General features: G+C 56.6%; 57 protein-coding genes (1 of these 57 only partly in view). 46 read left to right on the top strand and 11 right to left on the bottom strand.

The window, feature by feature from the left end; all coding sequences use genetic code 11:
- From rpoC to WCO56_01650, 35 genes are all read left to right on the top strand, one after another.
- On the top strand, positions 1 to 2,805 hold the 3' portion of the coding sequence (gene rpoC / locus WCO56_01820; protein ID MEI7728275.1) for a DNA-directed RNA polymerase subunit beta'. 1,371 nt of this gene lie to the left of the window's left edge; 2,805 of the gene's 4,176 nt are visible here — the last part of the coding sequence; its start codon lies beyond the left edge, outside the window; the stop codon is at positions 2,803 to 2,805.
- A 129-nt stretch (positions 2,806 to 2,934) separates the two neighbouring features.
- Positions 2,935 to 3,348, top strand: a complete 414-nt coding sequence (rpsL, locus tag WCO56_01815) for a 30S ribosomal protein S12 (GenBank protein MEI7728274.1) — start codon at positions 2,935 to 2,937, stop codon at positions 3,346 to 3,348.
- A gap of 51 nt (positions 3,349 to 3,399) precedes the next feature.
- The gene (gene rpsG, locus WCO56_01810) at positions 3,400 to 3,873 is read left to right on the top strand and encodes a 30S ribosomal protein S7 (protein ID MEI7728273.1); all 474 of its coding nucleotides are present in this window, start codon (positions 3,400 to 3,402) and stop codon (positions 3,871 to 3,873) included.
- 82 nt (positions 3,874 to 3,955) lie between these two features.
- On the top strand, positions 3,956 to 6,127 hold the full coding sequence (gene fusA / locus WCO56_01805; protein ID MEI7728272.1) for an elongation factor G: 2,172 nt from the start codon (positions 3,956 to 3,958) through the stop codon (positions 6,125 to 6,127).
- A gap of 26 nt (positions 6,128 to 6,153) precedes the next feature.
- Positions 6,154 to 6,462 carry a 30S ribosomal protein S10 gene (rpsJ, locus tag WCO56_01800; GenBank protein MEI7728271.1) on the top strand — a complete coding sequence of 103 codons (309 nt, stop codon included), beginning with the start codon at positions 6,154 to 6,156 and terminating at the stop codon, positions 6,460 to 6,462.
- 8 nt (positions 6,463 to 6,470) lie between these two features.
- A complete protein-coding gene (gene rplC / locus WCO56_01795; GenBank protein ID MEI7728270.1) occupies positions 6,471 to 7,193 on the top strand; it encodes a 50S ribosomal protein L3 in 723 nt (240 codons plus the stop codon).
- A 6-nt stretch (positions 7,194 to 7,199) separates the two neighbouring features.
- On the top strand, positions 7,200 to 7,823 hold the full coding sequence (gene rplD / locus WCO56_01790; GenBank protein ID MEI7728269.1) for a 50S ribosomal protein L4: 624 nt from the start codon (positions 7,200 to 7,202) through the stop codon (positions 7,821 to 7,823).
- A gap of 8 nt (positions 7,824 to 7,831) precedes the next feature.
- A complete protein-coding gene (gene rplW / locus WCO56_01785) occupies positions 7,832 to 8,110 on the top strand; it encodes a 50S ribosomal protein L23 (protein MEI7728268.1) in 279 nt (92 codons plus the stop codon).
- Between the two features lie 12 nt (positions 8,111 to 8,122).
- Complete coding sequence (gene rplB, locus WCO56_01780) at positions 8,123 to 8,977, top strand: 50S ribosomal protein L2 (protein MEI7728267.1); 855 nt, start codon at positions 8,123 to 8,125, stop codon at positions 8,975 to 8,977.
- A 19-nt stretch (positions 8,978 to 8,996) separates the two neighbouring features.
- Positions 8,997 to 9,278, top strand: coding sequence for a 30S ribosomal protein S19 (gene rpsS / locus WCO56_01775; protein ID MEI7728266.1), 282 nt, complete (start codon positions 8,997 to 8,999; stop codon positions 9,276 to 9,278).
- 4 nt (positions 9,279 to 9,282) lie between these two features.
- Complete coding sequence (gene rplV / locus WCO56_01770) at positions 9,283 to 9,615, top strand: 50S ribosomal protein L22 (GenBank protein ID MEI7728265.1); 333 nt, start codon at positions 9,283 to 9,285, stop codon at positions 9,613 to 9,615.
- Positions 9,616 to 9,619: 4 nt separating this feature from the next.
- Positions 9,620 to 10,294, top strand: a complete 675-nt coding sequence (rpsC, locus tag WCO56_01765) for a 30S ribosomal protein S3 (protein MEI7728264.1) — start codon at positions 9,620 to 9,622, stop codon at positions 10,292 to 10,294.
- Between the two features lie 23 nt (positions 10,295 to 10,317).
- Positions 10,318 to 10,737: a 50S ribosomal protein L16 gene (gene rplP / locus WCO56_01760; GenBank protein ID MEI7728263.1), complete on the top strand. Its 420-nt coding sequence runs from the start codon at positions 10,318 to 10,320 to the stop codon at positions 10,735 to 10,737.
- A gap of 13 nt (positions 10,738 to 10,750) precedes the next feature.
- Positions 10,751 to 10,951 (top strand): 50S ribosomal protein L29, encoded by a 201-nt coding sequence (gene rpmC, locus WCO56_01755; GenBank protein MEI7728262.1) that lies wholly within the window; start codon positions 10,751 to 10,753, stop codon positions 10,949 to 10,951.
- 9 nt (positions 10,952 to 10,960) lie between these two features.
- Positions 10,961 to 11,257, top strand: coding sequence for a 30S ribosomal protein S17 (gene rpsQ, locus WCO56_01750; GenBank protein MEI7728261.1), 297 nt, complete (start codon positions 10,961 to 10,963; stop codon positions 11,255 to 11,257).
- A 12-nt stretch (positions 11,258 to 11,269) separates the two neighbouring features.
- Positions 11,270 to 11,635, top strand: coding sequence for a 50S ribosomal protein L14 (gene rplN, locus WCO56_01745; GenBank protein ID MEI7728260.1), 366 nt, complete (start codon positions 11,270 to 11,272; stop codon positions 11,633 to 11,635).
- Between the two features lies 1 nt (position 11,636).
- Positions 11,637 to 11,921, top strand: coding sequence for a 50S ribosomal protein L24 (gene rplX, locus WCO56_01740; GenBank protein MEI7728259.1), 285 nt, complete (start codon positions 11,637 to 11,639; stop codon positions 11,919 to 11,921).
- Positions 11,922 to 11,970: 49 nt separating this feature from the next.
- Positions 11,971 to 12,516 carry a 50S ribosomal protein L5 gene (gene rplE / locus WCO56_01735; protein MEI7728258.1) on the top strand — a complete coding sequence of 182 codons (546 nt, stop codon included), beginning with the start codon at positions 11,971 to 11,973 and terminating at the stop codon, positions 12,514 to 12,516.
- 5 nt (positions 12,517 to 12,521) lie between these two features.
- Positions 12,522 to 12,791, top strand: a complete 270-nt coding sequence (gene rpsN / locus WCO56_01730) for a 30S ribosomal protein S14 (protein ID MEI7728257.1) — start codon at positions 12,522 to 12,524, stop codon at positions 12,789 to 12,791.
- 19 nt (positions 12,792 to 12,810) lie between these two features.
- Positions 12,811 to 13,197: a 30S ribosomal protein S8 gene (rpsH, locus tag WCO56_01725; protein MEI7728256.1), complete on the top strand. Its 387-nt coding sequence runs from the start codon at positions 12,811 to 12,813 to the stop codon at positions 13,195 to 13,197.
- Between the two features lie 18 nt (positions 13,198 to 13,215).
- Positions 13,216 to 13,752 (top strand): 50S ribosomal protein L6, encoded by a 537-nt coding sequence (gene rplF / locus WCO56_01720; GenBank protein ID MEI7728255.1) that lies wholly within the window; start codon positions 13,216 to 13,218, stop codon positions 13,750 to 13,752.
- Between the two features lie 57 nt (positions 13,753 to 13,809).
- Complete coding sequence (locus WCO56_01715; protein ID MEI7728254.1) at positions 13,810 to 14,229, top strand: 50S ribosomal protein L18; 420 nt, start codon at positions 13,810 to 13,812, stop codon at positions 14,227 to 14,229.
- Between the two features lie 108 nt (positions 14,230 to 14,337).
- Positions 14,338 to 14,997 (top strand): 30S ribosomal protein S5, encoded by a 660-nt coding sequence (gene rpsE, locus WCO56_01710; protein MEI7728253.1) that lies wholly within the window; start codon positions 14,338 to 14,340, stop codon positions 14,995 to 14,997.
- Between the two features lies 1 nt (position 14,998).
- On the top strand, positions 14,999 to 15,484 hold the full coding sequence (rplO, locus tag WCO56_01705) for a 50S ribosomal protein L15 (protein MEI7728252.1): 486 nt from the start codon (positions 14,999 to 15,001) through the stop codon (positions 15,482 to 15,484).
- A gap of 23 nt (positions 15,485 to 15,507) precedes the next feature.
- A complete protein-coding gene (gene secY, locus WCO56_01700) occupies positions 15,508 to 16,899 on the top strand; it encodes a preprotein translocase subunit SecY (GenBank protein MEI7728251.1) in 1,392 nt (463 codons plus the stop codon).
- Between the two features lie 55 nt (positions 16,900 to 16,954).
- Positions 16,955 to 17,746 carry a type I methionyl aminopeptidase gene (gene map / locus WCO56_01695; GenBank protein MEI7728250.1) on the top strand — a complete coding sequence of 264 codons (792 nt, stop codon included), beginning with the start codon at positions 16,955 to 16,957 and terminating at the stop codon, positions 17,744 to 17,746.
- Positions 17,707 to 17,925, top strand: a complete 219-nt coding sequence (locus WCO56_01690) for a translation initiation factor IF-1 (protein ID MEI7728249.1) — start codon at positions 17,707 to 17,709, stop codon at positions 17,923 to 17,925. The genes map and WCO56_01690 overlap by 40 nt, the downstream gene beginning before the upstream one ends.
- Positions 17,926 to 17,932: 7 nt before the next feature.
- Positions 17,933 to 18,046, top strand: coding sequence for a 50S ribosomal protein L36 (gene rpmJ, locus WCO56_01685; GenBank protein MEI7728248.1), 114 nt, complete (start codon positions 17,933 to 17,935; stop codon positions 18,044 to 18,046).
- Between the two features lie 18 nt (positions 18,047 to 18,064).
- Positions 18,065 to 18,460 carry a 30S ribosomal protein S13 gene (rpsM, locus tag WCO56_01680; protein MEI7728247.1) on the top strand — a complete coding sequence of 132 codons (396 nt, stop codon included), beginning with the start codon at positions 18,065 to 18,067 and terminating at the stop codon, positions 18,458 to 18,460.
- Positions 18,461 to 18,474: 14 nt separating this feature from the next.
- Complete coding sequence (rpsK, locus tag WCO56_01675; GenBank protein MEI7728246.1) at positions 18,475 to 19,107, top strand: 30S ribosomal protein S11; 633 nt, start codon at positions 18,475 to 18,477, stop codon at positions 19,105 to 19,107.
- A 35-nt stretch (positions 19,108 to 19,142) separates the two neighbouring features.
- Positions 19,143 to 19,751 (top strand): 30S ribosomal protein S4, encoded by a 609-nt coding sequence (rpsD, locus tag WCO56_01670; protein ID MEI7728245.1) that lies wholly within the window; start codon positions 19,143 to 19,145, stop codon positions 19,749 to 19,751.
- Positions 19,752 to 19,860: 109 nt separating this feature from the next.
- The gene (locus tag WCO56_01665) at positions 19,861 to 20,889 is read left to right on the top strand and encodes a DNA-directed RNA polymerase subunit alpha (GenBank protein MEI7728244.1); all 1,029 of its coding nucleotides are present in this window, start codon (positions 19,861 to 19,863) and stop codon (positions 20,887 to 20,889) included.
- Between the two features lie 9 nt (positions 20,890 to 20,898).
- Positions 20,899 to 21,360 carry a 50S ribosomal protein L17 gene (gene rplQ / locus WCO56_01660; protein MEI7728243.1) on the top strand — a complete coding sequence of 154 codons (462 nt, stop codon included), beginning with the start codon at positions 20,899 to 20,901 and terminating at the stop codon, positions 21,358 to 21,360.
- Between the two features lie 251 nt (positions 21,361 to 21,611).
- Positions 21,612 to 22,388, top strand: a complete 777-nt coding sequence (locus tag WCO56_01655) for a hypothetical protein (protein MEI7728242.1) — start codon at positions 21,612 to 21,614, stop codon at positions 22,386 to 22,388.
- Between the two features lie 119 nt (positions 22,389 to 22,507).
- On the top strand, positions 22,508 to 23,500 hold the full coding sequence (locus WCO56_01650; GenBank protein ID MEI7728241.1) for a tRNA-dihydrouridine synthase family protein: 993 nt from the start codon (positions 22,508 to 22,510) through the stop codon (positions 23,498 to 23,500).
- Between the two features lie 23 nt (positions 23,501 to 23,523).
- Here WCO56_01650 and thiS read toward each other — a convergent pair whose 3' ends face one another.
- The 3 genes from thiS to thiH are packed head-to-tail and all read right to left on the bottom strand — an operon-like array spanning position 23,524 to position 26,039.
- Complete coding sequence (thiS, locus tag WCO56_01645; GenBank protein ID MEI7728240.1) at positions 23,524 to 23,727, bottom strand: sulfur carrier protein ThiS; 204 nt, start codon at positions 23,725 to 23,727, stop codon at positions 23,524 to 23,526.
- Positions 23,724 to 24,833, bottom strand: coding sequence for a hypothetical protein (locus WCO56_01640; GenBank protein MEI7728239.1), 1,110 nt, complete (start codon positions 24,831 to 24,833; stop codon positions 23,724 to 23,726). The genes thiS and WCO56_01640 overlap by 4 nt, the downstream gene beginning before the upstream one ends.
- 6 nt (positions 24,834 to 24,839) lie before the next feature.
- Positions 24,840 to 26,039 (bottom strand): 2-iminoacetate synthase ThiH, encoded by a 1,200-nt coding sequence (gene thiH / locus WCO56_01635; GenBank protein ID MEI7728238.1) that lies wholly within the window; start codon positions 26,037 to 26,039, stop codon positions 24,840 to 24,842.
- Between the two features lie 116 nt (positions 26,040 to 26,155).
- Here thiH and WCO56_01630 point away from each other — a divergent pair, with 116 nt between their 5' ends.
- Together WCO56_01630 and WCO56_01625 are read left to right on the top strand one after the other, a co-directional pair.
- Positions 26,156 to 26,926: an enoyl-ACP reductase gene (locus WCO56_01630; protein ID MEI7728237.1), complete on the top strand. Its 771-nt coding sequence runs from the start codon at positions 26,156 to 26,158 to the stop codon at positions 26,924 to 26,926.
- A 55-nt stretch (positions 26,927 to 26,981) separates the two neighbouring features.
- Positions 26,982 to 27,860, top strand: coding sequence for a radical SAM protein (locus WCO56_01625; protein ID MEI7728236.1), 879 nt, complete (start codon positions 26,982 to 26,984; stop codon positions 27,858 to 27,860).
- A gap of 169 nt (positions 27,861 to 28,029) precedes the next feature.
- On the opposite strand, the gene WCO56_01620 is transcribed toward WCO56_01625, so the two are convergent.
- On the bottom strand, positions 28,030 to 28,743 hold the full coding sequence (locus WCO56_01620) for a type II secretion system protein (protein MEI7728235.1): 714 nt from the start codon (positions 28,741 to 28,743) through the stop codon (positions 28,030 to 28,032).
- A 219-nt stretch (positions 28,744 to 28,962) separates the two neighbouring features.
- Here WCO56_01620 and WCO56_01615 point away from each other — a divergent pair, with 219 nt between their 5' ends.
- The 3 genes from WCO56_01615 to WCO56_01605 are packed head-to-tail and all read left to right on the top strand — an operon-like array spanning position 28,963 to position 32,505.
- A complete protein-coding gene (locus tag WCO56_01615; protein MEI7728234.1) occupies positions 28,963 to 29,217 on the top strand; it encodes a phosphopantetheine-binding protein in 255 nt (84 codons plus the stop codon).
- Positions 29,217 to 31,682, top strand: a complete 2,466-nt coding sequence (locus WCO56_01610) for a beta-ketoacyl-[acyl-carrier-protein] synthase family protein (GenBank protein MEI7728233.1) — start codon at positions 29,217 to 29,219, stop codon at positions 31,680 to 31,682. The genes WCO56_01615 and WCO56_01610 overlap by 1 nt, the downstream gene beginning before the upstream one ends.
- 13 nt (positions 31,683 to 31,695) lie before the next feature.
- Entirely contained in the window at positions 31,696 to 32,505 is an 810-nt protein-coding gene (locus WCO56_01605; GenBank protein MEI7728232.1) for a polysaccharide deacetylase family protein, read from the top strand.
- 206 nt (positions 32,506 to 32,711) lie between these two features.
- On the opposite strand, the gene WCO56_01600 is transcribed toward WCO56_01605, so the two are convergent.
- The 5 genes from WCO56_01600 to WCO56_01580 all read right to left on the bottom strand — a co-directional run bounded on the left by WCO56_01600 (position 32,712) and on the right by WCO56_01580 (position 46,731).
- Complete coding sequence (locus tag WCO56_01600) at positions 32,712 to 41,462, bottom strand: autotransporter-associated beta strand repeat-containing protein (GenBank protein ID MEI7728231.1); 8,751 nt, start codon at positions 41,460 to 41,462, stop codon at positions 32,712 to 32,714.
- A gap of 681 nt (positions 41,463 to 42,143) precedes the next feature.
- Positions 42,144 to 44,117: a DEAD/DEAH box helicase gene (locus WCO56_01595; protein ID MEI7728230.1), complete on the bottom strand. Its 1,974-nt coding sequence runs from the start codon at positions 44,115 to 44,117 to the stop codon at positions 42,144 to 42,146.
- Positions 44,118 to 44,150: 33 nt separating this feature from the next.
- Positions 44,151 to 45,023: a ThuA domain-containing protein gene (locus WCO56_01590; protein MEI7728229.1), complete on the bottom strand. Its 873-nt coding sequence runs from the start codon at positions 45,021 to 45,023 to the stop codon at positions 44,151 to 44,153.
- 204 nt (positions 45,024 to 45,227) lie between these two features.
- Positions 45,228 to 45,665, bottom strand: coding sequence for a DUF2721 domain-containing protein (locus WCO56_01585; GenBank protein ID MEI7728228.1), 438 nt, complete (start codon positions 45,663 to 45,665; stop codon positions 45,228 to 45,230).
- Positions 45,666 to 45,672: 7 nt separating this feature from the next.
- Positions 45,673 to 46,731 carry a ribonuclease D gene (locus tag WCO56_01580; GenBank protein ID MEI7728227.1) on the bottom strand — a complete coding sequence of 353 codons (1,059 nt, stop codon included), beginning with the start codon at positions 46,729 to 46,731 and terminating at the stop codon, positions 45,673 to 45,675.
- 125 nt (positions 46,732 to 46,856) lie between these two features.
- On the opposite strand from WCO56_01580, the gene WCO56_01575 reads away from it, so the two are divergent.
- Positions 46,857 to 49,148 (top strand): Tex family protein, encoded by a 2,292-nt coding sequence (locus WCO56_01575; GenBank protein MEI7728226.1) that lies wholly within the window; start codon positions 46,857 to 46,859, stop codon positions 49,146 to 49,148.
- On the opposite strand, the gene WCO56_01570 is transcribed toward WCO56_01575, so the two are convergent.
- Positions 49,149 to 49,391, bottom strand: coding sequence for a hypothetical protein (locus WCO56_01570; protein MEI7728225.1), 243 nt, complete (start codon positions 49,389 to 49,391; stop codon positions 49,149 to 49,151).
- A gap of 144 nt (positions 49,392 to 49,535) precedes the next feature.
- On the opposite strand from WCO56_01570, the gene WCO56_01565 reads away from it, so the two are divergent.
- The 5 genes from WCO56_01565 to WCO56_01545 all read left to right on the top strand — a co-directional run bounded on the left by WCO56_01565 (position 49,536) and on the right by WCO56_01545 (position 55,544).
- Positions 49,536 to 50,609, top strand: coding sequence for a hypothetical protein (locus WCO56_01565; protein MEI7728224.1), 1,074 nt, complete (start codon positions 49,536 to 49,538; stop codon positions 50,607 to 50,609).
- Between the two features lie 15 nt (positions 50,610 to 50,624).
- On the top strand, positions 50,625 to 51,488 hold the full coding sequence (locus WCO56_01560) for a hypothetical protein (protein ID MEI7728223.1): 864 nt from the start codon (positions 50,625 to 50,627) through the stop codon (positions 51,486 to 51,488).
- 30 nt (positions 51,489 to 51,518) lie between these two features.
- The gene (locus tag WCO56_01555; GenBank protein MEI7728222.1) at positions 51,519 to 51,782 is read left to right on the top strand and encodes a hypothetical protein; all 264 of its coding nucleotides are present in this window, start codon (positions 51,519 to 51,521) and stop codon (positions 51,780 to 51,782) included.
- A 31-nt stretch (positions 51,783 to 51,813) separates the two neighbouring features.
- Positions 51,814 to 52,362, top strand: coding sequence for a DUF2085 domain-containing protein (locus WCO56_01550; protein ID MEI7728221.1), 549 nt, complete (start codon positions 51,814 to 51,816; stop codon positions 52,360 to 52,362).
- Between the two features lie 191 nt (positions 52,363 to 52,553).
- A complete protein-coding gene (locus WCO56_01545) occupies positions 52,554 to 55,544 on the top strand; it encodes a hypothetical protein (protein ID MEI7728220.1) in 2,991 nt (996 codons plus the stop codon).
- A gap of 84 nt (positions 55,545 to 55,628) precedes the next feature.
- Here the strand turns inward: WCO56_01545 and WCO56_01540 are convergent, their stop codons facing one another.
- A complete protein-coding gene (locus WCO56_01540) occupies positions 55,629 to 56,879 on the bottom strand; it encodes a glycoside hydrolase family 71/99-like protein (GenBank protein MEI7728219.1) in 1,251 nt (416 codons plus the stop codon).
- Positions 56,880 to 57,039 lie beyond the last annotated feature (160 nt).

Genomic DNA, 57,039 nt, shown 5'->3' with positions numbered 1-57,039 from the left:
ACCGCGTACAACGCGGACTTTGACGGCGACCAGATGGCGGTGCATGTGCCGTTGTCAGTTGAGGCTCAGATGGAAGCCCGTCTGTTGATGATGGCGCCGAACAATATTTTCAGCCCGTCCAGCGGCAAGCCCATCATGACTCCCACGCAGGACATCACGTTGGGCTGTTACTACCTGACGGCCGAACCGCGCCAAAAACGCAAGGAGGGCGAGCGCTTGATGCTGTTTGGTTCCAAGAGCGAGGCGCTCTTCGCCTGTGCGGAAGGCGACCTGCGCACCCACAGCCGTGTTTTGCTGGCCAATCCGGACCTCGGCAAGGGCGAGCGACTGTTTGGCGATCCCAATAAGAAGGTCATCGAGACCACCGTGGGCCGCGTCATCTTCAGTGAAATCTGGCCTGAGGAAATGGGCTTTTACAACCGTGCCTGCAATAAATCCCAGCTCGGTGATCTCATTTGGAAGTGCTATAAATTCTGCGGCCATGAAAAAACCGTGATCATGCTGGACCGGCTCAAGGAACTTGGCTTCCGCGAGGCCACCCGGGCAGGCGTTTCCATCGGGATTGACGATATGATCATTCCCAAGGAAAAGGATCAGGAAATCGTGGCTGCGCAGAAACAGATTGCGGAAGTGGAAAAGCAATATCGCAAGGGGATCATCACTCCCGGTGAGCGCTACAACAAGATCATTGATATTTGGACCCATTGCACGGATCAGATCTCCAGCGTCATGATCAAGACCTTGGAACGCAATCAAGACAAGGCGGAGTACAATCCGATCTTCCTGATGGTGGATTCCGGCGCCCGGGGCAATAAACAACAGGTGCGCCAGTTGGCCGGTCTGCGCGGCTTGATGGCCAAACCCAGCGGCGACATCATTGAAAAACCGATTTTGTCGAACTTCCGCGAAGGTCTGACCGTGCTGGAATATTTCATCTCCACGCACGGCGCCCGCAAAGGTCTGGCCGATACCGCCCTGAAGACGGCGGACTCCGGTTACATGACCCGCAAGTTGGTGGACGTTTCCCAGGACGTGATCATCCAGGAGGAGGATTGCGGCACGAGCAACGGCATCTGGGTCCAGTCCATTTACGAAGGGGAGGACGAAGTGGTGAAACTGCCGGAACGGTTGGTTGGCCGCTTTGCGTGCGATGACGTTCCTGATCCCACGAATCCGCGCAGTCTGCTCGTCAAGGCCAGCGAGGAAATTGACGAAGTCAAGGCCAAACTGATTGATAACGCCGGCATTGAACGCATCAAGATCCGTTCGGTGCTGACCTGCGAAAGCAAACAGGGTGTGTGCATCCGCTGCTATGGCCGCAATCTGGCCACTGGCGGGCATGTGAAGGCTGGTGAAGCGGTCGGTATTATTGCCGCCCAGTCCATCGGCGAACCCGGCACCCAGTTGACGATGCGCACCTTCCACATCGGCGGTACGGCGTCCCAGGTGTTTAAACAGCCGCAAATCAAATCCAAGCACGACGGGGTGGCTCGCTTCAACGAACTGCGCATCGTCGAATTGGAAGACGGCAACTGCATTGTGCTGAACAAAAACGGCTCCCTCTCCGTGTTGGCTGAGGATGGCCGGGAATTGGAAGCGCATAATCTGGTCATTGGCTCGGTGATTTCCGTGAAGGACGGAGGGCGGGTGCGCAAGGGCGAGCCGTTTGTCCAATGGGATCCGTACAATGTCCCGATTCTCTCCGAGAAATCCGGCAAGGTGAAGTTCCACGATATCATCGAGGGAGTCACCATGAAACAGGAAATGGATGAAACCACGGGCCAGGAGGCCATGGTGATCATTGATCACAAGGAGGATTTGCACCCGCAAATCGTGGTCAGTGACGAGGCGGGCGAGCCCATCGCGTTTTATCCGATTCCGTCTGGGGCGCATATCGTGGTGTCCGAGGATGATAAGATCAAGGCCGGCACACTGCTGGCCAAGACGCCGCGCAAAACCGCGAAGACCAAGGACATCACCGGCGGTCTGCCCCGCGTGGCCGAGTTGTTTGAGGCGCGCCGGCCAAAGGACGCGGCGGAGATTTCCAAGATTGACGGGCTGGTGGATTTTGGGGCAAGCGTGCGCGGCAAGCGCTGCATTGTCATCAAGGATCCGCAGACGGGCCAGGAGGAAGAGCACCTCATCCCGATCGGCCGGCACGTCATCGTGTTCAAGGGCGATTATGTCAAGCGGGGCCAGCAGTTGACGGAAGGTCCCATTGACCCGCACGAAATTCTTGACATTTGCGGCGCGCAGGAGTTGCAGGAACATTTGGTGAATGAAGTGCAAGAAGTTTATAGGTTGCAAGGTGTAACTATTAATGACAAGCACATTGAAATCATTGTGCGCCAGATGCTCCGCAAGATCCGCATCACCGAGCCCGGCGACACCCGGTTTCTCTGGGGCGAGCAGATTGAGAAGCTCGCGTTCGAGGTGGAAAACCAGCGCGTCGAGAAAATGGGCGGCAAGCCCGCCGAGTGCCAGCCCGTGCTGCTGGGCATCACCAAGGCGTCGCTGGAGACGGACAGCTTCCTGAGCGCGGCGTCCTTCCAGGACACCACGCGGGTGCTCACCGAGGCGGCGGTCACGTCCCGCAAAGACATCTTGCGGGGTTTCAAGGAAAATGTGATCATGGGTCACATCATCCCGGCCGGCACCGGCTACGATATGCACCGGAATATCAAGCTAAAACCGTTGGTGGAACTGGAACCGGAGCCGGAGCCCGCGCCCGTCGAGAACGCCGCAGTTTCGGCCTTGGCGCAGGCGCTGGGAACCCCGGATCCGGTGGTTCCGGGCGGGGCCTGAAACGGCCGTGAAAAACCGAGTGCAAAAAAAACTCAAAATATTTGTTGCAACTTAACGCACACTTGATAATAATCCGCGCTCCTTTCCCCTAGTGGGGAGAGGGGTGTATCACCGAAAAAGAAATTTGCAATGCCGACGATTAACCAACTTGTCCGTAAAGGACGCGCGAAACTGAAGAGCAAGTCCAAGGCTCCGGCCCTGGCTGGTTCGCCCTTCCGCCGTGGCGTGTGCATCCAGGTCATGACCCGGACGCCAAAAAAGCCAAACTCCGCCATGCGGAAGGTCGCCAAGGTGCGCCTGACCAACGGGTATGAGGTCATCGCCTATATCCCGGACGAAGGTCACAACCTGCAGGAGCACTCAATTGTGCTCGTGCGCGGGGGACGCGTGAAAGACTTGCCCGGTGTGCGTTATCATATTGTGCGCGGCACCTTGGACGCTGCAGGCGTGGAAAAGCGCCGGGTCAGCCGTTCCAAGTACGGAGTCAAGCGGCCCAAGGATGCCAAGGTCGCCGCCGCGAAAACGAATACGGCCGCCGCGTGAGTTGGACATTGAAACCTTTAAACGATTTAACCTTTAAATAATAACGACCGCATGTCTCGACGCCGACAAGCCACCAAACGATCTTTGCACGAGGATAGCAAGTTTCACAGTACGCTGATCACGCGCCTGGTGAACACCGTGATGAAAAGCGGCAACAAGAGCACCGCCCAGCGGATTGTTTATGGCGCCTTCGACCAACTGGTCGCCAAGAATCCGCAGGCCAACCCGCTGGAAATTTTGCAGCGCGCGGTGGATAATGCGAAGCCGCGAATTGAGACCAAGGCCCGCCGGGTGGGCGGAGCCACCTATCAGGTGCCCATGGAAGTGACCACCGACCGTCAAGTGTCGCTCGCGGTGCGTTGGTTGGTGGCGGCGGCGGATGCCCGCAAAGGCACGCCGATGAAAGAGGCGCTGGCCGCCGAATTGATGGAAGCTTATCAAGGGCAGGGGAACGTCATTCGTAAACGCGACGAAGTGCATAAGATGGCGCAGGCGAACAAGGCCTTTGCTCACTTCCGCTGGTAGTCAGAGTTGCAACGCCCCGCTGGTCGCAATGTGTCGGGGCGTTTTTATTGTGTTATAACGAAAAATTTAGATTGGAACGTAAATGCAAGTAACGGAAAAAAAATCAGTAAGTTCGTCCAGCCGGCCGTACGCGATGGAGCGCACGCGAAATATCGGTATTGCGGCGCACATTGACGCCGGCAAGACGACAACTACTGAGCGCATCCTGTTCTACACGGGACTCATTCACAAAATGGGTGATGTGGACGACGGCAACACCGTCACCGACTGGATGGAACAGGAACGTGAGCGCGGGATTACCATTACCTCCGCCGCCACCACCTGTTATTGGACCCAGAAGAACGACGGCATCTTCAAGAGTTTTACCGGGATGCCACATCGAATTAACATTATTGACACTCCTGGCCATGTGGATTTCACCGCAGAGGTGGAACGCTCCATGCGCGTGTTGGATGGCGCGGTCGCGGTGTTCTGCGGAGTTGCCGGCGTGCAGCCCCAGTCGGAAACCGTCTGGCGTCAGGCCAGCAAGTACGGGGTTCCCCGTATCGCGTTCATCAATAAGATGGACCGTACTGGCGCGAATTTTGAAAACGCGCTGAATGACATGCGGGTAAAGCTCAAGGCGTATGCCTATCCCGTGTATATTCCAATCGGCAAGGAAGACCATTTTCACGGCCTCATTGATGTGGTGAATCAAAAAGCCATCCAATATGATACCGAGGATGAGCCCGGGCTGAAGTACACCGTCGAAGAAATTCCGGCGGAAGATCAAGAGCGCGCCCAGCTTGCGCTGGCCGAATTAATTGATGCCGTCTCCAACAAAGATGAGCATATCGCGGCGTTGGTGATCGAGAATAAACCCGTGGATGCCGCCACCTTGAAGGACGCTATCCGCCGGTTGACCTGCAAAATTGAACTGATACCCGTGATGCCAGGATCTGCGTTTCGCAAGCGCGGCGTGCAGATGTTGGTGGATGCGGTCGTGGACTACCTGCCTTCGCCGCTTGACATCCCGGCGGCCATCGGCCACGAGCCAGGCACGGATAATAAAGTGGAAGTCCCTTCCGACGATAATATCAAATTCTGTTCCTTGGCCTTCAAGTTGTGGAGCGATCCTTACGTGGGTAAGCTCGTTTTCTTCCGGGTCTATAGTGGAACGTTGAAAAAAGGCGAAATTATCTATAACCCTCGCACTCGCAAACGCGAGCGCGTCAACCGGGTGATGATCATTCAGGCGGATAAGCGGATTGATGTGGATACCGTGTATGCCGGTGATATTGCCGCGTTGGTCGGTTTGAAAAATATTACCACGGGTGATACGCTGGTGAATGAAGACTTTGAAGTAACGCTGTCGCCGCCGACGTTCCCAGAGCCCGTCATTAGCATGGCGGTCGAGCCGAAAACCACGGCGGATCGTGATAAGCTTTCCGAAGGGTTGCAGCGCTTGGCGGAAGAAGATCCCACGTTTAAGGTATTAACCAATCATGAGACCGGCCAATTGATTATTGCTGGCATGGGTGAGTTGCATCTTGAGATTATCCGGGATCGGCTGCATCGTGAATTTAAGGTGGACGCCAACGCCGGCGCGCCGCAGATTGCTTACCGCGAAACCATCACTAAGATGGCGGAAGGTGAAGGTAAATTCATCCGGCAGTCTGGTGGTCGTGGTCAATACGGTCACGCTTGCATTAAAGTGGTGCCCAATGAACGAGGCAAGGGGATCGAAATATTAAATGAGGTCGTGGGTGGTACGATTCCCAAGGAATACATCTCGCCGGTTATTGACGGTCTCAATGAAGCGGTCAAGTCGGGTGTGTACGCCGGCTATCAGGTGATTGACCTCAAGATTTCCATCGTGGACGGTTCCTTCCACGAGGTGGATTCCACTGAATTGGCGTTCAAGATGGCGGGTATTTTTGCCTTGAAAGACGCCTTCAAGAAAGCTGGCGCGATTTTGCTGGAGCCGATTATGAAGGTCGAAGTGACCACCCCGGACGAATATCAAGGTGATATTCTGGGCGATATCAGTCGCCGTCGCGGCCATGTCCACAACATTGAAGCCAAGGGTGGCGCCACGATTGTTACCGCGAAAGTGCCGCTGGCAGAAATGTTCGGCTATGCCACCGCAATGCGGTCCCTTTCCAAGGGGCGCGCTTCGTACTCGATGGAGCCGAGTACATTTGAACAAGTGCCGGCCAGCATTCTGGAAAAAGTGCTGGATTCCAGTAAAAACAAGCCCGCCGCGCGCAGTTAACCATATTTAATTAAATTGTTCTTTATATGCCTGGACAACGCATTCGTATTCGTTTAAAAGCCTTTGACCACCGGGTCATTGACCAATCGTCGCATGAAATTGTGGAGACCGTGAAGCGCACGGGTGCCCGAGTTGCGGGCCCAATTCCGCTGCCGACCCGGATTGAGCGCTTTACCGTGAATCGCTCTCCTAACGCCGATAAAAAGTCCATGGAATCGTTCGAGCAGCGCACGCACAAGCGGCTGCTGGATATTATTGATCCAACCGCCAAGACCGTGGACGAACTGAAGAAATTGAACCTCCCGGCGGGAGTGGATATCACCATTAAAATTTAATTGTTGTTATGTTGGGACTCATTGGAAAAAAACTGGGACACACCCGCGTATATGACGCCAAGGGCGTCGTTACGCCCGTGACTGTCGTGCTTGCCGGCCCCAACCATGTGCTGCAATGCAAGACCGTCGAGAGCGATGGCTACAAAGCAGTGCAGTTGGGTTTTGACGATCAAAAAGAATTCCGGGTCACCAAGCCATTGATGGGGCACATAAAGAGGCACAATGGTGTGGCGGTTAAGTACATCAAAGAATTTCGCGATTACACGGCGAGCGTCAAACCAGGTGATAAAGTGGGCGCCACGTTGTTTGCCGTCGGTGACTTTGTGGATGCCATTGGCGTCACCAAGGGGCGCGGTTTTGAAGGTGTGGTCAAGCGTCATGGTTTTGCCGGCGGTGATAGCACCCATGGTGCCAAGGGCTGGCATCGACGAGGTGGTGCCATTGGTTGCCGTTTGTTTCCCGGTACGGTGCGTCGTGGTATGAAAATGCCCGGCCACATGGGACAGGTACAACGAACGGTGCAGAATCTGGAAGTCGTTCAGGTGCTCGTGGATGACAACATTCTTTTGATTCGGGGCTCGATGCCCGGTGCGGAAGGCGATTACGTCATCATTCGCGAATCGAAAAAAATGCCCAAAGGCACGGTTAAGAAAGGCCCGGCTCAACCATTGAAGAAAAGTAAAGCTGGCGCGAAACCGGCCGCTGCTGCCACCGCCCCCGCAAAGAAGTAAGCTGCCATGAAACTCACAATTAAAGATTTAGCTGGCAAAGATGTCGGCGAGTTTGAAGTAAAGCTGCCGGTAATTGCCAACGGCAAGGGAACCCAAGCGGTACACGATACCGTGGTCGCCTATCAAGCTGCTCAGCGCAGCGGTAACGCCTGTACTAAAACCATGGGTGATGTCGCCGGCACGGGCAAAAAACCATGGCGCCAAAAGGGCACCGGTCGCGCGCGCGCTGGTTCATTTGCCTCGCCGTTGTGGCGCGGGGGTGGCGTGGTGTTCGGCCCGAAACCGCGTGATTTTACAAAAAAAGTGAACGGGTCCACCAAGCAACTGGCTTTGCGCAAGGCGTTGAGTGAGCGATTGAAGTCCAGCGATGTGCTGATTGTCGGCGACCTGAAGTTGACGTCATCCAAAACCAAGGATTTTGTAGCCGTTTTGAAGGCCTTGGGTGTGACAAAATCGGTAGTTCTCGTGATCGAGGCGATGGATCAAAATTTACGTCTGGCTTCACGGAATGTGCCCAATGTGGAGGTCGTCTCCAGCGACGATCTGAACACCTACCAGGCGTTGCGCCCGGATAAGATTGTTTTTACCAAACTCGCGTTCGAGAAGGTCGAGGAGCGCCTTAGCAAGTAATCAAAGCCATGAACACGTTTGAAGTCATTAAAACCGTGCGTGTGACCGAGAAGGGCACCCGGCAGTCTGCGGACAACCAGTACACCGTGGTGGTGGATCCGCGCGCGACGAAACCTCAGATTCGGCAGGCCGTTCAGGAACTTTTCAAGGTCAAAGTGATGAAAGTCATGACCCAACGCGTCCGCGGCAAGATTCGTCGGAAATCCACCCATCAACGCGGCTGGACCAACGAATGGAAAAAAGCCATCGTTAAATTGAAAGATGGCGACCGCATCAACCTGACCTAATGCATCTAAGTTATGGCTGTTAAAAATTACAGACCGTTGACGCCGTCCCGACGCTGGATGACTATATCCTCGTTCGACGAAATTACCAAGTCGCGTCCGGAAAAAAACCTGGTATTCACCCGCAAAAAAACCGGTGGTCGCAACTGCTATGGCCGGGTGACGGCGCGTGGCATTGGCGGCGGGCACAAGCAGAAAATCCGCATTGTGGATTTCAAACGTAAAAAGCATGGGATGGAAGCGGTGGTCGAGGCCATTGAGTATGATCCGCGTCGTTCCGCTCGTTTGGCCCTGCTCAAATACGCGGATGGCGAAAAGACCTATATTCTGGCGCCCAACGGTTTGAAGGTGGGAACCAAAGTGGTGAGCGGGCCCACCGCCGCCCCGGAAGTAGGTAATAGTCTGCCGCTGAAGTCGGTGCCGGTTGGGTTGCCAATCCATAATCTGGAAATGATTCATGGCAAGGGTGCGCAGATGGTGCGGACCGCTGGCAGCCATGCGATGCTTATGTCGCGCGACCAAGGTTACGCCTTGGTGCGGCTGCCTTCAAATGAAATCCGGAAAGTAAGCGAAGATTGCTACGCCACGATTGGCGAAGTGGGCAATTCCGAGCACGAAAACATCAAGCTGGGCAAGGCGGGCCGTTCCCGTCACCGCGGTATTCGCGGGATTAGCCGTGGTGTCGCGCGCAACCCGGTGGACCATCCCAATGGTGGTGGTCAAGGCAAGTCCAAATCAGGCGGTGGCTGGTTGCAACTCCGCTCGCCCTATGGCAAGATGCCCAAAGGTTATCGTACCCGCGTGAAACGCAAGTTCTCCAACCGGATGATTTTGGTCCGCCGGGATGGCAGGCCAATGAAACATAAATAATTAATTTGAGCTGACGATTATGGGACGTTCAATAAAAAAGGGTCCGTTCATTGACGGCCACTTGATGGACAAGATTGTGAAGGCTAAGGACGCCAAGTCCAAAACGCCGATCAAGACTTGGTCGCGCCGATCGGTGATCACGCCGGATTTTGTCGGCCTCACCTTCAATGTGCATAACGGTAAAATTTTCAACCCTGTGTTTGTCACGGAAAACATGGTCGGCCATCGGCTGGGCGAGTTTTCACCAACCCGGACCTTTAAAAAGCACGGCGCTCACACGGCCAAAGCGGAGGCAAAGTAAACGTATGGAAGTTCAGGCAATCACCAAGAACGTACGGATGGCGGCGCAAAAGATGCGCGAGGTCACCCGGCAGATACAAGGTCTGCCCGTGGCGGTCGCACAGGCCAAACTGGCTGCGGTGCAGCGCAAATCAGCCCGCGCGGTGGCGAAGACGCTTAAATCCGCCATCGCCAACGCCGAGAACAATCTCGAGGCCAAGGCGGCGGAGTTATACGTCAAAGAGGCGGTGGCCCAGACGGCCCGCAGCATCCGGCGTTTCACCCCCAAAGCCCGTGGTTCCGCCGGCCCCATCATCAAACGCAGTTGCCACATTAAAATCGTAGTTTCTGACGAGTAACATTATGGGTCAAAAGACAAATCCAATCGGTTTGCGCCTCGCCGTCAACAAAGACTGGCGCTCCAAGTGGTACTCCGAAAAGAAGGAGTTCGGCAAATTACTCGCCGAGGATTATATCATCCGCGAGAAACTAAAGAAACGCTTGGAAGGGGCCTCGGTACCCAAAATTCAGATTGAGCGCGCCGCCAATCGTTGTCGCATCACGATTTTCACCGCCCGTCCGGGCGTGGTCATTGGCCGCAAGGGTGCTGAAATTGACAAGCTCAAGGAAGAGCTTGGCAAAATGACTGGGAAAGAAATTTACGTGGACATCCAAGAGATTAAGAACGCGGAGACGGATGCCCAGTTGGTGGCCGAAAACGTTGCGCTGCAATTGGAACGCCGGGTTTCCTTCCGCCGGGCCATGAAAAAAGCCGTGCAAACCGCGATGGATTTTGGCGCGGAAGGTATTCGCATTCGTTGCGCGGGCCGCTTGGGCGGTGCCGAGTTGGCGCGGGTTGAGCAATATTTGGAAGGCCGGGTGCCGTTGCATACCCTGCGCGCCAATATTGATTACGGGTTCGCCGAGGCCCGCACCGTTTATGGCAAGCTGGGCATTAAATGCTGGGTTTGCAAGGGTGAAAACAAGCCGGAAAGTAAAAACAAAGAAAAGGCTGCGCCCGCCCCAGCCATCAACTAAGAAATTAGCCTGAGGATTTTGATATGTCGATGATTCCAGCCAGAGTCAAGTTTCGCAAGATGCACCGGGGCAGCCGCACCGGGATCGCGTCGCGCGGCCATACGGTTGCGTTTGGCGAGTTTGGGCTGCAAGCCTTGGAGCGTTGCTGGCTTGATACCAAGCAATTGGAGGCAGCACGCGTGGCCATTAGCCGTTATATGAAACGCCGCGGCAAGTTGTGGATCCGCGTGTTTCCGCAGAAGTCATACACTAAAAAGCCGTTGGAAACCCGCATGGGTCACGGCAAGGGACCGCTGGAATCTTGGGTGGCGGTCATCCGGCCAGCGAACATACTGTTTGAATTGGACGGGGTGCCGGAAAAGATTGCGCGTGAAGCGCTTCGCTTGGCGGCCACCAAACTGCCGATTCACACCAAGTTTATCTCCCGTCACCGTCACGCCTAGAAGGTTGATGCCTATGAAGATGTCTGAATTAAAAGATTTGACGCTGGTGGAGCTGCAGGCCAAAGGCCGCGAGCTGCGCCAGGAACTGTTTAACCTGCGCCTGCAGCAAGCCGGCAGCCAGCTCGAAAAACCGTCCAAGTTGCGTACGCTGCGCCGGGACGTTGCGCGGGTCGAGACGCAAATTTCCACACTGACGAAGAAAAAAGCGGCCTGATAAAATATTATGTCTGACGCCAATAACCAGATTGACCGTGGTAACCGCAAAGAGCGTGTTGGCAGTGTCATTGCCTCCAAAATGGCCAAAACCATTGTGGTGCGCGTTGAACGCCGTTTCCCGCATCCGAAGTTTAAAAAAGTGGTCACCAGTTACAAGAAACTTTACGCGCACGACGAAAAGGGTGAAGCCAAGCCAGGCGATGTCGTGCGCATTCAAGAAACCCGACCGCAGTCCAAGTTGAAACGATGGCGACTGGTGGAAGTGGTGGAACGCAATACCGAAGCCGCCGGTTCGGCGGCATAAGGAATCTAGGATATGTTACAAATTCGCTCCATATTGGACGTGGCCGACAATACCGGCGCCAAGCGCGCGGCGGCCATTGGTGTACTGCACCGCAACCAGCGCTATGCCCATGTCGGCGACATCATTAAGGCGCACATCAAAGAAGCGGCTCCCGATGGTACGGTCAAGAAGGGTGAGGTCGTGGATGCCGTGGTTGTGCGCACCCGCCAGGCCATTGCTCGGAACGACGGTTCTTACCTGCGCTTTGACAGCAACGCCATTGTGATCCTCGACAAAGAGGGCAATCCGCGCGGAACCCGTATTTTTGGCCCGGTTGCCCGCGAATTGCGCGATATGAAATTTACTAAAATCATTTCCCTGGCCCCGGAGGTCGTTTGATATGACAGCTCACGTTAAAAAAGCAGATGAAGTGGTGGTGATTGCGGGTGCCGACAAAGGCAAGCGCGGTCGCATCATTGAAGTACAGACGCTGAAACAAACCGTCCTGATCGAAGGGGTGCGCATGGTCAAGCGCCACCTGAAAAAGGGGCGGGCCGGCGCACAGCAGCAAGGCACCATCATGGAACGCGAGGCGCCGGTGCATATGTCCAATGTGATGCGCGCCGATCGCTATGACGCGCGTGCTGCCAAACGCGGCGCCGTCCAACCGGCGGCGAAGGCCTGAGGGCCAAACAACCGAAGCAACGCGACCACCATAACTGCTTGAACGCGCAATGAAACCAAGATTACAGGAAAAATACGTTAACGAAGTGATCCCGGCCCTTAAGGCCAAGCGGGGTTACAAAAACATCCACGAAGTGCCGCGGATACAAAAGATCGTCATTAACATGGGGGTCTCCGCCTCGCTGGAAAAGAGCGCGGTGGATGATGCCGCCAAAGACCTGACCATGATCACTGGACGCAAACCGGTGATCACCAAGTCTCGCAAGAGCATCGCCAACTTTAAACTGCGCGAGGGACAGGCCGTGGGTTGTTATGTCACGCTGCGTCGCGAGGTGATGTATGAGTTTCTCGACCGGCTTGTGGCGGCGGCGTTGCCGCGCATTCGCGATTTTCGCGGGATTTCCAGCCGGTCCTTTGACGGCAGTGGAAACTATTCGCTCGGCGTCGCGGAGCAGACGATTTTTCCGGAGATTGAACTCGATAAAATCAAACGCACGCAAGGCATGGACATCACAATTGTCACCAGCGCGCCTACCAACGCGGAAGCGCTGGACTTGTTGAAACTCATGGGCATGCCCTTTGCAGAAGGAAGATAAACGATATGGCCAAGACATCCTGGATTGAACGGAATAACCGCAAAGCGCGGACCGTTAAAAAGTACGCCGCTGTTCGTGCGGAACTCAAGGCTAAAGGCGATTATGCCGGACTGGCAAAATTGCCCAAGGACGCCTGCCCAGTACGGGTGGTGAATCGTTGCGCCGTCTCGGGACGTCGCCACGCGTACATTCGCAAATTCAACGTTTCACGCCTCACGTTCCGGGAGTTGGCGCTGAATGGACTCATCCCCGGCGTCACCAAAGCCAGTTGGTAATGGAACATTTGATACGGTTATGACCGACCCGATTTCTGACATGTTAACCCGCATTCGCAACGCCAGTTTGGCGTTGTTGCCCACCGTGGATATGCCGCATTCCAAACTGAAGGAGAGCCTTGCGCTCATCCTGAAGCGGGAAGGCTATATCGCCGATTGCGAAGTGGAAGGAAAGAGCATCAAAAAGCTGAAGCTGAAGCTGAAGTACCAGGGGCGCAAGGGCGTCATCGAGGGGCTTCGCCGCATCAGTACGCCCGGCCGGCGCTGTTATGTCGGCGCGGATAAAGTACCCCGCGTGCGGGGCGGTTTGGGAGTTTCCGTGCTATCTACGCCGCAAGGCGTCATGACCGGCAACGATGCCCGCAAAAACAAATTGGGCGGCGAAGTATTGTGCTACGTGTGGTAACTTATATACCTTAGAATTATGTCACGCATTGGAAAATTACCGATCGGTATTCCGCCGAAGGTCAAAGTCGAGGTCAGCGGGCGGAAAGTCTCGGTCGAAGGCCCCAAGGGCAAATTGAATTTTAACCTGCCGCCGCACACCACCGTTGCCATTCAAGATGGCAAAGCGCTGGTTAGCCGCCAAGGTGAGAGCGCCGAAGCCAAGGCCATGCATGGGCTGGGACGTGCCCTGCTGAATAACATGGTCAAGGGCGTAGCGGAGGGTTTTATGAAGAAGCTGGAGATTCAAGGGGTTGGCTTCAAGGCTGCGGTGGCGGGCAAGGTCATTACCATGAACTTGGGTTATTCGCACCCCATCAATTATAATATTCCGGACCAAATCAAGGTCACGGTCGAGGAAAACACCAAAATTACTGTGGAAGGCCCTGACAAGCATGTGGTGGGTCAGGTTGCAGCGGAACTGCGATCCTTCTACCCGCCGGAGCCTTACAAGGGCAAGGGTGTGCGTTACGTGGGTGAAAAGGTCGTCCGTAAGGAAGGCAAGACCGTCCAATAACCATTGTCATAATCAGGATTAATTGGTCACGGCCAAGACCGTGGCCGCAAGATATACATGAGAGTCCAAGTCAAACATCGTCTGGCAAAATTGCGCCACTTTCGGGTGCGCAACAAGATCTCTGGAACGGCGGAACGCCCGCGCATGAGCGTGTGTTTCACTGGTCGCAATATTCACGTGCAATTTATTGACGACGTGGCGGGCAAGACGCTCGTCGCGCTGTCCACCACCAGCAAGATAGCGCCTAATCGCGAAAAACTGGCCGCGAATGTTGTCAGTGCCATCGCGATTGGCAAGTTGGCGGGTGAAATGGCCAAGGCCAAGGGAATTGTGGCAGTGGTATTCGATCGCGGATCTTCCAAGTATCGTGGCGCGAAAACTGAAACCGGCAAGGATGGCAAGCCGGTTTTGGTGGGCAAGGATGGCAAGCTGGCGGCACTCGCCCGTGCAGCGCGCGAGGCTGGACTCAAGTTCTAATTTTAACCAGGAGATTTAACCGTGGCAGATAACGAACCATCAAACGTAGGCACCAAGTTGCCCGAAACCTCAGTCGTCAAGGAACCCGTTCGCGAAGGGCGCGGCGGTATGCGTGGCGGCGGTCGCGGAGATCGTGATCGCGGTCCGCGTCGTCGCCGTCCCGGTGATGGGGACGGTTCGGATGGCAAGGGCGATGAGCTAGCCGAAAAAGTTGTATTCATCAACCGATCTGCCAAAGTCGTCAAGGGCGGCCGCCGGTTCAGCTTTAGCGCGCTGGTGGTTGCCGGAGACAGGAAAGGCCGTGTGGGGATTGGCTTGGGCAAGGCTGGCGAGGTGGCTGATGCCATCCGCAAGGGTGGGGAAGTGGCCAAAGCCCGCATGGTGTCGGTATCACTCAAGGATGCCACCATTCCGCATGAAGTGTACGCCGCTTATGGTGGCGCCAAAGTGTTGCTCCGCCCGGCTTCGCCTGGCACAGGCATCATCGCCGGCAAGACGGTGCGCTCGGTTTTGGAGTCGGCTGGAGTGCATGACGTGCTGACGAAATCACTCGGGTCCAAGAATGCCGCCAATGTGGTCAAAGCCACCTTGGCCGCGCTGCAACAACTGCGTTTGCGCGAAGATATTTATCGTAGCCGTGGTCTGGAAATCAAGAAACCGCAGGCGGTGCCCCTCCTGCCGCCAACTGGCGGGCAGCAACCCGTCGCCGCGCCGGCGATATCCACCGTACCGGTTGTACCGGTCGCACCGACAAACATTGTAAAGTAATATGCGTTTACACAATCTCACACCTCGTCCGGGAGCCAAGCATCGCCGTAAGCGTTTGGGTTCAGGTGAATCCAGTGGTCACGGCAAAACCAGCGGTCGCGGCGGCAAAGGCCAGACCGCCCGCTCCGGGAGTTCAATTCGCAGCACCTTTGAAGGCGGTCAGATGCCGCTTATCCGGCGCGTTCCCAAGCGTGGTTTTAATAATGCCCGTCATGCCACAGTTTACTCACCGGTAAATTTGGCCGATTTAAATGCCTTTGACGACGGTTCACGGGTGGATGAAACGGTGTTACGCACTGCCGGTCTGGCGAATGGAAAGAGTGCCGGCATCAAAATTCTTGGTGGGGGCGATCTGACGAAAAAATTAACGGTGGCGGCGCACGCCTTCAGCGCGACCGCCAAGGCCAAAATCGAAGCCAAAGGCGGCGTATGCGAAACGGTGGGCCGCAAGCCACCCGTTGCGGCGACGCCCGAGGCGAAGAAGTGATATTCGGCGCACCCATTTGACGCATGTTCGCCAAAATCGCAAGCACTTTTACCAACTGCTTCAAAATTCCGGAGCTTAAATCCCGGATTTTGTTTACGCTGGCTGTACTGGCTATTTGCCGGTTGATCTCCATGATTCCGATTCCCGGGATTGATGGGGCCGCATTGACGCAATATTTTGAAGATAATGCGAGCCGTCAGGGGGGCGGCGGTTTGTTGGGTATGTATAGCATGTTCACCGGTGGCGCTCTGGAGCGTTGTGCCATCGGTGCGCTAGGGATCATGCCTTATATCAGTGCCACCATTATTCTGCAATTGCTGACGGCGGTAGTTCCCAAGTTAAGCAAATTGGCACGGGAAGAAGGCGGACGCCCCAAGATCATCCAATATGGACGTTATTTGACGGTGATGCTGTGTTTAGGGCAAGGCTTGGTGATGGCGATCGGTTGGGAAAATGCGGCGAGCATATTTCCTAATTTCACCGGTAAATTGGTTCAAGACCCAGGGTTGTGGTATCGGTTGCAAACCACAATGATTTTGACTACGGGAACATTGTTGCTCATGTGGTTGGGCGAGCAGATCACGGAGCGCGGCATTGGCAACGGAGTTTCGCTGGTGATTACCATTGGTATCATGGCCCGGTTGCCGCAGGCAGGACAGGCGCTCTTTGACATGTTCCACCCGCCGGCCGAAATGGCGGCGAAGTTCAATATCTTCCATGGCGTGGCGTTGATCCTGCTGTTGTGCGGGGTCGTTGCTGGCGTTATTGCGGTGACGCAAGCCCAGCGAAAGATTGCCGTGCAGTATGCGCAACGGGCGGTGGGGCGTAAAATTTATCAGGGTGGCACGTCGTTCATGCCGTTACGGGTGAATTATGCGGGCGTTATGCCGATTATTTTTGCTCAGGCCATCCTCATGTTTCCCGAGAAGATTTTTACCTTCCTTGGCGGTATCATGCACAATAAATGGCTGAAAGAAACCTTTACCGGCATGGGTATGCATCTGCGTGAAGGACAGGCACTTTACCTGATTGTTTATGCCTTGATGATCCTGTTCTTCAGCTATTTCTGGGTGGCCACGCAATTTAACGAAATTCAAATCGCGGATGATCTTAAGAAGTACAATGGTTATATTCCGGGAGTGCGTCCCGGCCAGGCAACCAGTGATTTCTTGCATCACGCCATGAGCCGGATTACTCTGGCGGGCGCGGTGTTCCTGACGATTATCGCCATCATTCCGATTATGTTGTATAACGCGATCAGCGTGCCGTATGCGGTGGCCACGTTTTTTGGCGGTACCAGCATGTTGATCATGGTGGGTGTAATGTTGGATACCATGCGGCAGATGGAAACGCATTTATTGATGCGCCATTATGACGGGTTCCTGAAAAAGGGCCGACTTAAGGGACGCTTCTAAGTCTGGTTAGCATCAAATCGGAGCGCGCCATGTAGAGCATAACTCCGTACCGACCATGATCGTGATAAAAAGCGAACGGGATTTGGAGGCTATGCGACCGGCCTGCCAGATTGCGCGGGCTGTGTTGGAAGAAACGTTGGCGGTGGCGCAGCCGGGCATGACCACCCGGGACTTGGATAACTTTGCTGCGGAGCGGATCCAAAGTTATGGCGCGCGGAGCGCGTTTTTGGGATACCGGGTTGGGGCGATGAAGTATCCGTGCCATACTTGCATTTCCGTGAACGAGCAGGTGGTGCATGGGTTGGCGGGTGATCGTCGGTTGGTCTTTGGGGATTTGGTAAGCTTGGATGTGGGTGTTTTTTATAATGGATATATTGGGGATAACGCTCGGACGGTGGCGGTGGGCGGATGTGATCTGCGAGCGCAGCAGTTGCTTGATGTGACAGAACAAGCGCTCGCACAAGGGATCGGGAAGGCGCTGGCGGGTAACCGGGTGGTGGATATATCCCGTGCCGTTCAGCAGTTTGTGGAAAGCAGTGGATTTAGTGTCGTGCGGGAATTTGTCGGGCACGGTGTGGGACGGCAAATGCACGAAGAGCCGCAGGTGCCTAATTTTGTGGAACCCGGCAAATCGTCGCCTAAACTGAGGGCAGGGATGACCATTGCGATTGAACCGATGGTGAATGCGGGACGGCCGGACGTAAAACGTTTGAAAGATGGCTGGACAGTAGTGACGGCGGATGGTCAACTGTCTGCTCATTTCGAGAACACGGTGCTGGTCACCGAGTCCGAACCTGAGATATTAACGTGCATGGCGAAAATGTCATCCGCGCCGAAGGCACGGTAGAAGAGATTTTGTCGGAGCGGTTATGCCGCGTGGTGTTGGCGAACGGCCACCGCTTCTATGGCCACCTGCCGAAACGGGCGGTGGTTGCGGGAGTACGGTTTGCCGTCGGGGAAAAAGTGATGGCAGCGATGTCGCCCTGCGATTTATCCAAAGGGCGGTTGGAATGGAAGAAAGAATAATTTGGTTATGAAAGTGCGCGCGTCAGTAAAAAAACTGTGTGAAAATTGCAAGATCGTCCGGCGTAAGGGCGTGATTCGGGTTATTTGCTCGAATCCGCGTCACAAACAACGCCAGGGTTAAACAGATTTAATATAATTTATGGCACGTATCATTGGTGTTGAAATTCCGGGTGAAAAGCGCATCGAAATTGCGCTCCGTTATGTGTACGGCATCGGCCCGACGAACGCTTTGGAAATCCTGAAAAAGGCGGGGATTCCCTTGGGAATCCGCGCCAAGGAGTTAACCGAGCAGCAACTCTCGCAGATTGTCCATGCCATTCAAGAGGGCAAGTACGTCATTGAGGGTGATTTACGCCGCGAAATCGGTTTAAATCTCAAGCGCCTGCAGGTCATCAAATCGTATCGTGGCATCCGGCATCTGCGCGGTTTGCCCGTGCGCGGTCAACGCACCCAAACCAATGCGCGCACCCGCAAGGGGCCGCGCAAGACCGTCGGTGTCACTCGCAACCCGAACGCCAAGACCGGCATTCATTAATCTAATTTCACCTTATGTCTGAAGAGAAACAAGATAAGAAACCCGCGCCCCAGAAAAAGGAAGGGAAGCTCGAAGCCGCCCAAACTCCAAAAGGGCAGGATAAAGCCGCCGACAAGGGCGCCGAAAAAACCGCAAAGAAGGATAAGGCTGCCCTAGCCCCGGACACCGGCGCCAAACCTGAGGAAACTGTTGTGGCCGCCGCTCCCGGCGTTCCCGTTGCCGCTACTGCTCCCACCGCTGCGGAATTGCTGGGCGACGATATGGCCAGCAAGAAGGTGGTCAAGGCCAAGGGTTCAAAGAATATTGTCAGTGGCGTTGCGCACATCACCGCAACGTTTAATAACACGCATGTCAGTGTCACGGATATGCAGGGGAATGTGCTCGGTTGGGCAACCGCCGGGCGCGTGGGCTATAAAGGATCGCGTAAAAGCACGGCTTTCGCCGCCCAGCAGGTGGCGCAGGAAGCCGCTCGCCAGGCGATGGCGCACGGTTTGCGCGAGGTGGAAATTCGCGTCAGCGGGCCGGGTTCCGGACGGGAGTCCGCTATCCGCGCTCTGCAGGCCATCGGCTTGGAAATTTCGGTCATCAAGGATGTTACGCCCATCCCTCATAATGGTTGTCGTCCGCGCAAGAAACGCCGCGTCTAACCCCGAAAAATACACCTGTTAACCGGCATTAAATTATGGCTCGCTATACTGGTCCACGAACTCGCATTAATCGTAAATTTGGTCTGCCCATTTTTGGGCCGGACAAATATCTGGAACGCCGCAATTACGGTCCCGGCGTTCATGGTCCCAAATCCCGCCGCAAACATTCGGATTACGGCGTGGGCTTGAATGAAAAGCAGAAATTTCGTTATTTCTATGGTCTGCTGGAACGCCAATTCCGCAAGGTGTACGAGCAGGCTGTGCGCCGCCGTGGTGTCACTGGCGAACAGATGCTCCAAATTTTGGAGACGCGGCTCGACAACGTGGTTTTCCACCTCGGACTCTCCAACACTCGTTCTGGTGCCCGGCAGATGGTTGGCCATGGGCACATCAAGGTCAATGGCCGCAAGGTCAGTATCCCCTCCTATTCGCTCAAGGTGAATGATATCATCGAGGTCAAAGACCATAACGTCTCCCGCCAGATGGCGGTGAAAAGTTTGGAAACGGCCACCAGTCGTAACGTGCCGGATTGGCTTTCCCTGAATAAGGAAGCGTTTCGCGGTACCGTGATGCGTATTCCCTCCCAGCAGGAAATCCAGCCGATTGCGAACATGCAAATGGTGGTTGAATTTTATTCCCGCTAATCAATAAACCGCTCCTTTATGGAGCAAGGCAAATACATGGGCTCGCCCGGCGGCGGGAGTGGAGAATGCTGGTTGAGCCAGATTAAATTTGCCGGAAAGGACAGTTGTTATGCCAGTAAGACTAGGGCGATTTGAAATGCCCAAGCGGTTGACGAAAGATGATGCCGCTTCCACGGAAACCTACGGAAAGTTTATTGCGGAACCGTTTGAGACGGGTTACGGCCATACCGTCGGCAATTCACTGCGCCGGGTGTTGTTGTCGTCGCTTGAGGGCGCGGCCATTACTTCGATTCGCATTGATGGTGCCATGCATGAGTTTGCCACCGTGGACGGAGTGATGGAAGATGTCACCGATATCGTATTGAACCTCAAGAAAGTGCTGTTCAAGGCGCATTCCCGCGAGGAACAGGTGCTGATGCTTTCCGTGAATAAAGAGGGCGAAGTGACTGCGGGCGACATCACGCTCAATCAGAATATCGAATTGGTTAACCCGAAACAGCGCATTTGCACTTTGGACCGTAAGCGCAAGTTTGAAATGGAACTCACCGTCAAGGTGGGGCGTGGGTTTTGTCCGGGCGACCAAAATAAAAAGGCGGAACAGGTAATCGGTGTCATTCCCATTGATTCCCTGTTTTCTCCGGTGAGCCGCGTCAAATATGCCGTCGAACCGGCCCGGGTAGGGAACCGTACCGACTATGACCGGTTGGTCATGGAAATTTTCACGGATGGACGTATTACGCCCGACGATGCGCTGACCCAGGCTTCCGCTATTTTGCAGCATCATCTCGATGTGTTTGTCGGCTACGACAAGAACGCTGTTGAGTTCGAGGAAGTAGTCGATAGGCAGGATGATGAAAAGATGAAGCTCAAGAAATTGCTCAACATGAGCGTGAATGAGATTGAGCTGAGTGTCCGTGCTGCCAACTGTTTGAACAACGCCAACATCACCACTGTCGGCCAGTTGGCCATGAAGACCGAAGCTGAAATGTTGAAGTACCGTAATTTCGGCAAGAAATCGCTGAACGAAATCAAAGAGAAGCTCTCAACCTTGGGATTGAACTTGGGCATGCACTTCGAAACAGATCTGTTTGAAGCGCCTCCGGTTCCCGCCGAACCCAAGCTGCCACAGAAGGAATAAAGGAACTCTATGCGTCATCTTAAACGTACCGCCAAACTTGGCCGCCAGTTTGAACATCGCAACGCGATGCTGGCCAACCTCGTTTGCAGTCTGATCAGGCACAAATCTGTGACCACCACCTTGGCCAAGGCCAAGGCGGCCCGCCCCATTGCCGAGAAAATGGTCACCCTTGCCAAACAAGGAACCATCCATGCCCGTCGGTTGGCCGTTGCCCGCCTCCATCAAACGGAAGAGGTGAAGATTCTGTTCAAGGAAATCGCCCCCGCTCAAAAGGAGCGCAATGGCGGTTATACCCGCATCATGCGACTTGGCAAGCGCCAAGGCGATGTAGCCCAGATGGCCATCATCCAATGGGTGGATGTGCCGTCAACTGCTCCTGCGCCTGCTCCCGCTGAAGGGGAACAAAAAGCCAAGACGGAAGGCGAAGCAAAACCCGCCGAAGCTAAGGCAGCCGAGTTGGCTAAAGCCTGAGCCGCGCTTGATAAATTGCATCGGAGGCCCGTCTGGAAACAGACGGGCCTCTTTTTGACTAGTTTCACTGATGTGCGCGAAGATGTAGTGGGAATCCCAATGGGGTTACGCACAGGGCGGTAAAGAGGTGGAAAATCACTGGCCAATCAGGGTGGGAATTACGTTGAAATTTCCTTTGCACAAAAACAATAGGGTGGTACCTTGAGTACAGATTGAGTGAGTTAACGGAATCTGATTAGTGGATGTTTGTTATGAAAAAATTGATTTTTACGTCAGGTGTGGCAGCCATTTTGGCTTGCACTAGTGGCCAAGCTTCCTTGGTGATCGGACCCGATGGTGACGCCACGTTTCACGGGGCGAACGGGGTTAATGCCCCTGTGCCGATCGTTTCGGCTCCCCTACTGCTTTCGCCTAGTGGCAACGTTCTTTCCGTCAAAACTTCAGATGATGGGTTTGGTACTCCCACTCCTGATGCCACGGCTTCTCAATACGCTTATATCCACTTCTCTCTGCCGGGGCTTGGATCTCCGGTCGCTTCCGCCACTTTGAATTTGACGTATTATCTGCCAACGAGCCCGTCGTCCAGTGGTATGGTCACCTTGTTGGGGATTGCGGAAGGTGCAGCGGGGGATATAGCCGCTCCTTGGGTGGAGAGTGCCTCAACCGGTTTTTATTCTGGAAGTGACATTGTTAACGGTAACGCGAATCTAAAGAATTTGGGGTCTTTTTCATTTGGTTCCACGCCAGCTAATAAAGTTCCATTTAGCATTACTTCGAGCCTGTTAGCCCAGTTTCTTAACAGCGATGTCAATGGCGGGGTAACCTTCATTTTGTTTCGCAATGTGGACAACAATAATTTCGGTTTCAATGCGCATGAAGCCGGGGTGCTGGGGACACCTTCTATGAGCATTGATTTTGCTGCCCCCGAACCGACCACGTATGGTTTGGTGGGTGGTGGATTTTGCTTGGCCATGTATGGTGGCTTGCAACTGTTCCGCCGCCGTCAAACAGCTTTGATACCCGCTTAATTTTAGTACTGGTTACCTGCTTGAAAGCCCATGAATCGAAAGGTTCATGGGCTTTTTTCATGTCTGCTAGTCGGAAATATTTGGACCTGCGGCGCGTGCTAAGGTAATTTTATAGCGGTATGTTTGATCACTGCGTTATTCGGGGAAAGCGGTTTGCGCCTGCCAGGTTCTGTGCGCCGCTGGCTGGCTATACGCACAGCGCGTTTCGCCGTTTGGTGGCCGAACTCGGCGGTTGTGGCGGGTTTTGGACGGAGATGCTGGCGCCCCGGCAAATTCTCAAAGAAAACTTCGCAGAATCACCGTGGCTTCGTCGCCGTCCTGAGGAAGGCTTCGTCGTCTTCCAGTTGATGGCCAGGGCAGGGGATCCTCTGGATCGTATTCTTCAGCGGATGGGGGAAAACGGTGTTGAGGCGATTGATTTAAACCTGGCTTGCGACGCCATGGCCATCCGGGCGAAGGAAGCCGGAAGCGCCCTATTCGAGAATTTTGCGGCTCTGCGCCGGGTGGTGACTGAGGCGCGCCGCTACTGGCCTGGCATCCTGACCGCCAAAGTGCGTTTGGGCAGCCGTGGGCCGGAGTGGCAAACGCATTTCCGTGAACGGGTGGAATTTCTGGAGGCGGCTGGCGTGGATGCCTTGATTGTTCACCCTCGTTTTTTTGAGGATAAATTTGCACGGCGTGCGCAACACGAACAGGTGCCGTGGGTGGCGTCATTGACACGACTGCCGTTGGTGGCGAATGGCGACCTTGGTTTTGCAGAGCAGGTGCAAGCGCAGTGGCCGCATTTGCAAACCGCCAGCGCCATCATGATTGGGCGCATGGCGGTGGCGCGTCCGTGGGTCTTTGCCGCTTGGGATAACACGATTGCTGTGGATTATCCACAAGTTTGGAGAAAATTGTTTCAGTACGTGCGGGAGGATTTTCCACCGGAGGCTGCGGTTACGCGGATCAAGATGTTCACCAAGTATTTCGCCGCCAATTACGCGTTCGGACACGCGTTCTACCACGGCTTGGCGAAAGCCCAAACGCTGGATGAGTTATCGCGGCAGGCGGAGGAGTTTTTCTCCCGCTCTCCCGCCACGGTAAAGCTGCCGATGCTGTCGGGATTGTGAGCGGCAGTGTTTTTGGGATACAATTATCCGCCAGCCACAATCTTCACAATTTCCAGCCGGTCGCCCGATTGGATTTGGCGTTGTGGAAATTCCGATGGGGCCACGGCCTCGCCGTTATGCTCTACCACCACGCTGCGTGGCAGGAGACCTTGGGCGATTAAAAATGCTTCGATGGTACAGGGGAGTTTGGCCGGCACCGGCTGGCCGTTGGCAATGATTTGGCTCATGGTAATTCCAAAGTGACGGGTTTTCCGCCCTCGTTTATCTGCAAGGTCACGGTTTTGGGTTCGATGTTCAGGCAGCGGACTCGGACATCTCGTCCGTCAATCTGCAAAACCCATTCAGAATCCTTTTCAAATGAATGGTTATTGATCATGGCAATCCGGCGTTGCGAGGTGCCGAGAATGCCTTGCAAGGTCAGACGGTTGAAGGTCGGTGGGTCCGGTGTGCCATAGATCACCACGGGTACTGGGGTTGGCGGCGTTGCTCGTGGGGTGCCATCCGTCCAAGACTCCGGCAGCGTAGCTTCGTCGCCGGTTCTTGCCCAATCCAGAATGGGTCGCAAACCATGCCGGGTTTCGGCTTCGATGAGGGTGATGATCCGTCCGTTGGTGTAGCGGTTGGTGCGGATGTGGGCGGCCTGGTTGGTATCCCCCCGTTGTACCATCAAACGATAAGCGACCACCTCACAAATCGCCTCGATGGTGTCCGGTTCGATCTGCCGCGTATCCGGCACGTTCTCGTGCATCCACAAGTGGGTGAGTTCATGGGCGCAGGTTCCGGCGGTCGCATTGCGGGACTGCCCACTAAATAGCAGCATGTTATGCACCAGGCCATCCCCGGTGTCCCGGGTGTGGGAAAACCCTAATTGATGCATTTCATCGGGTTTGGGCGAACCGTCGTTGCGCCGGCGGTAATCCACGTCAAATAGCGACAGATGAATATTGGTATAACGAAGATTTATCAGTGATCCCAAACGCTGGTCCAATTCATTCCGAGTTTCGTCCAGCACTTGCTGTGCCCGCTCGGTGGTCAGGACCAGTTCTGGCGCGTCCCACTGGCAAAAAATGCGCCCGTCCGTGGTGCGCACCGCATTGTCTTTGGCCGGGATGCCGCAGTAATTGCAGCGCGGTCCGGCTAGGTAGCAGGGACCGCAGATGAAACCACGCGGGTGGTGGTAATTCGTACCGGGCGGAAGCGGCTTGGCGCAAATCAGGCAGAGTGTTTCCGCGCGTAACAGGGCGTTGGTTTCCGCCATTACCGCAGCTTGACAGCACCACCAACCGGCCAGCGCCAGCGCCATGGCAAAACAGTGTGTGCTGGTGCCATGCATGGTCATTTATGCCGTTAGGGCAGTGTCCCAATCTTTCCAAACCGGTTCGTAGCCCAGTCGTCGCAGGCGGGCAGCGACTTCCTCAGCCGAGCGAGCATCCGCAATTTCAAACTGCACGGTGGCTTTTGGATTGGTTCCTTCCGCTGCCCATTCGCTGGCCCCCAAAGTCAGTTCTTTCAACCGTCCCCGTTCCGTCAGGTGCAGTTTGTCCTGTCCAGCGCCCGTGTAGCCGCCTGGCTCTGTGTGGCTACCCGCGCTAATGAGAGTGATGCCCAAGGGGATCAAACCGTCGCGTAACGCCGCCGATTCCCGGGTCGAGAGCACCAAACCAACATCGGGCAGGAACAGGCGGAAAGCGCATACCAGTTGGACCATTTCCCGATCCGTCATCTGCGAGCGCGGTTGGAAGGACCCGGCGCAGGGGCGCAGGCGGGGCAGGGAGATGGTGAAAAATGTCTTCCAGCAATGGCGCATTAGGTAGGCGGCGTGAGCGGCGACACAAATGGCTTCAGCCCGCCAGTCGGCCAGTCCATAAAGCGCACCAATTCCGATTCGCCGAAAACCGGCGGCGTAAGCGCGCTCGGGAGTTTCCAGCCGCCAGTTAAAGTCGCGTTTCGGACCCGTGGTGTGCATTTCCGCGTACACACTGCGGTTGTATGTTTCCTGATAAATCACCAGACCATCCGCTCCGGCTTGGACGACTTTACGGTAATCTTCGGTTGGCATTGGCCCCACCTCCAGCGAGAGGCTGGGGGTGGCGGCGTGCAGTTCGCGAACACAATCTGCCAAGTAGTCCGCAGACACGAACTTGGGATGTTCCCCGGCCACCAATAGGATATTGCGAAATCCCTGGGCGCTCAAGGCCGATGCCTCGCGTTTAACATCCTCCACATTCAAAGTCACGCGCACGATGGGGTTATCCCGGGAGAACCCGCAGTACTGGCAGTTATTGATGCACTCGTTCGAGAGATAAATCGGTGCGAACATCCGGATAACTTTTCCAAAGCGTTGGCGGGTAAGACGTTGTGATTCTTGGGCCATCGTCTCCAACTCGTTGGAGGCCGCCGGGGAAATCAGCCGCGCAAAATCAGCCAGTGACCGGATGGGACGCGACAGAATCTCCCGCGCCGTTTCGGGCATGGTGGACAGTGCCAGCCGCGACAGGGTTGTCATCGGCAGGGCTTCAAACTCTGCAACAAAGCTCACACAGGAACCGTAGCAGTTTGGGAGCATTTGGCCAACTTCTTTATGCGGTCTTGAGGAGGCTTTTTTGTGAGGTGGACAAACCGCCAATCCATGATATAAAGTAGCCCGCGTTATTTATGTCATTACTAACTGGAAAATACGGGATCGTATTCGGGGTTGCCAACAAGCGTTCCATCGCCTGGGCGATTGCGCAGGCGTGGCACAAGCAGGGCGCCAAGCTGGCTTTCACCTATCAGGGTGAACGCCTCAAGGAAAATGTTGAGGAGCTGGTGGCCACCTTTGGCCCGGATACCTTGATGTTGCCGTGCGATGTCACCCGCGACGATGAGATCAACCGCGTGTTCAGCGAGGTTGGGAAAAAATTCGGCAAACTGCATTTGCTGCTGCACTCGGTGGCGTTTGCGCCGCGGGAGGCCTTGGAAGGCCGCTTTGTCAACACGAGCCGCGAGGCATTTCGCATGGCGCACGATATCAGCGCCTATTCCCTGGTGGCCCTGGCGCACCGTGCTGCGCCCTTGATGACCGAGGGGGGGAGCATCATCGCCATGAGCTATTATGGCGCGGAAAAAGTGGTTCCGCATTACAACGTCATGGGGGTTGCTAAAGCCGCGTTGGAAGCATGCACCCGGTATCTGGCCTACGATCTTGGCCCGCAAAAAATCCGTGTCAACTGCATCAGCGCGGGCCCGGTGAACACTCTGGCGGCGCGCGGTATCTCCGGATTTAACGAAATGTTGCGGCAGTACGAGGAGCATTCTCCGCTGAAACGCAATGTGCTGCCCGAGGAACTGGGGGCAACGGGCGTGTTTCTGGCGAGCGATGGCGCGGCTGCCATGACTGGCCAGGTTCTGTACGTGGATTGCGGTTACCAGATCATGGGCATGTGAGGTGCTCGTATATTTAGATGGTGCCTATTTCCGATAGTTGGGTTACCTTTAGGCTGTGTCTGAGAGCAAAACAAAGGTATCCAGTTCGCTAGCCGCTGTGCGGGATCACGACCGGCGGTTCTCCGATTTTGTATTTGTCTATCCGGTGATATCGCGCCGGTCGCGCGGGCTTTCCTTGGGGGTCAACTTGAACCCGGACAAGGTGTGCAACTTTAATTGCATCTATTGTGAGGTGGATCGCCGTATTCCGGGGCAGGCCAAGGAAGTGAATGTGCCGCAATTGCGCGAGGAGCTGACGGCGCTGATCCAGATGGTCAAAGCTGGCCAGTTGACCATCGTGCCCAAGTTCGGGGAAACCCGGGAGTTGGCTCAACAAATCCGTGACTTGGCATTTAGTGGAGATGGCGAGCCAACGATGATTCCCAATTTTGCCGAGTGCGTGGGCGTGGTCGCCGGAGTCAAACGCGCCGAAGGGCTGGCCGAAACCAAAATTGTGTTGATTACCGATGCCGCCGGGTTGGATAAGGTGGATGTAAAACGCGGGTTGGCCATCATGGATGCCAATCAGGGGGAAATCTGGGGCAAACTGGACGCTGGTACGGACCCGTATTTCCGACTGGTAAACCGATCCCATGTTTGCTTTGACCGTATTCTCCGTAACCTGCTGGAAACCGCCCGAGTCCGCCCCATCATCATCCAGACCATGTTGCTGCGGGTGCATGGTCAAGCCATGCCAGCGGCGGAATTGGAGGCCTACTGCCAATGCTTGGTGGAACTCGTTCATGGCGGCGCACAGATCAAGGCTGTTCACGCCTATACCGTTGCGCGCGCCACCCCGGAACCGTATGCGACGCCCCTGGAACCTGATGTTTTGGCGCAGTTTGCCGAGGCAATTCGTGCGCGTACGGGATTACTCGTGGAGATTTTTGAATAATTCCAATGAGCTTTCAAGATGAGGCTAAGGCGCGCAGGATATTGGGCGGCTGGCGAGCCGCGAGCGAGGCGCATACCCGTAGCGGTCTGCAACGAGCGAGCAACGAAGCCAGCAGCTCAAAAGACCAGCGAATTAGTCCCATCTTGATAGCGATTTGGAATAAGCTGGCTTAAGGCGTCGCAAGCCCCAAGGCGCGATCTGCGCCAACGACCGCCCAAAGATTGGAAGGACCGGCCAAGGTTTTTCCAAACTTGACAAAGCGGGCACTACCGTCAGCGAAGATATAATTGGAACCACCAGTGCGGCTGTTTTTGTCATTGGTCGCGTGTTTGTTTTGGTCCAACTGCATGATGTCGTCATACATGTCGAAATCCATATAGAAATGGCCGGAGCTTTTATCCTTTTCGCCAAAGACCACCGTTTCCGACGGTTCCTGAATGAAAGTTTCCGGCATGGCAATGTTAAGCGAACCGAACTTATAACTCGTTACATTACTGCCCGTGGTGCGATAATAATCATTCCAGCCATTGATGATATAACTGCGTGGCGCGGCATCGGCCGGGAAGGAATTGGTATCAATATCGGAGAATGTGCTAAAATCCCGTCCATCCTGGAAGTCGTTCAAGCAAATGAGAATCCTAAAATCCAGGTAGCAGGGCTTCAGCAGGGTCGGCCAGCGGTTGGTGCGGGTGCGGGGTGGAAAAAAGCCATCGTTATCATCCACATAAAGGCGCGTCGCCATGCCCAGATTTCTGGTATTGTTCATGCAATGAATGCGCCGGCCCATTTCTTTGGCGCGCCCCAACGCCGGCAACAGCAGGCTTGCCAGAATGGCAATGATGGCGATTACCACCAGCAGTTCAATCAGGGTAAAGGCAGCCACAACCCTATTTCCCCGAGTGGCGTGATCGGTTACGTGTTTTTTATGATCCATAGCGCATGCTTTCAAGTTAGACGGCAGATTTTCCAAAGCTATTCAACGATCCATATCAGGTCTCTGCCAAAGCCGTGCGGCAAGATTTATTCAGGCTCTTACCAGAGAGAAATTGACCTTTCCCGGTGGATATGAACAATGGAACGCAGATACAGAAGCAATAGACGTATGGAAACCCTGATTGAAGAGCTGAAGGTCAAGATCATCAAGGCGCTGAACCTGGAAGGGGTCAAGCCGGCGGATATCAAGCCCAACGACCCGCTATTTGGGGTCGGTCTGGGGTTGGATTCCATTGATGCGCTGGAAATCGTGGCCCTGCTCGAACAGGACTATGGCATTCTCATCCAGGAGCGTGCCGTGGCCGATAAAGCGTTCGCTTCCCTGCAATCACTCGCCGAATTCGTCTGCGCCAATCGCAAATAATGTCCCGGCGCAGCCCAGTCGTCACAGGCATCGGAATCCTCTGCGCTGCCGGTTGCGGCAGCCGGCGGGTGTGGGAGGCGATTCGGGATGGCCGGAGCGGTTTGGGACCGCTGACACTTTTTTCCTCCCCGCGTTTTGGTCATCACTTGGTGGGTCAGGTGCGGGAGGATGTGGATGCCCTCGCCGGGAAGGTGCGCGGCTCGCGCTCCGATAAACTGGCCTGGATCGCCGCCCGGGAAGCCCTCTCTAGCGCTGGTCTGAATCCGGCTGAAGTTTCCAACTCTTCCGGTCTGTCCCCGCAACGCATCGGCGTTATTTTCGGCAGCACCGTGGGCGGGATGCGCGGCACAGAACAGTTCCTTCACCAATTACTTCGGGAAAAGCGGCATCGCTTTGGCTCGTTGCGGTTTCACGAATGCGCCAGCAGCACGGATCTATGCGCGCGCATGGTGCAGGCACAAGGTCCCTGTACCACCATTTCCACCGCTTGCTCCGCCGGAGCCATGGCGATTGCTGCCGCCGCCGAACTGATTGAGCAAGGGGCAGCGGACCTGGTGCTGACCGGTGGCAGCGATTCCCTGTGCCGGTTGACGCTAAATGGCTTTGGCTCGTTGCTGTTGCTTGATCCGAAAGGGTGCCGGCCCTTTGATGCCGGTCGCACCGGCATCAGTTTGGGCGAAGGCGCAGGCATGTTGGTGCTGGAGTCGGAAGAAACCGCCCATGCGCGTGGGGCCACCATCCTGGCGCGGCTCTCCGGTTGGGGGGCCAGTTGCGATGCGTTTCACGCGACGGCACCGCAGCCTGAGGGGCGCGGCGCGCTTGCGGCCATGCGGCAGGCATTGGAGCGTAGCGGTCTGGAACCCGCACGCATTGACTATGTCAGCGCACATGGTACCGGCACGCCCGACAACGACGCCATGGAGGCCAAAGCCTTGCGTCAACTTTTTGGTGACCAGGTGCCGCCGTTTGCCTCGGTTAAACGTTTCTTCGGTCACACTCTGGCGGCCAGTGGCGCCATCAAGGCGGTGATCTGTGTGCAGGCGTTGCGGGAGCAAGCGGTTCCGCCAAATCTCGGGATGGAGACGCTCGATCCGGGCCTTGGGATGGAACGGTCCGTCTCCTTACCTCGACGGCTACCAGGCGGGGGGCCGGTTACTGAGTTTCGTTCGCAATCCCTGACGCATATCCTGAGCAATTCATTTGGGTTTGGCGGCAATAACGCGGCATTGGTTTTTTCCCGGGCGGATGCGGCGAGGCCGGGTATTAGCCAGTCGGGCGTTGTTCCCACTGTGGTCGGCGAAAAAAACACCTTGGTTGAGCACGGGCAAGTCCCCTGGCCGGATTGCGGCCGTTTTGCGATTCTCGAGTACGGTGCGGCTTCTGCTGCTGGCAGCACCTTGGCAGAAATTCAGGATACCTTCCGCCAGGGAGGTGCGATGCCCACGCAGTTTGAGATGCCCGCCGCGTTATCCGCCGGGACCGTCTCCGTGCTGGCGTGCAAACCGTTTGGCGCGGATGCCTTGATCGAGCCCGCGAAACGCCGACGGCTTGGCCGGCTTCAGCAGATGGCCGTGGCTGCCGCCCGTCGTTGCTGGGCTGCCGCCGGAGTCACCAATGCGCGTGCGGGGGTGGCGTTTGGCACCGGCCTGGGTTCGCTCAACGACACCGCCGCCTTTGTGGAAAACCTGGTTATCAATGACGAGCGCGCACCGCGCCCGGCGTTCTTTACCAATTCCGTGCATAATTCGCTGGCGTCGCAAATCGCCCTTGAACTGGAATTAACGGGGCTCAATTCCACGATGGTGCAGCGCGAAATCTCGTTCGAGGCCGCTTTGTGGCATGGCAGTCGGGAACTGGCGACGCAACACGCGGACCTCATGTTGATTGGCGCAGCGGATGAACTAAATGCCTACCATCTGGCTACCGGGCAACGCTGGGGGAATAAATCGGAACCGGCTGTCTATCCGGGCGAAGGATGTACAGTCTTTGCCTTGGCGCGCAATCCTGGAAACCAACCACCCATTGCCTGGGTAAACGGTATCCGGTTGGGCCGGGTCAATGCACTCGCAGGTCAACCTATTGATGCCTGTGCGGAGGCGGATTGGATTATTGAAACGCTCGCTCAAAATGGTGAAACACTGGATCGGGTGGACCTGCTGGTGACCGGATTTAATGGGAATCATCAATTGAAACCTTTTTACTACGCGGTGGCTGCCGCTCTTGCTCGCCGCGCTGGCCGTCCCATCCCTTGCGGTGCCTATCAACACGCGTGCGGGGAATTTCCCGCCGCCTCGGCGTTTGGTTTTCTCACCGCCATCGGACTCGTTCGCGGTGAAATTGCCCCTGCGCTTTGCCTGGCTGATTTTCCGGCGACTGCAGTGCCGCAATCACCGTGTCGCACGGTCTTGCTCTATACGTTATCCCCGTCCGGTACGAAAGCGATGTGCTGCGTTCAGGCTGGATAACCCAACGCCACTCATGAGCCGCCCTCCGAAATACAGCCTCGTCACCCGGTTCCAATGGCTCTTGCTTGCAACGCTCGCGCTCGAAATTGTCATCGTGCGATTTGCCGAACCGGTGACCGCCTTTGCGTTGCTTAGCATGCTGTTCAGCCTCGCCGGCTTGGGTGTTGGCCTAGGGGTCTCTTTTCCGCAGTGGCAGATGTTCGGGCCCAGCATCTGTCGCGTCTCCACCCGCCGCAAAGTGGTCGCGCTCACCTTTGATGACGGTCCCGATCCGGCCAGTACCCCGGCGCTGCTGGCGTTGCTGGAGGCGCGCCACGTTCGGGCGGCATTTTTCTGCATTGGCCAGCGCGTCATCGCCCAGCCGGAATTGACCAAACAGATGGCCGCCGCCGGGCATTTGGTGGAAAATCACACCCAGCAGCACAATCCGGTGACCAACCTCTTTTCCACCGCCCGTCTGCGCGCGGACATTGCGGATGCCCAACAGGCGATTCAACGCATCACCGGCAGGGCGCCCGTCTTGTTTCGCCCGCCCATGGGCCTGACCAACCAGCGCGTCTTCCAGGTCATGCGGGAACTTGGCCTCCAAGTGGCCGGTTACACGGTGCGCGGCTTGGACAAGCGGGAATCATCCCCGGAGATAATTGCGGCACGCATCGGTCGCGGTATCCAACCAGGAGCCATCCTTCTGCTTCACGATGGCGGCGTCCCTGCCGAGCGTTTGGTAAAGACCGTCAGCCTGGTATTGGATCAATTGGAGGCTGGCGGATACCAATGCTTCAGGTTGGATGAACTGATCGCCAGTTCAGAGGCCGAGCCTTAAAGAGATATAGCTGGAAGAATCGTGTCGCGCTCCAGACCGGCATGAGCAGGAGGCGAGGTAACGATACTCAAATATTTCGCCTGGTTGCAGGTATTCACGGTTTAAGTTACAGCCTACTTTCTGCCAATCCTCCGGATTGGATTTCTGCCTTCGGTTGCCCTTGCTGATTCAACCGCTGGGCTGGACACCTTCGGTGTTGATTGAAATCATGGGCTGCTGAAACGGTAGAATCGGCGTGGGTAATTCGTTGCCGCTGGATCTTGAATAGTGATCGGGCTGACAGTGAGGGTGCCATTGGTCAGCATCATCCAGGAATTAGTCAACGGCGCTGTGGCCAGATTGGTTCCGGCCCAGAGCCGATAAGCCGCCCCCACCGTGCCCGTCGCCGCCAGGGAAACAACGCCCCCCGGCAGAACGATGATGCCGTTCGCAGGAAAGCCCGGCCCCGGCACAGTGGCGGCAACTTGCAATTCCACATAACCCGCAGCACCGGTGACGACATTGAGTGAAGCAATTTTTCCAGAGCCCAAGCCCATGCCGGTAATGGCGGGGGCTCCGAATTGCCCGCTGTTGACCAGGGTGCCGGAACACCCCAGCAGACGGTTGGTGCCAACGGGCAGAACTGCGTTGAGAACGTCCACGGTGATGGCGTTGGCGTTGAGGGCCAGGTTTCCCGTCACACTGATCTTCCCCACCGTGCCGGCGGCGCCATCGGCCTTGAACGTGGCGAGAGCACCCGGAGCGAGCGTCAATACCTTCCCGGTCGCATTCACGGTCGCCACACCGAAGCTACTGCTGGCGGACAGAATCTGCTGGGGAGTTGATCCCGTTAAAGTATAACCGCCCGGGGTGATGCCAGAAACATTGAGCACGGCACCGGCAGCAATACTAATGGAGGGCGTGTTGGCAAGCGAGCCGTTCCCGGCCAGCGCCAGTGTGCCCGCGCTGATGGACGTCCCGCCGCTGTAGTTATTCGTGCCCAGGAGGCTCAGTGTGCCACTGCCCAGTTTGGTCAAGCGACCGCCGGGACTGCCCGGATCTTCCAGCAGCGGCAAGCGGTTCGTGACTGTAAAGCCGACGCTGTCTATGACCGCCCCGCCCGTCTGCACATAGCTCGTTGCGTTGAAGACGGTGTTGTTGGTGTTAATCAAATTACCATTGGTGCCCGCCGCGAGCGTCCCGCCGTTGAAGCTAAGCCGGGAATTCACCCCGCCCAATGTCACCGAGGACACATTGGACAGCACCCCACCGCCCAGCAGCGTCAACGAGTTGTTCGTCGCGTTGGCGTTGTTGCCAAGTGTGAGCGCGGCATTGCCCAAACTCCACAGCGAGGCGCCAACGCCGCCGCCGACACTTACGGAGTTGCTGTTGCAGCCGGCCACGAAGCCGATGGCGCTATTACTGGTGCTGAACACCTTCCCGCCATTGGTGATGGCCAGCAGGTTGCCGATCGAGTTCGTGTCCTGGCCCACATTAATGCTGCCGGCATTGGTGACGAGGCCGCCCGGCCCCACCACCGCTAGAGTGTTCGTGCCGGGCGCCGGAGACGTTGGGGTAGCAGAGCCGCCGCCAACGGTCAACGTGCCGGCCGTGGGAAACGCCAGCAGGGCCGGGCTGCCGGAGACATCCGCCCCCGCCACGACAAGGTTGGCGTTAAGTGCGCCGCGTCCAATGACACACGCGGCTGCGAAAACCTGGCCCCCATTGGTGATGAACAAAGAAGAGTACTTGCCGTATGTGAATATGTTGACATTCGTAATCACCCCGCCTTGCCCCACCAAGGCCCAATTGCTGGACCCATTGCCAAAGCCAATACTCAACCGGTCTGCACCGAAATTCCAAGTCGCTTTGCGACCCGCCACGTTGGTGCCCGCCACAATCAAGCTGTTATTAGGTCCGGTGCTGCCACCAATGTTGCCGCATTGCGGATTACCGTTCCCCTGCACTTTGGTGAAAACCTGACCCCCGTTGGTAATGACCAGTTGATTGCCCGCCGCTCCCCCACTGCCGCCCACGATGATCGGAATTGTGCCGCCATTTAATCCGTAAGCGTTCGTCACGATCAAGGTGCCGCCGTTGATCGTGACCACGTTATTGGTCGCATTGCCACTGCCAATCGTTAAAGACAAATTATTGGTCGCAAAACTGTTGGTCGGTATGGTTAACCACCAGACCGTGTTCGCATTCACGCTCACCAGCACATTATTGGTTCCATTGCCCACATACACATAGGCGGACGGATTGCCATTGGTGGCCACGCTGCTGATGAGGTTCGTGCCTCCGTTCATATTCCAGTTGCCGTTGACCGTCCAGCTCACATTGGAGGCCAGCAGAATGCTGGAGGCCAGTCCGTTGCTGTTGGAAGTCGTCAGTGTCCCCCCATTGAAGTTGAAGATGGAGTTCGTCGGCCCGCCGCAGACCACATTCGTCGCCAGCAACTTTTGCACCGTGACACCCCCCGGACTGTTGGCCAGCACCAACGTGCCATTGGCACCCGCTTGCGCCCCGATATTGAGCGTGGCCTGCGGCGAATTGAGCGTCCCGCCATTGGTCACCATCAGCACGCCGCCGTTGATCGTCAGGTTGCCGCTGCAACTATTGCTGCTCGCGAGCGCCAGGGTACCGGGACCGTTTTTGGTCAACGCGGCGGTGCCGGTGATGGCATTGCCGGAAAGGTTGTAACTCTTGTTTGTCACGTTGACGAGGATGCTCGACGGCCACACCACCACCGAGTTCGTCACATTGATCGGCGGCACCCCACTCGCACTGTCATCCAATATCACCGCGTCACCATCGAGATAGCAGGCATCCGCCACGCCGGCATCGGGGGCATCTTTCCAATTCAAGCTTGTGTTCGAGTCCCAAATGCCGTCGGCGACCGCCCAGTGCAATGCAGCCGACCCGATGATCAGCGTGTTGGTCGCGCTACCATAGTAATTGAGATCGTTGACGGTACCGATGACTGTGTAGCTGCCGGTATTGGTCGGGGCCCGGGAACTTATGCCGTAACTCGCGTTGCTGTAGGTCAGGCCCACCGCCAACCCGGACGGCGCGCTGCTGACCCCCACCGGCCTGGCCATGCCGTTATAAGGTTGACGCAAGTTGGACAACGTGACCGTGGCAAACGCCTGGTTGAACGTCACGATCACGTTGGTGGTAACACTGGTGTAATTGGTGGAATCAAACGGCGTGAACATGACGACCACATTCGTGGTGCCGAGGCTGGGCACAATCGCCGGGGTCGCGAACGAAAAGTCGCCCAATACCTGCGCGTGGTTGTTTGCATTCGTTGCCACGCTGGCAGCCAGGCTGGAATTCGACAAAGCCTGATTGTAGCCAATCGGTGTGGCATTGATCGTCAACACCGGTGTGGCTTGATTTACTACGTTGCCGGCGACGGTGCTCGTGTTGGTGACATCGGTCGCCCACAAGCTGGTTAGCACAACGATGTTGGAGGCGTTATATGAGCCCGCCGTCGCCGTGGCCGACAGGCGGATATAAATCTGCCCGCTGGCGAAGCCACCCACGTTGGCGAGGGTGGCGGTGGTGTCGTAGGGCGTACCGCTGTTGGTGGAAACTTCAAAGCCGGGCGCTGCCGTGGCAGTGATATCTGTGGTCAAATTCGTTCCGGTGACCGCGAAATTCTGCGCTGCCGAAGCCAGGCCATAACTCGTGATGAAGTTGGTGAACGTGGTTGAACCGCTGATAACGGGCAGGAACACCCCCCCCACCAGCAGACTGCCAGTGCCAGCGAGGTAGGTGGGGTCGGTGGTGTTGTTATAGACGCCCAGGGGTTTACTCACGCCGTTAAGCACCAGCGCCCCCACCTGGTTCGTGGCCGAAAAGCCGAGCTGCAAAATAGCACCATTAGAAACCACAACGGTTGAATTTTTGTCCAGGGTGGGTTGTTGGATGATCAATTTTCCCCGGCCAACCATCGTGTTGCCGCTATAGGTATTGGAGCCAGTCAGCGTGGTCGTGCCCCCCAATATTGTGAGCGCCAACCGGTGGGTCGCGCCATTTTTGATCGTTCCGGAAAAGGTATAGCTATTGGCCCCGGAATTAATGGTCAGGACCGCGTCGCTCGTGGCGCTGCTATTGGTCACCGCCGTGGTGGTGGTGGTAGAACAATCCAGGCCGCCGATGGTCTGGTTATAACCGGCCAGATCTAGAATGTTACTTGAACCGGATCCCCAATTCACTCTGGTGCCGGACGGCAGGCAATTCACCGCGCCACAAATCAGCCATCCCCCATTGTTTGCAGCAACGGCAAAGCCCAGGTAGCTCCAGACATTGTTTGTCGAGGCGATGATCCAATTGGCGTTGCCATTGAAATCCATCCTCATGTTCGGCGCATACACTGGCGCGGCCAGCCGGCCGAAATTCCCCGCATTGCCACGCAGTGAAATCTGGCCGGTGAAAGTTGAAGCCGTGATGGTGTTGGAGAAGGTGAGCGTGGTGCCGGTATTGACCGGGTCATTATCCTGAAAAACCACGGTGGTGTTGCCATTGCCGGTGATGGTGATGGGACCGCTCAAGGTGTTGTTACCACCCATGGCATTGATCAATTCCCGACCGGTCGTCGAATCCATGTTGATGGCATTGGTGATCGTGAGACCACCCGTGACCTGGAAGGTGGTGGAAGGGCCGGTTGCCCGCGTCTGCAAATTGAGCGGGCCGGTGCCCAGTGCGCCGGCATTGGTGACCAGCAGGGAGCCAAGGTTGGTCACGGTCGTTCCGCCCGCGTAGGTATTTGTCCCCGCCAGGGTCAGGGCGTTGGTGCTCCCCTGGATGACGCTGCCACTGCCGGAAATAGTGTTGGTCACGACCACGCTGTCGGGACGGTTAAAGACCAGGACGCCGTTGTTGGTGATGTTTCCGCCAGCCATGATGACGGGAGTGACACCGACGCCGATTTGCAAGGTGCCGGCGGAAATCATGGTGCCGCCGGTATAGCTGTTGTGGTTGGCCAGAATCAACGTGCCGCTGCCCGCCTTGGTCAAACCGGAGGTGCCCGCCACCACCGTCCCGATTGTCGCTGAACGTCCGGCAGCCAGCGCATTGACGGTGATCTGTGGGGCCGTGCCAGCCAGGGTCAGAGTGTTGGCCATCACGCCGTTGTTGTCCAAAACCCAACTGGCCGCGCTCGCGGGGACCGGGTCGCCAAATACCAGCGTTTGCAGCGTGCGCGGAGAGTCTAGATGCACCACCGTCGGATCATTGGTGAGGTTGACCGACATGAAATCCGCTGCCGCGAGCTGCCCATCGCCAATCGCATTGTCAACCCAATTGGCCGCCGTGCTCCAGTTCTGGCCGCTGGCCGCCGTGTTCCAGATGGCCGTGGTCACGATGTCCGCCGCCAGATGGCCGGGCGGAGTCAGGGAATAGTTCGCCGCCGCGACACCACCCAGAAAAAAACTGGCGACGGCAATGTTGGTTCCCGGACCGGTATTGGCAAAATAGCCCAATAAAAACACATCCGCGCCTGGGACATCGCCGCTCACAACCCCGTTCAAGCTACCGGTGACGTTGGCGACCGTGGTGCCATCGTATGATTTGTTGCTGGCCGCCGGACTGGAAATCGTCAGGGTCTTCGGCCCGACCATCTGCGCAGACAAGGCGGCAGACACACTGGGGAGATAGGTGGCGTCGCCGTAATAGTACGCGACAATGTTCGTGTGCGTTCCCGTAGTTAGAGCATTCAACGCCGTTATGGTCACGGTGGCCGGGTTCGTCGTTCCTGTCGTTAAATAACCGGTGCCCAAGTCGGTTCCATATTGCCCGCCCTCCCGGATCACCACCATGCCGCTGGCGGCCGCCGGTGAAACCGTCACCTCAAACTGCAAGGCATCTCCATAAGTGCTGTTTGTGCCCGTGCCGGCGTGGCGGACAAGGGTGGTTGTCGAGGCCAGGGGAGCGATGACGTTACCGACGGCATTAGAAAAAACGGTGCTGGCGGGCGTGAGGGGGGTGCCACCAGCGGCAGCCAGGCCACCGTAGAGGGTGGTATTCATGACCACGATTTGATCGCTGCCGACGGGCTGCCAACTGCCGGCATCCGCTCGATAGGCGGCGGAAACCACATTGCCAACGCGGCGGAGGCGCAGCCAGCCGGGACTGGTGAATGCGGTGTTTGTGATGGATAAGACCGGACCGGAATTGGTCGTCCGCCAGAGAAAGCGCACGCCGGAACTGCCGCTGAACCCGAGCACCGACCCGCAAGCGCCTGCATCCAGTGTTTCCCGCAACGCCACCCCGCCGAGACTGGTGGTGGACGTGTCACTCTGCTGGTTGACGCGAGCGGAGACCTCGGCGTCGCCGGTGAAAGCTCGATGAACCAACACGCCGGCATCCGGCGTCGTGGTCAGGGCGTCGCCACTAGTCACCGTGGTGACTGGTGCCGCGCCATTGGTGGCATAGGTGGCGGCAGCGTTGGTCACCCCGCTCAACGGGGTCCAGATCCAGCCCGAGCTGAGCATGCGCTTATAACGCTCGTTGAAAAGATCACGCGTGGTGGCATTGCCGTCATTGATTGAAAACATCTGCGGCAGGTAGTTGGTGCCGTTAACCATTCGGGAAACGACGACACCCGAACTGGCATCGAGCGTGGTAGCGAGCGTCGTGCCGCCGATTGTCACACTGGCTGAGGACTGGTTGCCATTGGTGGCCAGCGTGACCGCGGCCATTTTCACCTCATTGAGAAAATTGGTCACGGCCAACGCGTTGGTGCATAGGCGCGCGGCAATGATGGCACCGACCATCGCACGATTAGAGACGTACGTGTTGTCAAAAGTCGTTGGGAGACCTTGATAATGGTAGGCGACAAATCGCGCGGCCGCACCGCCATCGAATTTCACAGCGTAGGTGGGGACATAGCCAGCTAGGCCATCCACGCGATAAAACCGCGCGGCAATCACGGCATTTCCCTCCTGGATGCCGACCACCGAACCGCTGGTGGCGATATTGGTGTTCAAGGCAACACCATCCAAGTAGATGGCGTCAGCCTGGGCCGGAAAAACGACCGCGCTGGAGAGATTGGTGTAGGGGCCAAGCCAATTCGCGGCGATGTTGAAGTTGGGCGCCAACGTTGCCAGGCTGAGGATCGTGCCCCGGTCCTGGACATTCGCGGAATTGAAATAGAGGTGGTTCTGTTTCATATGCCCGGACCCGGTTTCGAGGACTTTGATGGTGCCATAGGGAGCGTCGTAAGGATCATAGACCAGACTGACTTGCGGCAACGCGGAGGTGGAATTGAAATCCGCGGCGATGGCTTTGTCCTGCGTCACGTTATAATACCTGCCGGAACTGCCGATGCTGAAATCGGGGGTGAGGTAATGATACCGATCCTGGCCGGGGGTGTTGGTTGGTCCCCAGACGGACTTCACGATACGGTTCGACCACGAGTTACCCCACGCTACCACGTCCAGCGGCGGCTGGTTGCCCTTTTCAACCCCGTTGAGATAGGTGTAAATGCCCTCATTAAACGATCCCAGGGACGGCAGTTTTGCCTGCAACCCGGCGAGATAGTAGAAGTGGTCCACCGCACCGTTGCCATTCATAAAATCATAATCCCGGCTGTGCGAGCCGCCGAGCCGTGACTGGCCTTTGAAGTAGTTGGCCGACAGATCGGTCGCCAGATAATTGGCGAGCGCCCGCAGTTGATCCGCGGCGACCGGGTTGGTGACGTTGTTGGCGGCCGTGATCAGGTTGTTGTAGGTGACCATGGAATAACCAGCGGAATCGTATTCGTGGATGGTTTCGTTGCCCAAATCGGTGATCCAGTTATTAAGGGCACTCAATCCGGCGTTATAGGTGGTGGTGTCCCCCAGCGCCTCGCCCAGCATCAGCCAGTTGGCGATGCGCATCGTGTAGATGTTCGAGTAGTTGGTACTGACGTTGCGGGCGCGCGAGCTGGACAGACCCGTCAGGATCATCGGCTTGATGCTGTTGATATAATCGGTCCCCAGTCGGTCCGCATAGCGCTTGAGCAGCGCCCCCAGCGGCCTGAAACTGAACTCGATGGAGTTTCTGTCAATCACATTGGTGTCGGTCGAAGTCCAAAGCAATTGGCCAAAGGTGCTGCTGACGGGATTCGTGTCCTGCATCGTGAACATCTGATTGAGATACGATTGCGCCTTGGTTACGGCAGTGACGGGATCGGGATAATTGAGGGCCAGCGCGATGTAGGCCGCGTGCGGCAATTGCGCCACGGTCACGGCAGCGCCGAGACGCAGTTGATAGTCGAGAGAATTGACCGAGCCAATGGCCTCATTATACAAGTCGGCCGGCACATTAGCGTCGCCGGACACCGCGTTGGTGCTGGCGGAAAATACAAAATTATCTAGCGCGAGACCGTGAGAGCCGGGAGACAGGTTGGGATTGTTGAAGCGGACCCAGAGGTCCGTGCCCGGTGCCCACGAAAAGCCGCCGACGCTGGCCGTGATGTCCGGAGTGCGGTTCGGGGCCAAGGTTCCGTCCAGGGCGAAGCTGTTGCTGCTCGTCACCGGCGAGCAAAAGTTCAACTGACCGCAGCACTGCCAGTTCACGGTGAAGTCACCCAGGTTGGCCGGAGTGTCCGTGGTGAAGGAACAGGTCAAAGGATGCACGGCTGCGCTGGCGCAGCGCCACTGTTCGCCATCGAAATGGATCGTGAAGGAATGGTATGTCTCCGCGCCGGTGTTGCGCAGGCGCACCCCCACCAGCACATCGCCGGACGTGGTCGAATAGGACAACAGGCCGAGCGCGCGGTTCGTTGAACCGTTGGAACCATAATCATGCAACACCGTGGAAGTGGTGCTGGTGCCGGTGTCGAGGATGATGGTGACTGGCGGCGAATTGAGAGCGCTGATCCAGGCATACCAGCCGGGCAACGTCGAATTGTCCACCCAGGAAATCGAACTTCCGGTGGCGGGCAACGCGTCAAAATTCTGCTGGTAGGCGCCGCCGCTGTAATTCACTTGCGCGGAGGTATCGCCGATACAGCCAAGCCATGCGCAAACCACTGAAAAAAACCAAAGGCAACGGCATCTGACTGTTATCAAACGAGACATGAGTTTATGCAATGCTGACAAGAAATTATATATTTTTAGCCACAGCCCTCCCTGTCGCCGGACTGGCGGCGATGTGCTTAGGGAGCATTGCTTTATGACCTGCGCTCATACTGGAGTACATTAAATCCGGTGCAGGGAGCGGTCAAGACCGGGATTCGGGATTAAGTTATGCCTATCTCCTATTGGCCATATTCTCGCTCATCTCATTGTGGAATGCTGAAAAGGACCGGCGGCTTTTTCGACAGAGACACGCCTGCGAAAACTCGTTGAGGCTGATTGATGGCACCAAGGAGCAATGGGCGCTGGAGCACAAAAAGAGCCTGACTGAGCCGCCGCGATGGGAAGATTTGGTGGGGCTGCAGAAACACCTCAAACAAATGCCATTGTGTCCGGCGGGGGGAACTTTCACGCTCGGCGACATGCGGCAACCTCCGCGATGCTCCGTACCAGGTCATACGCTATAGTGCCGAATTACATGAGCTGCATGGGAACTCCTAATTTGCACACCATGGCGAAATTGAAGAGAATTAAGCGCTTAATATCACGGGTTCCAGCGCGCAGCACCGCAACAGCGGTATCTGAACCAGATCACGCTTCCTTCACCTTGAGCTTGTTCCCTTTGAGGTTGGCACGATTCAATTTGGCGATAATACCTTTCGCGTGATCGGCGGCGACATCCACAAATAGATGCCGTTCACGCAAGTCAATGGTACCTACGACGGTTGCGGGCAGGCCGGTTTCGCCTTGAATGGAGGCCAGGACATCCTGGGCCGCCACGCCCATTTCTTTGCCCACATTCATGTAGAGGCGGATATGGCCTTCCGGGGTGCGCCGACTGTGTTTTGGGGAACGGAAGGGATCGGGGGATTGCGGATTGCGGATTGTGGATCGCGGAATGGGAGGTGCGGATTTCGGAATGGGGGTGGGGGCAGGTTTGGCGATGGCAGATTCAACTACGGGTATAACCGTAGTTATAACTGCGGGGGTAATAGTTGCGGGCTTGGCCACGGGCGCGGATGTTGCCGGGACCGGTTTGGCCACCGGGGCGGGGAGTGCCGGCGCGGGCTTGGCCACCGGGACCGCAGGTCTCGGGGTGGGCTTTACTTGGGGCGCGGGCGGTGGCTGGGCGACGGGCAGTTTCTGGGGTGGCCGGGCGTCGCGGGATTCCGGGGCCAGCCGGGACCGGGCGGGTTCTTGCGCCGGACGGTCAGCGGGCTCGCGATTCAGATGGCTGAGGTCGGCGGGGGTTCGGCGCGCCGGCGGTTCCGGGGTGTCGCCGGCTTGCAGCAAGTGCAGCAACGCGGAGGCCACGTCGGTGGAGGCAAAACCTTCTTCGAGCAATAACTCGACGAGGTGCTCCTGCTGGCGATATTCGCCGCCGGCCAGCACTTCGCGGATTTGATGCAGCACCGCGCCCGCCTTGGCTTCCTCGACTTGGTCCAGAGTGGGAACCCTGGCGCGCTGGATGCGCATGCGGGTAAAGCGTTCGATATTCTGGATCTGGAATACTTCCCGCCCGCCGACGAAGGAAATGGCCAGGCCACTGCGCCCGGCGCGCCCCGTGCGGCCAATGCGGTGAACATAATCTTCCACGTCGTAAGGAAGGTCGTAATTAAACACCACTTCCACATCGTTGACGTCAATGCCCCGGGCGGCCACGTCGGTTGCCACCAGAAATTCCAACCCCGATTTGCGGAATTTATTCATGACCCGGTCGCGCATGGCCTGGCTCATGTCGCCATGCAGACGATCGGCGGAATACCCCTGCGCGTTCAAATGGTCCACCAAATCATCCACCATCCGCTTGGTGTTGCAGAAAATAATGCCGAGCTTGAGGTTGTGCAGATCAATCAAACGGGTGATCAACTCGACTTTGAACCGCCGGTCCACCTCGTAATACACCTGCTCCACTGTGGAGACGGTGACGGTTTTTTGCTCGATGCGAATATTCTGGGGGTCGCGTGCGTATTTTTGAATCAACTCCTGAATGGCGCGCGGCATGGTGGCGGAGAAGAAAACCGTCTGCCGGGTGGTTGGAACGGCTTTCAGGATGAACTCAATGTCGTCGCGAAAGCCCATGTCAAGCATCACGTCCGCTTCATCCAGCACCACCAACTTCACTTGATCGAGCCGCAACGTGCCCCGGGTCATGTGATCCATGATACGGCCCGGCGTGCCGATGACGATTTGCGCCCCCTGGCGAAGGCCGTAAAACTGGCGGTCATACGATTGTCCGCCATAAATGGGCAGCGCCATGACGCCGCGCTTGAAGCAGGCCAGCTTGTGAACCTCTTCGGAGACTTGCACCGCCAATTCGCGGGTTGGGCACAGGATCAGCGCCTGCACCGCGCGCAACTGGGGATCCACCTTTTCAATGGCGGGCACGGCAAACGCCGCTGTCTTGCCGGAGCCAGTCTGCGATTGGCCGACGACATCGCGCCCTTGCATCAGGGCGGGGATGGCTTCCGCCTGGATAGGCGCGGCTTGTTCAAACCCGAGTTTATCAATGGCTTTGAGCACCTCGGGAGAAATGCCTAGCTCGGAAAAAAGTTTGGTTGTCATAATGGCTTGGGGTTTGGAGGGTTGTGGTTCGTCTTATTTATTCGGGGTGGCGTCCGCGTCTAAATCGCCGAGTGCCCACTGGATGCCGTCCAGATAGAACTTGAGCACAGCAGGCTCCATGAAGACATTGCCGGCATGGCCGAGATTGGAAAAGAACACCCGCCCGGCACCGTAGTTCTTGATCCAGGCCACCGCAAAATCCTTGTCCTCGCGCTTCATGTTTTTTGCCGCGCCGGTGGCGGGATCGGAAAGGTCCAGAGTCAACAATACGCGGCGGTCGGCGCGCGTGTACGGGTCTTTGAACTGATAGACCTCATCCTTGAGTTTGAAGTTCTTGCCGCCAAACGCCTGGTTTAATAGATGGCCGGGCTCGTCCAATTTGAAGGCCCAAGTGCCGCCGCCACCCCAAGGATGACTGTTGAAAACGCCGCCCAGCATCGCGGCCGCTTCCGGCCAGTCATAAAAATTATCAGTGGCGGAATGGATGCCCACGATGCCTTTGCCTTGTTTGACAAAATTCAGGAACCCGGCCTTGTATTCAGTGGGAATCTTCAGCCGCGTGGTGTTATTCAACACAATGGCGTCGTATTGGGCGAGGTTGGCGGCATCCAAGGAGGTGTAAACATTGCTGAACTCGGCGGTCCACGCGCCGGTTTTTTGGCCCAGGAGTTGTAAAGCCTGGTTACCCGTAATGATGCCATCCCCATGCACAAACCCCTCGCATTTGTAAAACACCAGGATTTTCCGGGGCTTTTTCAGGCTGGCACTGGCGGTGGGCAAGGCTGCCGTGATTTTTTGCAGATTGGCAGGCGACAGCTCGGGCAATGGTTTGGGATTGTCCGGAGAGTTCGCGGCGCTCAGCGTGAACGAGGAGAACAGTATTGCGAGCCTGAATGGCAGCTTCATACCCATAGCAAACCCGTATTCGGGCAAAACTGCAATCAGATTCTTTCTCGGCTTTTGAGGTTAATGAGTGGGAAGTGCCGAAAAGAGGGTGGACGTCCCTTGTCCGTTTGGGCTGGAAACGAGTGAAGTGCAGTGGAAAACGCGTTCCGGTATAACCCAACAAGTGTGAACTTCCTGCTGTAAACTCCGCCTCCCGTCAGCACCTCAATCTTTAATATCCGTTTCGAGCTTGAGGGCAACCAGAGACAGGTTGATATCCTGGAGGAAAACGAGCAACGAGGCGATGATCGAACCCAGGCAGGCAATGAACAGGATGGTGATGAGCAAACCCAGTTCGAGTTGAAAAAGGGCAATCAGGAACAGGGCAATGATCAGCAGGGCGGCCAACAGCACACTGATGGTGGCCAGCGTGATGGCTAACCGTACCAGGCGGGCGCGCCGGAACAGAATTTGCAACTGCGCGGACAGCCGGCCACCCTGCGGTTCCGGAGTTTTGCGCAAGGACTCTGCGAGTTGGCGCGAGCGGTCAATCACCCGTCCAAACCGATTGGTCATGGATAACAGCAACAACCCTACGCCGGAAATGAGGATCACCGGCCCAATGGCCGTCTGGAGAATGGGTATGAGCGCGTGGAAGTTCATGGCCGCATTACCCCTTCATCAAGTCCCGCTGCCAGGACATGATCTTCTGCCAGGCAACCTCCCCATCCGAAGCTAGCGCGATCAGGGTGGCTTTGCTGGCAATCAATGAGGGATCCAGCATGAGTGCCGTCGCTTGACGATCCCGCACGCCTTGCAACGCCTCGAATGCCTTGCGCTGCCGATAACTCATTCGATGCTTTTCCCGGTGCGGCGGCAGCGGTTGTTGGTTGGCGGGAACGGCCAATCCGCGTCCCACCGCCTGCTCTAGCCGGTCTCGTCGGGGGGGATAAAATTTTCGGGGCAATATTGGCGTCAGGTCCTGTTGCGCCACGGCTGCGCGGGCGATGCCAATCAGCGCGTCATGCGACATGATAAAGAACGGCGGACGCTTGGAAGCCAGCGCCTCTTGTTCGCGCCAATGCCATACCTCGCGCAGTACCGCCAACTGCGGACGACTTAACGCAAAACTTCCCTTGACGCGCCAGATTTCATTCGGATCAACCGGGGTGGCGCGGGCGGTCTCCGCCACCAATCGGGTACACATTTCCTGGTGCCAGGCCAGCCGGCCTTTGGCCGTCAACTCGGCGCGCAGGATGGTTTCGATGGCCTTCAGATACCGGGTATCGTTGCGGGCGTAGGCTTCCAGCTTTGGGGTCAGCGGTCGGCGTGACCAATCCGCCTTTTGCGAACCTTTCTCCAGGGTCACCCCGCAATGCCGCGTGACCAGATCGCCCAGCCCGAACCGATCGTAACCCAATATGCGCGCGGCCAGCATGGTGTCAAAGACGGCGGTTGGCACAAAACCAGCCTGTTCCACGAGTAGATGCAAATCATAATCCGCGCCATGCAGAATGAGTTCGTGCCCCGTCAGCACCGGCCAGAGCGGGGCAAGGTTGATCTGGGCCAACGGATCCACCAGCACATCCCGGCCGGGAATGCTCAGTTGCACCAGGCACAGCTTTTCGGGATACGTGTGCAGGCTGTCCGCCTCGGTGTCCAGCGCCACCCAAGGGGCGGACTGTAACTCCGGGGCAAACGCCATCAGTTGGTCATCCCGCGTAATCATGGGTGCCAGTATTGAGCTTGTCTGGTCTGGTGGAAAGCGAAAACCGTGCTGTTCGTTAAATTTGTGCGCTGCCAATTCCATTTACAATCCGGGTGCACTCGGCTACAAGGACCGCCTCTTTTGCGATGAACGAAGTATATATTAATAAAATCGCCGGCGAGTTGAAAGTGCAACCGCGCCAGGTGGCCGCCACGGCCCGCCTGTTCGGTGAAGGCGCCACAGTCCCCTTTATTGCCCGGTACCGCAAGGAAGCCACCGGGTCGCTGGATGAGGTGGCCATCACCTCTATCCGCGAACGCCTCCTGCAACTGGCGGAACTGGATGAGCGGCGAACGGCCATGCTCAAATCACTCGAAGAGCGCCACCTGCTTACGGATGCCTTGCGTACCGGGCTGGCGCAGGCCGAAACCATGACCGCCATGGAGGACCTTTATGCGCCGTATCGCCCCAAACGCCGCACCCGCGCCATCATCGCCCGCGAGCAGGGGCTTGAACCGCTGGCCGACTATATCTTCGGCAACCAGAACGCGGGCGACCCGAAAGTTGAAGCCCTGAAATTTGTCAGTGCCGAAAAGGGCGTGGAGAATGCCGACAAAGCGCTGGCGGGCGCGCGCGACATCATTGCCGAACGCGTGAGTGACGACGCCAAAGCCCGTGCCGCGTTGCGCGATTTGTTCCAGACCAAGGCGGTGGTGAAATCCAAGGTGATGCTGGACAAGGAAAAGGACGGCGCGAAATTCAAGGATTACTTCGATTGGAACGAGCCGGTCGCCAGCATTCCCAGTCATCGCCTGCTGGCCATTCGGCGCGGCGAGACCGAGGGCTTTCTGCTGGTGCGCATGACCGTGGATGAACTGGACGCCCTGGCGCTGCTGACGCCCATGTTTGTCACCGGCAAAGGTCCGTGCGCGGAGCAGGTCCGGCTGGCGGTCGAAGACTGCTATAAGCGGTTGCTGGGTTTTGCGATTGAAGGGGAATTGCGGGTGGACTCCAAGAAAAAGGCGGATAAGGAAGCGATTCGGGTCTTTGCGGAAAACCTGCGCGAACTGCTGTTGGCGTCGCCCTTGGGTCGCAAGAACGTGCTGGCGATTGATCCTGGCTTCCGCACCGGCTGCAAGGTCGTGTGCCTGGATCGCCAGGGCAAACTGCTGCATAACGATGTTATTTTCCCGACCGCCGCCTCCGTCGGCGAGGTGCGGGAGGCCGCCCAGGCCATCCTCTCCATGGTGAAACATTACCAGATCGAGGCCATCGCGATTGGCAACGGCACCGCCAGCCGCGAGGCCGAAACGGTGGTCCGCAAGCTCGGCCTGCCGTCCAGCCTGCCCATTGTGATGGTGAACGAAAGCGGCGCTTCCATCTACTCGGCGTCCGAAGTGGCACGCGAAGAATTTCCCAACCACGACATTACGGTGCGCGGTGCGGTTTCCATTGGCCGCCGCCTCATGGACCCGCTGGCGGAACTTGTGAAACTTGATCCAAAATCCATCGGCGTGGGCCAGTACCAGCATGATGTGGATCAGTCCGACCTGAAAAAGAGCCTGGATGACGTCGTGATCAGTTGCGTGAACGGCGTGGGGGTGGAATTGAACACCGCCAGTAAGCAACTGCTTAGTTACGTGTCTGGCTTGGGGCCGGTCTTGGCGGCCAACATAGTCACGCACCGTGATGCCAATGGGCCGTTCAAATCGCGCCAGGAATTGTTGAAAGTGCCGCGTTTGGGCACCAAGGCGTTTGAGCAATGCGCGGGTTTTCTTCGTATTCGTGATGGCGCGCATCCCTTGGATGCCAGCGCGGTGCATCCGGAAAGTTACGGCGTGGTGGATACCATGGCACGCGATCTCAAATGTGCCGTGCCGGATCTGCTGCGGGATGCCGGCCTGCGCCAGAGAATTGACCTAAAGCGTTACGTCACCGAAACCGTGGGGCTGCCCACTCTGAGCGACATTCTTGCCGAACTGGCCAAACCGGGCCGCGATCCCCGCCAGAAATTCGAGACATTTTCCTTCCAGGAAGGCGTCGAAAAAATGGAGGACCTAAAGATCGGTATGAAATTGCCAGGCATCGTTACCAACGTCACGGCGTTTGGCGCGTTTGTGGACATTGGGGTGCATCAAGATGGCTTGGTGCATGTCAGCCAGCTTGCCGATCGTTTCATCAAAGACCCGTCCGAAGTTGTCAAAGTCCAACAGCGCGTTACGGTCATTGTGACAGACCTGGACCTGGAACGTAAACGTATCGCCCTATCCATGCGCGCCAATCCGGAAATTGGCGCACAATCCAACACCCGCACCTCTCCCGGTGGACCACGATCACCCGGAGGAATGCGGCCCGGTCAACGTCCCGCCGCCGCCCCGCCGCCCACGAACGACTGGTTCAGCGATGCCATGCATCGCGCCCAAGACCGGAAACGGTGATTAGACCAAGCTGTTATCAGGCTGCTTGCGCTTGGTGGAAAATGAAAATAAGACGACCAAGATCCACAGGGCGACAAAGCAACCCAGGCCGAGGCTGAGCCGGGAAAACCAGCCGGTTTCCCTGGTGCCCGCCGCTGAGAAACGCAGCGTCATGGGTTGGTTGACTTCAGTCTGGAGAACCTGGGTGAATGTGTGGCGCTGGCCCCGGGTGGGGAGGTTGGCATGGAGTGGGTGCCATGCCATGCCATCCCATACCGACAGTTTTGATTCAATGCGGCTCTCCTTGGTTAAGATCGTGCGTCAAAGGCTTATCGGGTGCCACGGAATTTGCTGGCGGTTTTGGTGTTTTTCAATTAGGGTAATGAGGTGATCGGCAAGTTTGTTGCTATGAACAATAACCCACGTAACGCCCCTTGGCTGGCAATTCTCGCGCTGGCGGCCTGGATGGTTTATGTGGTGGCCTGTGCCATGTATCAGCCGGCCATCAGCCCCGATGGCACTAAAATCCTGTATCTCTCCCCCGCCGATGAACAGAAGAACAACCGGGCGGACCTGATGATTTACGATCGCATCGCCGGAACCACGCGGCAGCTTATGGAATGCGAAATCAAAGAGGGCATGTTGGCGGCGCAATGGACGCCGGATGGCAAGGAGGTGGTGGTGGTGAGTGCGCAGGGCGTCAAAGTGATGTCGTTGGATGGCCGCACACCCATGCGGCGGTTTGAACTGCCCGGCGGGTTGGATAAGGAAACGACCTATTTGTACGCGCCGCCCATCGTCGGCAAGTACCAGTATTTCGGTGGGGAATTTCTGTACCGCCTGGATTTTAATACGGGCGCCGTGGTGTCGAGCACCAATCAATCCAAGCCGCCTTTGTTGATCGGGAATAATGGGCACGTGTTCTACTGGTCGCCGGAGGAAGGCGCTTTCGGGACGTTGGATCTGGAGACGCTGGCGCCCAAGTTGCTGCTCAAAGTATCCGCCGGCACGGATAACGACAAGCTGCCGTTCGTCGCGCTTTCCCCCGATGAATCCTTGCTGGCCATTTCAGTTGAAGATGGCAAAAAGATCCGGCTCTACCGCAACAACAAAATGTTCCGGGAAATCACCCTGGAAACCGCTGTGCATCCGTACAAGACCAGTTTCATGCTTTGGGCGCCGCGCCGCCAAGTGCTGTATGCGGTGTACTCGTACCCTTTCAAGGTGGAGAACGAATCCCGCACCCAACTCGGCCTGCTGGAGGTGGACTTGGAACGCGACCTAATTCGGGAAATCCCCATCGTCCTTACCGAGGACAGCGATGAAAAAGGATTGGCGTTACGCCCGGTCATTTCCCCCGATGGGAAACTCATGTATGTGGCGTCGTTTGTGGTGGAGAAAAACGGTCGCGGCCTATACACGATTGATCTCACCAGCCCCAATCGCGACCTGAAGAAGGTGTCCATGAAATTGATCAAATAACCAATGATTCACTTTATGCAAATTCGTACCCCGCTAAAATTGTTTCTCGCCTGCTGTGCGCTGGCCGGACTGGCCATATATTTGGTTGCCTGTGCAGCCTACCAGCCAGCCATCAGTCCGGATGGTTCAAAAATAGTGTATTGGGAGAAGGATGCCACCGATGACAACCTCACTCGCATCATGCTGCATGACCGCCAGGCTGGCACTACGCGTGTCCTGTTGGAAGCGCCGTCGGATGACAAGCAGGGCATCCCGCAGTGGTCCGAGGATGGCAAGGATGTCGTTGTGTGCCTGAGCAAAAGCGCAAAGGTCATGGCGGTGGACGGGTCCCACCCGGTACGGGAATATCCCCTGGATGATTCGGATTATGCGAGCGCCCTGTTGTTCCCGCCGCCCATTGTCGGGCATTACATGTATTTCGCCGGAAAGGAGAATTTGCTGCGGCTGGATTTGAACACCGGCCAGACCAGCACCAAAGCCCTTGGGGGGAAGGAGCGCTATTTCTTCAAGCGTAACGACAAGGTATATTACTGGGATGGTGATTCCGCTGAATTTGGCCGGCTGAATCTCGAGAAGCTGGAACTGGAGGTACTGGTGAAATGCCGGGGCACCAATGAGGCGGAGAATGAATTGGAATATACTCTGGGAACAATTTCCCCCAGTGAAACCTGGCTGGCGGTGACTGCCAAACAGAAGAATAGCGAGGTTTGCCGGGTGCGGCTGTATCGCGACTGGAAGCTGGATTCCGAGATCAACGTAAACGATAAAAACCAGAAATTTGAATTGCTGGTGCCGGAATGGGCGCCCGATAACAAGACGGTGTATGTCACCGCCACCGAAACTATGGAAAACGCAACTTTGCCTGAAAAACCTGCTTAACATTAAGCGTATGTCACCGCCACCGAAACTATGGAAAACGCAACAGGAGATACCAGTCATCAGCATCTTCTTCTGGCGATTGATCTCAACAGTAAATCGGTTCGTAAAATACCCGTTATTAAGAGTGCTTCCAATGACGGCAAACTGCAGGTGCGCCCGGCCATCACTCCGGATGGCAAGACCCTGTATATCTCTGCCGCGCCATTTGGGGAAAAGGCGACCGGCCTCTACCAGATGGATTTGACGGGCACCAAACGGGAATTTCAGAAAGTGGCGATGAAGTTGGTCAAATAGCCGCACCACTGGCGGCTGGAGCGGTGCAAGCATGTCATTCACGCTGAGCCAACTGTTTTATTTCGCGTGCGGGCAAAATGCCGCTCATACCTGGATGCCGGGTGGCGAGTTGCTGCCGGTCTGCCAGCGTTGCACGGGGCTCTATACCGGCGCGGCCATGGCCTTGATTTTACACGCGTGGTTGCGCCCGCGCCCCACGTTCGCTTGGTGCCTGGTGCACAGCTTGCTGCTCCTGCAGATGGTTCCGTTCGGATTTCATTGGGTGCCACAGGATGCCGTGGTGCGCACCCTGACCGGCTACCTGTTTGGCGGCGGGCTGATTGGCTGCTTGTGGTTGTTACCGGCACAGTGGAAAGCAGGTAAAAGTCCAGAGACACCTGCGCGTGGAAGAACTGTTGTTTACAGCGTGCTGGCGTCAACTGTCCTCGGAGCCGTGCTATGGTTGGTTCAAGCCGGACCGATTAGTGCGCAGATTCTCACGGGCTGGATTGTGCTTGGATTCATTTCCCTCTCAGTCCTGTCACTCCTGAACCTGGGGGCATTGGGCATCCGTATCGCCAAGAAAATTCGAGCGCGTTGAATATCCCCCATGACTCCGCTCTTCCCCTTTGTCTGTCCGCCTCGCCCGCTCTGGCCAAAGCTGCTGACGCGAACGTCATCACGGGTGGTTGTATTTTTAGTCACGTAGCATGAGACGTAATCGGCCTGATTCAGCCAACCACAGCTTTGACAAAGCCCGACCTAAATGCGAGAAAGGCGGTGTTCACGATTATGAAATGGAACCAATTTACTGCCGGTGTTCTGGTTTTAATTGCATGTAGCTGGGGACTGAGTGCCCGGGCGGCAGAACGCCCGCGTGTCGCCGTATGGAATCCGGAACAAACCACGCGCGAAGCACGGTTTATCATTGATCTGGAACAACTGAATCAGGTGGCTGCCACCTTGCAAGGGGCCGGCTGTGCGGTGGCGCGGATCACGGTGGGGCAGTTTGGTGATGCCGCCATCTTTTCCGCCGACCAATTCGACGTGCTGGTGATGACCGGGGATTCCGTGCCCAAAACGGCCATTCCGGTCTTGAAGCAGTTTACCGATGAGGGCGGCGTGTTGGTGGCGTTGGCTGGGCGGATTCCATTTCTGGTTGCCATCGAGAAGGAAAAGGATGGCGCGTGGACCATGGCACCCAAAGAACCCCGGTTTGCGTGGCAGACCGAGGCATTGCTGGGTCATTTGGGCCTGCATTACATCTACCTGGTGGGCATGCACGATCAAGGCGTGCAGCATACCGTTACCCCGCTGCTCAAAAAGTACCTGCCGGATGCCCCAACCATTGGCCGCCAAAAACTCACCAGCAATTTCCTGGTGCCCACCGATGGTGACACCGAGGTGTATCCGCTGATTCGCAGTCAGCGCATGGATGGGCAGGACGTCGTGCCGCAACTGTACCTGCTCAAACACGGCAAAGCCCGCGCCATCATTGCCACTCTCGATTGTTATTTCAAAAACTCCCGGACGGAACTCTGGCCCGCCAGTCAGAAAACGCTGGTGGCCGTGGTGCAACTGGCGGGCGATTTACGCGCGGGCAAAATCCAACTCACGCGCGACCAGCAAATCACCATCGCGCAAAAAGCGCCGGAACCGTTGCGCAGCCGACTGGCACTGGGCAGCGTGGAGCCGGATAAACTCAAGCCGGTCATGCGCTGGGGAAAATTCGACGGCACGAGCTTTGAACTGGGCGAATCCTTGGCTGCCGACAAGACCCTGGAAGTGGCGGTGGGTGGCAATACGATTTTGCCCCGCGCCTTGGAAGCCGGTGCCATTGTGCAGCTCGCGGTGCCGGAGCTGTCAGCGGGCGGGCATTTCCTGCGCGTGCGCGGCGCGTTCACGGCCACCGGCGCCGGGCTGGCGGTAAAGCTCGGCGACATTCTGCTATGGAACGAGTTGTTGAATTACACCGATGCGGGCGGCAATGGCAATATCGGCGCGCCGGATATTCAGGGGGTGGCGGCTGAATTTACGCGCATCGTTTTTCTTCCACCATCAGGCGCGCGCAGCATCATGGTCAGCAATCCTGGCCGGAACACCCTATACTTGGATGCCATCCAGCTTGAGGATGATTCGCAACCGCGTCCGGAGCGGCTGGTGGGATTAAACGGCATGGCATCTTTCGGCACGAAAAACGTGGTACCGCTGGAACTATCCAAACAATGGGGCAGCATCCGCGCTAACATCCGCACGCAAACCATTCTGGCCCCGGACAAGCCCAATCGCTTCAAAACCTCCGAGGAAAAACTGGAGATGTATCTGGCGGCGGGCGCGCCGGTGGAACTTTTGTTTGAAGGAACGGCGGAATGGGATGCCATGAGTGCGGAACGTTTTAAAGCGGGGGGAAATCGCTCGCATGTCGTGCCGCCGGACAACACGAAATACGCCGAGGTGGTGGAACACTTCGTCACAAAATATAGGGATCGCATTGCCGGGTATGAACTGTGGAACGAAACCAACATCCGCCAATTCTGGCAGGGATCGTACGAGGAATATGCGGAATTTTTTAAAACCATGGCAGCCGTCATCCGCAAGCATCAGCCCAATGCCAAACTAATTACCGGTGGCATGGCGGGCTACAGCGAACCGTTCACCATCACCCTGCATGAGCAGGGGGTATTCAAGCAGGCCAATCTGTTTGCCTTCCACGCCTATGCGGGGAAATCCCCGGCTTGGGATGTTCCCTTTGGCATGCACGAGGGCCTGTGTTTTTCCCGCGGCATTGACACCGAGATTTACTGTAATGAGGAGGGGTTCGTGTGGCAAAACTCCGAGTGGTTCCAGCCGCCGCCGAATTTCACCCCCTTCGTTCAAGCCAAATTGCTGAACACCGCCATGGCCCGCTTGCTGGCCAACGGCCTGAACAAGCTGAGTGTATTCCACGCCGGAGGGGACAAACATCCCTACGGTTTGATTGATGAAAACGGCAAACCGCGCCCGGCCTACGCCGTAATGGCCGACTACTTTCCGCTGGGCCAGAAAGGGGCCAAACGCCTGGATGTTTCCCTGACGGGGGTGGACGGTACACCATTGCAGGGCGTCTATTCTGCTGCCTCTTCCCATCAGGATGGCAGTGCAACCGTGATCCTCAACCCGGCGGAAGTGGCCGCGCTGGAAAAGCGCGAGCCGTTGGGTGATCCCTCGCATGATTTCAAAAATCTAGCGAATTGGGTTACCTTTTTCGGCAAAAGCGTCATCAGCAATGGCACGGTGGTCGTTACCCCCGGTGCCGACAAAACGTACGCCGGCTTCTACAAACCCCTGACCGTGGACGTGGATCGCTTCCCGCTTTTGGAGGTCAGCGTGCCTGAGTGTGACAAAGCGTGGAGTCTCAGCCTCAAGACGCCGGACAAGCAAGAGACGAAATTATTCGTGGACCAACAGGCAGGGGTATTCAGGAAGGATTACCGGAAATTGCTAAATAAACACGGGGTATTTCAAGGTGAACTATCTTTCCGCTTGACCGGACGCACCCAGTTGGCCTACGTGCATTTCCTGCCCGATCCAAATGCGCCGACAACATTAGCCGCAACTGATGCACCCGCCAAAACGCTACCGATCATTCTGCGGGTTCCCCTGGCGCGCAAGGTCACCAAGGTGCTGGTCAAACGGGACGCCATCACCACTCCGGCACACTTTATTTCGGGCGAATCCGGGAACGCGTTCTGGATTGAAGTCCGGTTGGATTTGTCCGGGCGAACGGTGGTCGTAAGCGAATAATCATCGCCCGTCCGCCAAAGTTCAGCCAAGGTCACTGAATTGCAAAGACTCAGATTACAACGTACATGAATCCACTTTCGATGCTTACTTGATGGGAATTTCCGCCGGAACTGGAAGCCTTTGGCGCAAGCGTCGTGTGCCTTCCCCAACGAGCCGCAGATACCAGTCGCTGGGCAGACCATCGTAGCCCACGAAGTGCCCCTGCACAGGCGGGGAACTGGTGACCTTGAAGATCGCCGTACCTTCATCCACCTCGTCAAACATTGCCACGTAAACCGTATCCACCTCCAACTTGGACAAGGCATGGAACTGTTCCCAGAGAAACCGCCCACCGCGCCGCGCATACGTGCTCGTGCCGGCTGCCTTTTGCGTGAGATTATCCCAACTGAACCCTGGATAGATCACCGGTATCCAGAGCGCTCCCCGCCGTTCGCATTCCTGCTTATCCGCCGCCCAATAACCCGTGGAAGCCTTGGCCGTACCAGTCTGGTCGCGTGACACATTGCCGACATTCCAAGGGCAGTAGGCTTTGAATCGCCGTAAAAACGCCTGCCACTGGAGATCAGGGTTCTTGCGCCAGTTCCAATCCCCGCCGCCGACGAGAAACGCCGCATAAGGCCCCGGCGTCTGGAAAAAATCCATAAGCTTGTTAGCCAATTCGGCAGTCATCAGGTTGTGCTGATTCTTATAGTAAAAGCCCCAAATTTGCACCACCGGCTGACCACCTTCGTGCAGATAGCGCGGTTCCTGGGTGATCCGGTCATCCACCAGTTTTTTCCAGTCGCGGGTCAGCACATCGAAAATGCGCTCTTCTGGCATCCCCGCAATGTCATAAGAGATCGCCCATACCCGCCCGGTCTGCTGCGCTGCTTTACGAACGTGATTCAGCACGCGAAGACGCGAGGGGTAGCGCAGCTCGTTGCGCCCGCCGGGCAGGTCCACAACGAAATGTTGCAACCATGCACCGTCAATCCCGTAATCCCGCATCCATTCAAAGTGGCGATGGACGGTAGCCTGATTATCCGAACTGAATAGTTGCGCCGGACTGCCATCGGCATGAGCAAACCCCGGTGCCGGAAATCGCTCTGCCACCCCGTATTCGGTCATGTCCGGCCACATCTCGAACGTCAGTGTTTCTGGAGTAATACCTTTGGAATTACGACTCCAATGAATCCAGCCAAGGTTGGCGGCATCACCCGGACAACGAAACCAACCCTGGTAACCGCACATCACCTTGCCGCGCAGTGACGTGGCATCCACCCGATCTGCTTTGGCAGTATTCGCCGCCGCAACAAGTGTAAACGGCAAGAGAAATAAAACGTTGATGAATTTCATAGAATTAGGTTGGACGAAACTTGCCAATTAAACAAGCCGCAAGCACTGCCTTATTCCAATTTGAGGGAGCAACCCGGAAGAATCAAAATGGTCTGCCTCCGAATCCGTAATGCGTCAGTGACAGCGGGGAAAACCGCATGGGGGGTGATTCACGCGGAAC

The organism is Verrucomicrobiota bacterium, assembly GCA_037139415.1.
Taxonomy (GTDB): Bacteria; Verrucomicrobiota; Verrucomicrobiia; order Limisphaerales; family Fontisphaeraceae; genus JBAXGN01.
The sequence above is the reverse complement of the archived record's forward strand: the minus strand, read 5'-3'. Positions and strand labels throughout refer to the sequence as shown.

Excerpts from the sequence above, each read along its gene's own strand:
- rpsL (MEI7728274.1), top strand. The coding sequence starts at position 2,935 with ATGCCGACGATTAACCAACTTGTCCGTAAAGGACGCGCGAAACTGAAG.
- rpsG (MEI7728273.1), top strand. The coding sequence starts at position 3,400 with ATGTCTCGACGCCGACAAGCCACCAAACGATCTTTGCACGAGGATAGC.
- fusA (MEI7728272.1), top strand. The coding sequence starts at position 3,956 with ATGCAAGTAACGGAAAAAAAATCAGTAAGTTCGTCCAGCCGGCCGTAC.
- rpsJ (MEI7728271.1), top strand. The coding sequence starts at position 6,154 with ATGCCTGGACAACGCATTCGTATTCGTTTAAAAGCCTTTGACCACCGG.
- rplC (MEI7728270.1), top strand. The coding sequence starts at position 6,471 with ATGTTGGGACTCATTGGAAAAAAACTGGGACACACCCGCGTATATGAC.
- rplD (MEI7728269.1), top strand. The coding sequence starts at position 7,200 with ATGAAACTCACAATTAAAGATTTAGCTGGCAAAGATGTCGGCGAGTTT.
- rplW (MEI7728268.1), top strand. The coding sequence starts at position 7,832 with ATGAACACGTTTGAAGTCATTAAAACCGTGCGTGTGACCGAGAAGGGC.
- rplB (MEI7728267.1), top strand. The coding sequence starts at position 8,123 with ATGGCTGTTAAAAATTACAGACCGTTGACGCCGTCCCGACGCTGGATG.
- rpsS (MEI7728266.1), top strand. The coding sequence starts at position 8,997 with ATGGGACGTTCAATAAAAAAGGGTCCGTTCATTGACGGCCACTTGATG.
- rplV (MEI7728265.1), top strand. The coding sequence starts at position 9,283 with ATGGAAGTTCAGGCAATCACCAAGAACGTACGGATGGCGGCGCAAAAG.
- rpsC (MEI7728264.1), top strand. The coding sequence starts at position 9,620 with ATGGGTCAAAAGACAAATCCAATCGGTTTGCGCCTCGCCGTCAACAAA.
- rplP (MEI7728263.1), top strand. The coding sequence starts at position 10,318 with ATGTCGATGATTCCAGCCAGAGTCAAGTTTCGCAAGATGCACCGGGGC.
- rpmC (MEI7728262.1), top strand. The coding sequence starts at position 10,751 with ATGAAGATGTCTGAATTAAAAGATTTGACGCTGGTGGAGCTGCAGGCC.
- rpsQ (MEI7728261.1), top strand. The coding sequence starts at position 10,961 with ATGTCTGACGCCAATAACCAGATTGACCGTGGTAACCGCAAAGAGCGT.
- rplN (MEI7728260.1), top strand. The coding sequence starts at position 11,270 with ATGTTACAAATTCGCTCCATATTGGACGTGGCCGACAATACCGGCGCC.
- rplX (MEI7728259.1), top strand. The coding sequence starts at position 11,637 with ATGACAGCTCACGTTAAAAAAGCAGATGAAGTGGTGGTGATTGCGGGT.
- rplE (MEI7728258.1), top strand. The coding sequence starts at position 11,971 with ATGAAACCAAGATTACAGGAAAAATACGTTAACGAAGTGATCCCGGCC.
- rpsN (MEI7728257.1), top strand. The coding sequence starts at position 12,522 with ATGGCCAAGACATCCTGGATTGAACGGAATAACCGCAAAGCGCGGACC.
- rpsH (MEI7728256.1), top strand. The coding sequence starts at position 12,811 with ATGACCGACCCGATTTCTGACATGTTAACCCGCATTCGCAACGCCAGT.
- rplF (MEI7728255.1), top strand. The coding sequence starts at position 13,216 with ATGTCACGCATTGGAAAATTACCGATCGGTATTCCGCCGAAGGTCAAA.
- WCO56_01715 (MEI7728254.1), top strand. The coding sequence starts at position 13,810 with ATGAGAGTCCAAGTCAAACATCGTCTGGCAAAATTGCGCCACTTTCGG.
- rpsE (MEI7728253.1), top strand. The coding sequence starts at position 14,338 with ATGCGTGGCGGCGGTCGCGGAGATCGTGATCGCGGTCCGCGTCGTCGC.
- rplO (MEI7728252.1), top strand. The coding sequence starts at position 14,999 with ATGCGTTTACACAATCTCACACCTCGTCCGGGAGCCAAGCATCGCCGT.
- secY (MEI7728251.1), top strand. The coding sequence starts at position 15,508 with ATGTTCGCCAAAATCGCAAGCACTTTTACCAACTGCTTCAAAATTCCG.
- map (MEI7728250.1), top strand. The coding sequence starts at position 16,955 with ATGATCGTGATAAAAAGCGAACGGGATTTGGAGGCTATGCGACCGGCC.
- rpmJ (MEI7728248.1), top strand. The coding sequence starts at position 17,933 with ATGAAAGTGCGCGCGTCAGTAAAAAAACTGTGTGAAAATTGCAAGATC.
- rpsM (MEI7728247.1), top strand. The coding sequence starts at position 18,065 with ATGGCACGTATCATTGGTGTTGAAATTCCGGGTGAAAAGCGCATCGAA.
- rpsK (MEI7728246.1), top strand. The coding sequence starts at position 18,475 with ATGTCTGAAGAGAAACAAGATAAGAAACCCGCGCCCCAGAAAAAGGAA.
- rpsD (MEI7728245.1), top strand. The coding sequence starts at position 19,143 with ATGGCTCGCTATACTGGTCCACGAACTCGCATTAATCGTAAATTTGGT.
- WCO56_01665 (MEI7728244.1), top strand. The coding sequence starts at position 19,861 with ATGCCAGTAAGACTAGGGCGATTTGAAATGCCCAAGCGGTTGACGAAA.
- rplQ (MEI7728243.1), top strand. The coding sequence starts at position 20,899 with ATGCGTCATCTTAAACGTACCGCCAAACTTGGCCGCCAGTTTGAACAT.
- WCO56_01655 (MEI7728242.1), top strand. The coding sequence starts at position 21,612 with ATGAAAAAATTGATTTTTACGTCAGGTGTGGCAGCCATTTTGGCTTGC.
- WCO56_01650 (MEI7728241.1), top strand. The coding sequence starts at position 22,508 with ATGTTTGATCACTGCGTTATTCGGGGAAAGCGGTTTGCGCCTGCCAGG.
- thiS (MEI7728240.1), bottom strand. The coding sequence starts at position 23,727 with ATGAGCCAAATCATTGCCAACGGCCAGCCGGTGCCGGCCAAACTCCCC.
- WCO56_01640 (MEI7728239.1), bottom strand. The coding sequence starts at position 24,833 with ATGCATGGCACCAGCACACACTGTTTTGCCATGGCGCTGGCGCTGGCC.
- WCO56_01630 (MEI7728237.1), top strand. The coding sequence starts at position 26,156 with ATGTCATTACTAACTGGAAAATACGGGATCGTATTCGGGGTTGCCAAC.
- WCO56_01615 (MEI7728234.1), top strand. The coding sequence starts at position 28,963 with ATGGAAACCCTGATTGAAGAGCTGAAGGTCAAGATCATCAAGGCGCTG.
- WCO56_01610 (MEI7728233.1), top strand. The coding sequence starts at position 29,217 with ATGTCCCGGCGCAGCCCAGTCGTCACAGGCATCGGAATCCTCTGCGCT.
- WCO56_01605 (MEI7728232.1), top strand. The coding sequence starts at position 31,696 with ATGAGCCGCCCTCCGAAATACAGCCTCGTCACCCGGTTCCAATGGCTC.
- WCO56_01595 (MEI7728230.1), bottom strand. The coding sequence starts at position 44,117 with ATGACAACCAAACTTTTTTCCGAGCTAGGCATTTCTCCCGAGGTGCTC.
- WCO56_01590 (MEI7728229.1), bottom strand. The coding sequence starts at position 45,023 with ATGAAGCTGCCATTCAGGCTCGCAATACTGTTCTCCTCGTTCACGCTG.
- WCO56_01585 (MEI7728228.1), bottom strand. The coding sequence starts at position 45,665 with ATGAACTTCCACGCGCTCATACCCATTCTCCAGACGGCCATTGGGCCG.
- WCO56_01580 (MEI7728227.1), bottom strand. The coding sequence starts at position 46,731 with ATGATTACGCGGGATGACCAACTGATGGCGTTTGCCCCGGAGTTACAG.
- WCO56_01575 (MEI7728226.1), top strand. The coding sequence starts at position 46,857 with ATGAACGAAGTATATATTAATAAAATCGCCGGCGAGTTGAAAGTGCAA.
- WCO56_01570 (MEI7728225.1), bottom strand. The coding sequence starts at position 49,391 with ATGGCATGGCACCCACTCCATGCCAACCTCCCCACCCGGGGCCAGCGC.
- WCO56_01565 (MEI7728224.1), top strand. The coding sequence starts at position 49,536 with ATGAACAATAACCCACGTAACGCCCCTTGGCTGGCAATTCTCGCGCTG.
- WCO56_01560 (MEI7728223.1), top strand. The coding sequence starts at position 50,625 with ATGCAAATTCGTACCCCGCTAAAATTGTTTCTCGCCTGCTGTGCGCTG.
- WCO56_01555 (MEI7728222.1), top strand. The coding sequence starts at position 51,519 with ATGGAAAACGCAACAGGAGATACCAGTCATCAGCATCTTCTTCTGGCG.
- WCO56_01550 (MEI7728221.1), top strand. The coding sequence starts at position 51,814 with ATGTCATTCACGCTGAGCCAACTGTTTTATTTCGCGTGCGGGCAAAAT.
- WCO56_01545 (MEI7728220.1), top strand. The coding sequence starts at position 52,554 with ATGAAATGGAACCAATTTACTGCCGGTGTTCTGGTTTTAATTGCATGT.
- WCO56_01540 (MEI7728219.1), bottom strand. The coding sequence starts at position 56,879 with ATGAAATTCATCAACGTTTTATTTCTCTTGCCGTTTACACTTGTTGCG.